At 61.5% G+C, this 43278-nt stretch carries 25 protein-coding genes; 16 read left to right on the forward strand and 9 right to left on the reverse strand.

What is annotated here, in order from left to right; all coding sequences use genetic code 11:
• The first annotated feature begins 197 nt into the window (after positions 1-197).
• Entirely contained in the window at positions 198-1961 is a 1764-nt protein-coding gene (locus tag IAE77_RS21135; RefSeq protein WP_294231085.1) for an AAA family ATPase, read from the forward strand.
• Between the two features lie 3 nt (positions 1962-1964).
• Here IAE77_RS21135 and IAE77_RS21140 read toward each other — a convergent pair whose 3' ends face one another.
• From IAE77_RS21140 to IAE77_RS21150, 3 genes are read right to left on the reverse strand one after another with little or no spacing between them, the layout of a single operon-like run.
• Positions 1965-2093: a FeoB-associated Cys-rich membrane protein gene (locus tag IAE77_RS21140; RefSeq protein WP_294231087.1), complete on the reverse strand. Its 129-nt coding sequence runs from the start codon at positions 2091-2093 to the stop codon at positions 1965-1967.
• Between the two features lie 12 nt (positions 2094-2105).
• On the reverse strand, positions 2106-4181 hold the full coding sequence (gene feoB / locus IAE77_RS21145) for a ferrous iron transport protein B (RefSeq protein ID WP_294231089.1): 2076 nt from the start codon (positions 4179-4181) through the stop codon (positions 2106-2108).
• Entirely contained in the window at positions 4178-4408 is a 231-nt protein-coding gene (locus IAE77_RS21150; RefSeq protein WP_294231091.1) for a FeoA family protein, read from the reverse strand. Before IAE77_RS21150 ends, feoB begins: the two co-directional genes overlap by 4 nt.
• 191 nt (positions 4409-4599) lie before the next feature.
• Here IAE77_RS21150 and argH point away from each other — a divergent pair, with 191 nt between their 5' ends.
• The 3 genes from argH (at position 4600) to tatC (ending at position 7887) form a co-directional block, all read left to right on the forward strand.
• Complete coding sequence (gene argH / locus IAE77_RS21155; RefSeq protein WP_294231093.1) at positions 4600-5967, forward strand: argininosuccinate lyase; 1368 nt, start codon at positions 4600-4602, stop codon at positions 5965-5967.
• Positions 5968-5972: 5 nt separating this feature from the next.
• Positions 5973-6596, forward strand: a complete 624-nt coding sequence (locus tag IAE77_RS21160; protein ID WP_294231095.1) for an NUDIX hydrolase — start codon at positions 5973-5975, stop codon at positions 6594-6596.
• A gap of 148 nt (positions 6597-6744) precedes the next feature.
• Positions 6745-7887 carry a twin-arginine translocase subunit TatC gene (tatC, locus tag IAE77_RS21165; RefSeq protein WP_294231097.1) on the forward strand — a complete coding sequence of 381 codons (1143 nt, stop codon included), beginning with the start codon at positions 6745-6747 and terminating at the stop codon, positions 7885-7887.
• A 159-nt stretch (positions 7888-8046) separates the two neighbouring features.
• Here tatC and IAE77_RS21170 read toward each other — a convergent pair whose 3' ends face one another.
• A complete protein-coding gene (locus IAE77_RS21170; RefSeq protein WP_294231099.1) occupies positions 8047-9294 on the reverse strand; it encodes a hypothetical protein in 1248 nt (415 codons plus the stop codon).
• 138 nt (positions 9295-9432) lie between these two features.
• On the opposite strand from IAE77_RS21170, the gene IAE77_RS21175 reads away from it, so the two are divergent.
• From IAE77_RS21175 to IAE77_RS21185, 3 genes are all read left to right on the forward strand, one after another.
• Positions 9433-10155: an isoprenyl transferase gene (locus IAE77_RS21175; RefSeq protein ID WP_294231101.1), complete on the forward strand. Its 723-nt coding sequence runs from the start codon at positions 9433-9435 to the stop codon at positions 10153-10155.
• A gap of 63 nt (positions 10156-10218) precedes the next feature.
• A complete protein-coding gene (locus IAE77_RS21180) occupies positions 10219-11649 on the forward strand; it encodes a sigma-54 dependent transcriptional regulator (protein WP_294231103.1) in 1431 nt (476 codons plus the stop codon).
• A gap of 172 nt (positions 11650-11821) precedes the next feature.
• A complete protein-coding gene (locus IAE77_RS21185; protein WP_294231105.1) occupies positions 11822-12526 on the forward strand; it encodes a DUF1080 domain-containing protein in 705 nt (234 codons plus the stop codon).
• A gap of 66 nt (positions 12527-12592) precedes the next feature.
• Here IAE77_RS21185 and IAE77_RS30945 read toward each other — a convergent pair whose 3' ends face one another.
• Positions 12593-12721: an AraC family transcriptional regulator gene (locus tag IAE77_RS30945; RefSeq protein WP_345781001.1), complete on the reverse strand. Its 129-nt coding sequence runs from the start codon at positions 12719-12721 to the stop codon at positions 12593-12595.
• A gap of 64 nt (positions 12722-12785) precedes the next feature.
• Here IAE77_RS30945 and IAE77_RS30950 point away from each other — a divergent pair, with 64 nt between their 5' ends.
• Positions 12786-12920: a hypothetical protein gene (locus tag IAE77_RS30950; protein ID WP_345781002.1), complete on the forward strand. Its 135-nt coding sequence runs from the start codon at positions 12786-12788 to the stop codon at positions 12918-12920.
• A 358-nt stretch (positions 12921-13278) separates the two neighbouring features.
• Here IAE77_RS30950 and IAE77_RS21195 read toward each other — a convergent pair whose 3' ends face one another.
• A complete protein-coding gene (locus tag IAE77_RS21195; RefSeq protein ID WP_294231109.1) occupies positions 13279-28167 on the reverse strand; it encodes a choice-of-anchor tandem repeat GloVer-containing protein in 14889 nt (4962 codons plus the stop codon).
• A 291-nt stretch (positions 28168-28458) separates the two neighbouring features.
• Here IAE77_RS21195 and IAE77_RS21200 point away from each other — a divergent pair, with 291 nt between their 5' ends.
• Entirely contained in the window at positions 28459-29313 is an 855-nt protein-coding gene (locus IAE77_RS21200; protein WP_294231110.1) for an aldo/keto reductase, read from the forward strand.
• Here the strand turns inward: IAE77_RS21200 and IAE77_RS21205 are convergent.
• Positions 29291-30085, reverse strand: a complete 795-nt coding sequence (locus tag IAE77_RS21205) for a helix-turn-helix domain-containing protein (protein WP_294231112.1) — start codon at positions 30083-30085, stop codon at positions 29291-29293. The two genes, IAE77_RS21200 and IAE77_RS21205, sit on opposite strands and share 23 nt — an antisense overlap.
• A gap of 677 nt (positions 30086-30762) precedes the next feature.
• Between IAE77_RS21205 and IAE77_RS21210 the strand changes: the two genes are divergently transcribed.
• Positions 30763-31452, forward strand: a complete 690-nt coding sequence (locus tag IAE77_RS21210; protein ID WP_294231114.1) for an SLATT domain-containing protein — start codon at positions 30763-30765, stop codon at positions 31450-31452.
• Positions 31453-31475: 23 nt separating this feature from the next.
• On the opposite strand, the gene IAE77_RS21215 is transcribed toward IAE77_RS21210, so the two are convergent.
• Complete coding sequence (locus tag IAE77_RS21215; protein WP_294231116.1) at positions 31476-32174, reverse strand: IS5 family transposase; 699 nt, start codon at positions 32172-32174, stop codon at positions 31476-31478.
• A 449-nt stretch (positions 32175-32623) separates the two neighbouring features.
• On the opposite strand from IAE77_RS21215, the gene IAE77_RS21220 reads away from it, so the two are divergent.
• The 3 genes from IAE77_RS21220 (at position 32624) to xylA (ending at position 37773) form a co-directional block, all read left to right on the forward strand.
• Positions 32624-33436 (forward strand): restriction endonuclease, encoded by an 813-nt coding sequence (locus tag IAE77_RS21220; protein WP_294231118.1) that lies wholly within the window; start codon positions 32624-32626, stop codon positions 33434-33436.
• 314 nt (positions 33437-33750) lie between these two features.
• Entirely contained in the window at positions 33751-36324 is a 2574-nt protein-coding gene (locus IAE77_RS21225) for a discoidin domain-containing protein (RefSeq protein WP_294231120.1), read from the forward strand.
• Positions 36325-36456: 132 nt separating this feature from the next.
• The gene (gene xylA / locus IAE77_RS21230; RefSeq protein ID WP_294231122.1) at positions 36457-37773 is read left to right on the forward strand and encodes a xylose isomerase; all 1317 of its coding nucleotides are present in this window, start codon (positions 36457-36459) and stop codon (positions 37771-37773) included.
• Between the two features lie 9 nt (positions 37774-37782).
• Here the strand turns inward: xylA and IAE77_RS21235 are convergent, their stop codons facing one another.
• Positions 37783-40206, reverse strand: a complete 2424-nt coding sequence (locus IAE77_RS21235; protein WP_294231124.1) for a c-type cytochrome domain-containing protein — start codon at positions 40204-40206, stop codon at positions 37783-37785.
• A 91-nt stretch (positions 40207-40297) separates the two neighbouring features.
• On the opposite strand from IAE77_RS21235, the gene IAE77_RS21240 reads away from it, so the two are divergent.
• The 3 genes from IAE77_RS21240 to IAE77_RS21250 all read left to right on the forward strand — a co-directional run bounded on the left by IAE77_RS21240 (position 40298) and on the right by IAE77_RS21250 (position 43205).
• The gene (locus IAE77_RS21240) at positions 40298-40831 is read left to right on the forward strand and encodes a sigma-70 family RNA polymerase sigma factor (protein ID WP_294231126.1); all 534 of its coding nucleotides are present in this window, start codon (positions 40298-40300) and stop codon (positions 40829-40831) included.
• Positions 40824-42329 carry a LamG-like jellyroll fold domain-containing protein gene (locus IAE77_RS21245; RefSeq protein WP_294231128.1) on the forward strand — a complete coding sequence of 502 codons (1506 nt, stop codon included), beginning with the start codon at positions 40824-40826 and terminating at the stop codon, positions 42327-42329. The genes IAE77_RS21240 and IAE77_RS21245 overlap by 8 nt, the downstream gene beginning before the upstream one ends.
• Before the next feature lie 132 nt (positions 42330-42461).
• Positions 42462-43205, forward strand: coding sequence for a hypothetical protein (locus tag IAE77_RS21250; protein WP_294231130.1), 744 nt, complete (start codon positions 42462-42464; stop codon positions 43203-43205).
• Positions 43206-43278 lie beyond the last annotated feature (73 nt).

Below are 43278 nucleotides of genomic sequence, written 5' to 3' on the forward strand. Positions count from 1 at the left end.
CACCCGCATCCTCTCCCGGCCTTCAAAGGCCGGGCTACGAGACGGCTGCCGCTCTGCGGCAGAGGTTTTCAAACACGGGCCAGGCGAGGAAGCGAGGTCAAACCGTCAACACCCCGGCGAAACCGGCCTCGCAGCCATCCGGAACCACCGCACAATCCCCTTGCGCCTCGGCTGCCGCCGAATGACCTCCGTGCGGCATGAAGCTGACCCACCTAGGCATCAGTCACTTTCGCAGCATCGGCGAAACCCCGGTCATGATCGACCTCACCAAAAAGATCACCGTCCTCGTCGGCCAGAACGACTGCGGGAAGTCGAATGTGCTGAGAGGGATTTCGTCAGCCGCCTCCATTTCAAGATCCAAAACGCGTCCCAAAGAAATCGACTTCCATCAGCGATCACCCGAGAACCATCCACAAATCCACCTCCGGGCCGAAGACTTGGAGGTTAAGGGGAGAAAAATCGCCGACTTTGAAACTGCGACTCTCAAAGGAAACCTGACCTCGCGATTCGAAAACGCTCAATGGCATGAAATCGCCAATGCGAGTCCCACTCAACTGGTCGAACTGTTGGGTGCTCTCAAGATCGATTGGCCGGTCACATCAGGGCCAAACGAAGACGGGACTGGCGTCGAGGTTGAATGCGAAACCGAGTCGGGCAGGATCGAAAAGTTTATCCTGCCACCGACCACAAAGAGCCATATCGCCGAGTGGATGATGTTTTTTTTAACACGTGACGCCGTCCCCCCATATCGGCCAATACCCGAGTCGAGGCGCATTCAAGAGGGGGAAGAATATTCGGTTGATGGAAAAGGCGTGATCAAGCTTTTGGCCAAATGGCAAAATCCCGACGACGGCGAGTTCCATCTTCGCAATAGGTTTGACCGCATCCAAACACTGATCCGGCAGTTGCTAGACCGCGAAACCCTCCAATTAGACGTTCCCCGAGGTGAAAAGAAGGTAGTTATTCATGAGGGCAACAGACACCTGCCCATCGAATCTCACGGCACCGGTATTCACCAGCTTCTTGTTCTAGCCATAGCAGCGCTCTCTGAACAAGACGCCCTCTTCGGCATCGAGGAGCCGGAGATTCATCTGCATCCGGTGTTGCAGCGGCGCTTTTTGAAGTTCCTGCGCGAGGAGACGGGCGACAACCGCTACATCATCACCACGCATTCACAGACCATGATCGCGCCGGCGGAGGATGTGGATGTGATCCATCTGAAGATGGTGGACGGAGTCACGATCCCGACGCGCATCACCACCGACAAGCATACGCTGGAGGCGCTGGATGACCTCGGCATGCGGGCGAGCGACCTGCTGCAGGCGAACGCGGTGATCTGGGTCGAGGGTCCGAGCGACCGGCTTTACCTGAAACGCTGGATGGAGCTGGTGAATCAGCAGCTCGGCGGCCCGGAACTGATCGAGGGCATCGACTACGCGATCATGTTCTACGGCGGCCGGTTGCTTTCGCATCTGAAGCTGGAACGCGATGGCGAGCCGGACGACGGCTTCATCCAACTGCTGCGCATCAACCAGCGCTCCGCCATCGTGATGGACAGCGACCGCAAGAAGGGCCTGAACGATCCGCTGAACGCGACGAAACAACGCGTCATCGCCGAATGCGAGGCGAACGGCCTGCACGCGTGGGTGACGGATGGACGTGAGATCGAAAACTACCTCACGCAGCGCACGGTGGAGGCGGCGGTGGCCGAGGCAGGGCTCAGGAAAGACGGCCAGTTCGAGATCCGGGCCATCGGCAGCTTCAGCGACTCATTTGAGCGTGTGGTGGGCCCGACAGCGCCCGCCTGGTGCGACTACGCCGCCAACAAAGTGCCCTGGGCACATCGTTTTGTGAAGCACATCGAAGCTCAGGACATCAGCACCAGCCTGAAAACGAAGGTGGAAAGCCTCATCGACTTCATCCGCCACCGACCTGCCGCTTCGTCGGCACCAGCCGCCTGAGAATCACTTCCCACAGCCGCAACCGCCACCACAGCCGGGCTTTTTCCGGCGTTTCGCGGCACGCGCGACAAACAGCGCCACGGTGACGATGATGACCGCGATGGCGGCGAGGGATTGCCAGTTTTCGTTCATGGTGCGTTGTGATCAATACCCCATCGCGGTGCCGACTTGGAAGATCAGCAGGCTGAGCAGGTAGGCGGTGCCGGTCATGTAGCCCAATTGAATCAACGCCCACTTCCACGAGCCGGTTTCACGTTTCACGATGGCGATGGTGCTGACGCACTGCATGGCGAAGACGTAGAAGACGAGCAGGCTGAGGCAGACGAGCGGGGAATAGACGGGTTTGCCATCGGCACGACGTTCGGAGGCGAGCTTTTCACGCAGCGGGTCGAGGTTCTCGTCATCCTCGCTCTCCACGGCATAGACGACGCCCATGGTGGTGTTGAAGACCTCGCGCGCGGCGAAGCTGCCGATGAGGCCGATGCCGATCTTCCAGTCATAGCCGAGCGGCTTGATCGCAGGCTCGATCAAATGACCGGCCTGCCCGGCGAAGCTGTTGGCGAGCTGGAGTGACTTGTCCTCCGTGTCGGTTTTCGGATAGGTCGAGGCGGCCCAGATGAGGATGGAGATGCCGAGGATGATGCTGCCGGCGCGGACAAGGAAGGCCTTCGCCCGCTGCCAGACGAGCAGCAGGATGGAGCGCAGCGCCGGGCGCTTGTAGGGCGGCATTTCCAGGATCATCGGGCTGCTGTCGCCCTTCATGATGCCTTTGCTGAAGATCCAGGCGAAGACGAACGCCCCGCCGGTGCCCAGCGCATACAGGCCCATCATCAGCAGCCCCTGCGTGAGCGGCTGTGAGGGGAACAGCAGACCGATGAGCAGGGTGTAAACCGGCAGACGCGCCGAACATGAGGCGAGCGGCGCGATGAGGATGGTGACGAGGCGGTCCTTCGGGCTGTCGATGGTGCGCGCGGCCATGACACCGGGCACGGCACAGGCGTACGAGCTGAGGAAAGGCAGGAACGACTTCCCATTCAGCCCCACCTTGCTCATGAGCCAGTCCATGATGAAGGCGAGACGGGCCATGTAGCCCGTGTCCTCCATGAGGCCGATGAAGAAGAACAGGATGACGATCTGCGGCAGGAAGATGACCACGCCGCCGACGCCGGAGACGACGCCATTGACCATGAGATCCCGCAAATCACCGGGCGGCATCTGCGACTCCACCCACGCGCCGATCTGACCGAACAGGCCGTCGATCCACTCCATGGGCACCGAGGCGACGCTGAAGATGAGGTAGCCCAGCAGCACGAACACGAAGGCCAGGTTCACAAAGCCCAGCACGGGATGCAGGAAGATGCGGTCGAGCTTGGTGGTGATGGTCTCGATCTCCTGATCCGGCCGACGCAGGACCTCGGCGCAGAGTTTTTCGATGCTCTGATAGCGCTCGGCGACGAGATCGTCCTCCCAGCCGGGAAAGGCCTGGTCGATGCTCTTTCGCAGCTCATGCACGCGCCCCATCTGCGAATCGGCGATGCCGTAGTGCGTGGGATCGTGGTCGGAGAGCAGGTAGAGCGGCTCCAGCAGCGATGCCTTCGCATGGATCGCACCCGTTTCACACAGCGGCCCCCGGCTTTGCTCCAAAGCGGCACGCACGCCTTCGGGAATGACCGCGCTCTGCCATTTCGTGGCGGGAAGGTCATCGCGGCTGAGCGCGAGCTTCAGCTCGATCATCCCCTGCCCTGTCACCGCCTGCGTTTTGATGACGGGAATGCCGAGAATCTCGCCCAGCTTCGCCGCATCAATGCGCCACTGCCGTTGCTCGGCCACATCGACCATGTTCAGCACCAGAATCGTCGGCAGGCCGAGTTCGAGCACCTGGGAGACGAGGTAGAGATTCCGCTCGATGTTGGCGGAATCGATCACGCACACCACGCGGTCCGGCCGCGGCGTCTCAGGGCGCCTGCCCAGCAGCACATCCCGCAGCACCGCCTCGTCCGGCGAACGCGCATTCAGGCTGTAAGCCCCGGGCAGATCGATGAGGCGCAGCTTCTTGCCATGCTGGCTGTAGCACTCGCCGATCTTCTTTTCGACGGTGACACCGGGGTAGTTCGCGACCTTTTGCTTCAGGCCCGTGAGCAGGTTGAAAAGCGTGGTCTTGCCCGAGTTCGGGTTCCCCACGATGGCGATGAGCGGTGTCTCGCTGGAAACGGTGCTCATGCCGGGGAGATGCCAATGAAGGCCGCCTCGTGATTGCGCATCGAGAGCTGGGAACCACGCACGCTGATCTCAATCGGCTCGCCCAACGGGGCCCGGCGGGTCACACGGACGCGGGTGCCGGGGACGATGCCCATTTCCCGCAGTCGGGTGAGGCAGGACCGGCCGGTAGGCATGGCCAGCACGATGGCATCAGTGCCGATGGGAAGTTCAGCAAGGGTGGAAGGCATGGTTGGGAAACGCTTTGCAAATGAGACTCTGTCGCAGACTTGCGCCCGAGAATAACAATTCCCCCGCCAATGGCAAATGCGGACTTGCAGCGGATTTTGCGGTCCCCGCAGGAACCCGGAGGTTCAGCCCCCTGCGCCAGAGCGGTTGCGCCCGTCGTGAAAGCCGCTAGTCTCCGCGCCCCTCGAATTTTATGTGGAAAGGTCGATTTGCCCAGGAAACCAGCGCTCTGGTGCAGCGCTATGGAGAGTCCGTGTCGTTTGACTGGCGGCTCTACCCGCACGACATCGCCGGATCGATCGCGCACTCGAAAGGCCTGCTGAAGGCGGGCATTTTGACCGCCGGGGAGCAGCAGCAGATCGAAGCCGGGCTGCTGGAGATCCGCCACGAGATCGAAAAGGGGCAGTTTGAGTTCAAGGAGTCCCTGGAGGACGTGCACATGAACATCGAGGCCGAGCTGACACGGCGCATCGGCCCGGCGGGCGCGAAACTGCACACCGCCCGCAGCCGGAACGACCAGGTGGCCACGGATGTGCGTCTGTACTGCCGGGCTAACATCGATACCGTGCTTAAACACGTCCGCGCCATGCAGGCGGCGCTGGTGGAGTGCGCCGAGCGTGGTGGCGACACCGTGATGCCGGGCTACACCCACCTGCAACGCGGCCAGCCGGTGCTGTTCGCCCATCACCTGCTGGCCTACGTCGAGATGCTGGACCGCGACGCGGCCCGTCTCGCCGATTGCCGGAAGCGCGTGAATGTGATGCCGCTCGGTTCGGGGGCGCTCGCTGGCAGCACGATCATCCTGGACCGCGAATACGTGGCACAGGAGCTGGGGTTCGATGGCGTGACGCAGAACTCGATGGATGCCGTCAGCGACCGCGACTTCGTGGCGGAGCTGCTTTTCGACCTGTCGCTGCTCGGGGTGCATCTTTCGCGCCTGAGCGAGGATGTGATCCTCTGGGCCAGCGCGGAGTTCGGGTTTGTGACCTTGAGCGATGCACACACGACGGGCTCGTCTTTGATGCCGCAGAAGAAAAACCCCGACGTGGCGGAGCTCACTCGCGGCAAGTCAGCGCGCTTGATCGGGAACCTGATGAGCATCCTCACGCTCATCAAAGGCCTGCCGATGACCTACAACCGCGACCTGCAGGAGGACAAGGAGCCGCTGTTCGACTCCATCGACACCGTGGTGCTCGCTTTGGAAGTCTTCACCGAGATGATCAGCGGCATGGACGTGAACGCGGCCAGAACCACCGCCGCGGCGGGCGATCCGATGCTGCTGGCGACCGATCTGGCCGACTACCTGGTCAATCACGGCGTGCCGTTCCGGCAGGCGCATGAAGTCATCGGCAAACTCGTGGCCTACTCGATCCAGGAGAAGCGTGGCTTTGGCGACATGGAGCTGGCGGAGTTCCAGCGCTTCTCGCCGGTGTTCCAGGCGGATGTGGCGGCTTGTTTGAACCTCGAAACCGCCATGCACGCCCGCAAAGGCATCGGTGCACCGTCACCGGACAATGTGAAGGCGCAACTGGCCCGCTGGCGCAAGGCTTTGACCGCATGACCGGCATGCAGATCCCGGATTTCGAGCTTTACACCCCCGGTTTGGAGGCCGGCTGGCGCAAGACGCGCAGCGAGATGGCCCTGGACAATCCACACGTGAAGGTCGAGCGCGCCCACTTCATCACGCCGAACCGCAGTGCGGAGGTGCCCTGGATGGTGGTGCAGCGGAAGGCCGCCGTGGCCGTGGCCCCGGTGCTGGAGGACGGACGTTTCGTCATGGTACATCAGGAGCGCCTGCCGGTGATGCAGACGATGTGGGAATTCCCCGCCGGGCAGATCGACACCGAGGTGACCCGGGAGTCGATCATCCACACGGTGGTCAATGAACTGCGGGAGGAGTGCGGCTGCGTCATCGACCCGGACGGCGGCACGCTGCAGCCACTGGGCTGGTATTTTCCCTCGCAAGGTTTCACCGACGAGATCGTTTATCTTTTCACGGCGAAGCCCGTGTGTGTCGTCAGCCGTCCCCAGCCGGATGGAAGCGAGCACATCAGCGACGTGCGGTTTGTCAGCGCGGGAGAACTGCGTGGGATGATTGCTGCCAATGCGATCACCAACGCCCTGACGCTGGCTCTCTACGCGCGGATCGCGGCCCAAGGACTTGCCGCCGCAGGCGGAATGGCCGAATGACGAATCCCGAATGACGAACGCATGCCCATGCACCACGACCGCAATTGATCCGCGAATAACGGATTTTCCGGCCCATTCGTCATTCCACATTCGTCATTCGTCATTTTCTGCCGCCTGATCCTCCTCCACCCCCCATCTCCCCTCCCCCATGTGGTCCGGCATTCTTCAAAAAGTCTTCAAAGTCCGCGATAAGGTCGCGCTGAACCTCAGCGGCAACACAGACGAGGAAAAACCCTTCCTCGAACACCTCGAGGACCTGCGCACGATGATCGTGCGCATCGTCATGACTCTGGTCATCTCGACAATTGGCACCTTCATCTTCTACAAGGAGCTGTTCCGTGCGATCCAGTTTCCGCTGATCTTCGCCGGCCTGGCAAAGGACGAGGCCGGAGCCAGTCTGCTATTACAGAACATCGATGTCGCAGGTCCGTTTATGATGGCGATCAATGTCTCGCTCATCTCGGCGGTGATCATCTCGTTCCCAGTCCTGCTGGTGTTTTTGCTGCAGTTCATCCTTCCAGGATTGAAGCCCAACGAAAAGAAGCTGCTGTTCCCAGGCATCGCGATTGGAACCGGCCTGTTCCTGGCAGGAGCGGCCTTTGCCTACTGGGTCGTTTTGCCGAAGGCGCTTTCATTCTTTGACGAGTTCGCCAAATCGGTGGGTTCACGTCAGGACTGGACGCTGTCTAATTACGTCACGTTCTCCACACGCTTCATCCTCGTGTTCGGCATTTCCTTCGAACTGCCCGTGATCGTGATGGCCCTGGTGAAGCTGGACTTCCTGAACTTCAAGATCATGAAGTCCACCTGGAGGCATGCCTTGGTGGGCATCACTCTCTTCGCCGCCATCATCACGCCGACGCCGGACGTGCTGACTTTGATGCTGATGTCGGGCCCTCTTTACTTCCTGTATGCCATCTGTGTGTGGCTGGCCTATTTCATGGAGAAGAAGGATCGTGCGGCCTACCCTGAATACTACGCCCAGATCGAAAAGGACGAGAAGGAGCTCGAACAGGGCGGTGGAACCGACGACTGGGACAACGAGAACTACAATCCGTGGTCATCCACCGATGACGATGAGGACAAGGAAGATTACCAGTCGCCGGCCGCCAAGCCTTCCGCTCCTCCGGCGGAGGTGGAAAAGCCCGCGACGGAGTACGATGAGTACCAGGGCGAGGATCAAAGCTCCCAGGTGCCAGACGAAGAACCCGCTGCATCCCCCTCCCAGGAGAAGACGCTCGAAGAATTGTCTCGCGAGGACGAAAAGCGGTCGAACGGGACGCAGGATTGAACTCGGCCCGCCCCGGGGCTGATTGAAGGCTCCGCTCGAGACTGAGACAGGCGCAAGGGCCTGTCTCAGAAGTTGCCGGGCCTTCTGCGAACTGCCGCCGAATGCTCCATTTCCTCACAGCGGGTTGTCCGGAGGTCGTGCGGTAAAATCCGCCGCGAATCAACGCTCCGGAGCCCCTTCGCAATCCACGACGAGCATGCAGGAGGCCTCGGATTTGATGTCCAGATGCCGCACCAGCAGCCGGGACACATAGACCTTCCCCCACTCCGATTCACGGTCCAAAAAACGGCCCAGTGGTGTGTCGCGTTCGACGCAGGCGACGAAATGCGGATCACTCGTGGCGGAGGTCTGCGCGTCGAAGGTGAGGTATTTGGCCCTCATGTCCGCAGGAATGTCCAGCCCGTGACTGGGCCGCATCGCCACATGAAACCAGGCCGCCACATCTCCGCCCTGCTTCAAAAAAGCGCCCAACATGCCGTGGTGCGTCTCGATCAGCAGCGGCCAGTGGATGCGCCGCTTCCCATCAACGCCCATCACCAGACGGACGAGGGCGCCATTCGGGCAGCGGGATGTCGCCAGCTTGAACAGCGGCGCCGGTTCGCCTCCGGGCAGGGTCAGCGGAATGCCCGGAATGCGCGCGAGCATCCGCAGCTCGATCTTGGCCTGCGCTGCGGGACCGAGGGTCGCCTCGATTTCCGCCGCGTGTTTGGCCGCGTCATGAATGCAGGCCGCACGACGTTCCGGCGTGTCAGCGGCGAAAAGCTCGGTGACCAGCGCTTTCGCATCCGCGGCAATGGCGTCCATGTCCGGTGGCGGAAATTTCGGGGCGGCATCTGCGGCTTTCGGGAGCGGAGGAGCGGCCCGGATTTCCACCACGGACGGCTGTGGCACGGCCGCCGTGGTCTGACGCGCCAGAACCGCCCCAGGTGCGTTCGCATGGTCCCACCACACCCACACCGCGGCTCCGCAGACAACGCAAAACGCCAGCATGATGAACGCGTGACGCCAGCCTGAACCTCCTGAAGGCTGCGGAATGGTGAAATCGCCCGGTGGCGGCGGTTCTCCCACCGGCATGAGCGCCTGGGAAGGCTGCAAAGTCGCCCGTGCGACCGATGGCGGCGGCATGGCGGCAGCCACCTGGGGCACACCCGGCCATACGGTCGGCTGCGCAGGCTGCATCGCCATCGGCGGCGGAACTGCCTGGCCGGGAACCGGGAAATCCGCAGCCTGCTGCGATTGCGCCACACGCCGCCGCACCGGCATCAGGCCCGCTGTTTGTCCATGCGTGCCAAACTGGGAGCGCGGACCGCTGTGCGCACAATGCGGGCACTGCGCCACACCCTCCATCGCATGCTGCATGGAGAGAAACGCCTGCCCGCAGGCCGGACAGATCAGGCTGGCGGTCATGCCGTGGCTCATCTGGCGGAAACCTAACGCCGGAGCGGAGCTTCACGCGAGAGGATTGTTGCCCGCATCGCCAGTGGTGACAGCACCGCGAAGATTTCTGGCGCGGATCGCGTGGCTCGCGTAGATTCCGCCTCCCGCATGTCCCGACCCGATGATGACCTGAAGCCCGTCCCCCGCCATATCGCCATGATCATGGATGGGAACGGCCGTTGGGCCAAGGAACGCGGCCTGCCCCGGACCGAGGGGCACCGTGCGGGCGCAGAAACCGTCCGCCGGGTCGTCGAAGGCTGCGGTGAGATCGGCGTGGAGTTCCTCACGCTGTACGCTTTTTCCTCCGAGAACTGGAAACGGCCGAAACGGGAGGTCGAGGCGCTCATGAAGCTGCTGGAGATCTTTCTGCGCGGCGAACTGGAGCTGATGATGCGGCAAAATGTCCGCCTGCAGGCCATCGGCCGCCTGCACGACCTTCCCCAGTCCTGCCAGGAGGAGCTGCATCGCTGCATCGAGACGACCGCCCAGAATTCCGGCCTCACGCTCGTCCTCGCCCTCAGCTACGGCGGGCGGGAGGAGATCGTGGATGGCGTGAAAAGCCTGCTGCAAAGCGTGAAGAGCGGCCACCTCGACGAGGCGATGATTGATGGCGAGGTCTTCAGCAAGCATCTCTACACGCGCTATTATCCAGACCCGGACCTGATGATCCGCACCAGCGGGGAGATGCGCCTCTCGAACTTCCTCCTTTGGCAGCTTAGCTACACCGAATTCTACGTTACCGAAAAATACTGGCCGGATTTCTCCAAAGAGGATCTCAAGACAGCGATCCGCGCCTTCCACCAGCGCCACCGCCGTTTTGGAGCTGTTTGACGAAAGTTTTGACGTCCCGGAAAATTGCTGCGATAAGCCCCCCTCATTAACCCAACGCCCAAGATGCCAGAAGTTCCGGACAGCCACCTCGTCATCGTGGATCCAGATGCCGATTTTCTAGCATGGGCCGCAGCACATCTGAAAGCGCCTGGCGTCACGATCAACACCTTCGAACGCGCGGAGGAAGCCCTCGCGGCCTATCAGAAGAAGCGTGCCGATCTCGTCCTGACCGAGGTGCGCCTCAATGGCACGACGGGCATCGAGCTGCTCAAACGCCTCCGCCAGACCGATCCGCAGGCCATGGTGATCCTTTTCAGCGGCACCGCCACCACCAGCCACGTCATCGAAGCCATGCGCCTCGGTGCCTATGACGTGCTGGGCAAGGAACGCCTGCCTTACGAGCTGCGCAGCGTCGTCGAAAGCGCCCTCTCCGCCATCGATGCCCGCCGCATCACCCGTTCCCAGACCGCCGAGGTGCCCACGGAGACCATCCAGGAGACCATCATCGGCCGTTCCGCTGCCATGCAGGACGTTTTCAAGCTCATCGGCCGTGTCTCACGCTCCGACGCCCCGGTCATGATCACGGGCGAAAGCGGCTGCGGCAAGGAACTCGTCGCCGGAGCCATCCACAAATTCAGCCCGCGTGCGCAGAAGGAATTCGTGGCCATCAACATCACGGCGATCCCCGACAACCTGCTCGAAAGCGAGATCTTCGGCCACGAAAAGGGCTCCTTCACCGGTGCCGTGAACCAGCGCGTCGGTCGCTTCGAGCAGTGCGATGGCGGCACCCTTTTCCTCGATGAAATCGGTGACATGCCGCTGGCCGTGCAGAGCAAGCTGCTCCGCGTTCTTCAGGAAGGCCAGTACAGCCGCGTGGGCAGCAACCAGACACTGAAAACCGATGTCCGGGTGCTCGCCGCCACCAACAAGAACCTCGAAGACGAGGTCGCGAAGGGCAATTTCCGCGAGGATCTGTTCTACCGCCTCAACGTGGTCCGCATCCACATCCCGCCGCTGCGTGAACGCCGCGAAGACGTGCGGCTGCTGGCCGAGTTCTTCCTTCACCGCCTCTCCACCCGCCGCCGCGGCCCGCAGATGCGCTTCACCGATGACGCGCTCGACATCCTGGAAGCCTACGACTGGCCCGGAAACGTGCGCGAGCTGGAAAACACCATCCAGCGCGCCTGCGCCCTGTGCAATTCGGACGTCCTGCTGCCCTCCGACATCCCGCTCGGCAGCAAAGGCTCGCGTTATCATTCGTCCACCACCACCGTCACCCGCATGCGCGATGCCCTCACCATGCTGGTCAACATGGCGGAGAAGTCGCCGGACATCGAATTGCTGCCGTGGATCGAGCGCGAGCTCTCCCGCATGGCCTACCGTCACTTTGACGAGGACGCCGACCGCACCGCCAAATTCCTCGGCGTGAACAACGCCGCGCTGCAGGGCCATTTGAACACCCCCGCCGTCAAAAAGGCAAAGAAAGTCAGTTGACCCGCCATTCTCGGACCGACAGGCAGAGACCCGAGCCAGCAGCCCTTTTTTCTGTCCCCTTTGTCTCTGACAGTCTCTGCGTCTGGTGATGACGAGTGTGAGGGAAGTTCCGGCCAAGCCCCTCCGCAAGGCGCTGGACAGTCCGGGAGCCGCGCTGTAAATCAGCCGCCCTATGTTCAAACTCACAACCCTTTCCGCGCTCGCGGGACTGATGTTGTCCGCCGCCACCTTCGCCGCGGACGAAAAAGACGGCTGGATCTCCCTGTTCAATGGCAAGGACCTCTCCGGCTGGAAATCCAACGAGGAAGTGCCCGGAGTCTTCACCGTCGAAAACGGCGAGCTGAAAGTCAGCGGCGGCCGCGCCCACCTTTTCTATGTCGGCCCGAACGGCGAAGCCAAATTCCAGAGCTTCGAGCTCAAGATGAAGGTGAAGACCACTCCCGGCTCGAACAGCGGCGTGTACATTCACACCAAGTATCAGGACAAAGGCTGGCCGGACGCCGGTTACGAATGCCAGGTCAACAGCACCCACACCGACCCGAAAAAAACCGGCAGCCTTTACGGCGTGATCAACATCCTGGCCCTCCTCGAAGGCCAGAAGGAGCCTGAAGGCGGCAAGCACATCAAAGTGCCGCTCGCCCCCAGCAAGGACGACGAATGGTTCGACTACGACATCAAGGTCGAGGGCAAGCACATCACGCTCAAGGTCAATGGCGAAGTCACCGTCGATTTCATCGAACCAGACGGTTGGGATCCGGCCAAGGAGCTCAAGAACATGCCCGGCCGCAAGCTCAGCGAAGGCACCATCGCCATCCAGGGCCACGACCCGAAGAGTGTCGTCTATTACAAGGACCTCTTCATCAAGCCGATGCCGTGATTTAGCGTATCACGACCTTTGGAACTTCAGCGGACGCCCAGATCGGGCGTCCGCTTTTTTGTCCCTTCATGGCTGGGTGTAGCCTTGATGCCGCCGCCTGAACTCCTTCGGCGTCATGCCGGTGCGTTTGCGGAATTGCTGGGTGAAGGCGCTTTGATCGCAGAAGGCCGAGCTCGCCATGGCGGAGTTGATCATCAGGCGCGGTGATGAGGGCTGAGAAGGTGGATGCGAGCTGGAGGTCGCCAGAAGCCTTCACGAAGTGCGGGATGACCTCATCGAGCCCGCCGGTGAAGGCGGGGCCAGCGGCGTCTTCGGTGAGCTGTGCCTCGACGCGGAGCACGAGGCTGGAGAGGGGCACCATGCTCTCGGCGAGCGCGGCGATGAAGTCGGGTGATGGCTTGCCCCAGTTTAATGGCTCCGGGATGACGATGACGGCGTTTTCCGCGTCGCGCAGGCCTTTGAGGATCATCTGCCAGTCGATGGGTTGCGCAGGCCAGCCGGCGTATTCGTCACGCTCGGCGGGATCAAGGCGGACGAGCAAAACCTCGTCCTTCTTTGCGGACGGATCAGGCGTGGTGAGCTTTTCACGCGAGTTCGCCACGAGGAAGTCGAGGAACAACTCGTCCACCTTCTGAACGCGGCCGGCGCTTTGCTCACGATCCAGTCACCACGCGAGCGGGGCGAGGGCGATGAGCCAGATGAGGATACGGAGAAGCATGCGCCGGGTTTAGCGGCGGCGGCGCTGCGCAAGATCAGTTGTCGGTCACGCGGAGGCGGATGAAACCAGGCGTGGTGGAGTCTTCCATCGAGGGATGCACACGGAAGGTCACGACCTCGGTGATGCCATCGCCGGTGGGCGCGGGCGGGCCGATCTGCTCCAGGCTGACGCCGGGAATATCCTCCCAACTGGCGAGGGTGGTAGAACGCTGGAGCTGGTAGGTGAGCGTGCCTGGAATCATGCGACGGCGGTAGCTGATGGTGAGGTAGTGCTCGCCGTCCGAGGGATTGGTGGCGCTGGTGGTGGCAGGGAGGAGGGAGTTCGTGGCGGTGGTGGGGCTGGCTCCGAGGGCATATTCGAGGAGGTTCGAGATGCCGTCGCCGTCATAGTCGTCGGTGGGGCCGGTGTTGCCGCCGGTCATGCCGGATCCAGAGCTCCATTCACCGAAGGGTGCGTAACGGCTGACCGCGATGGTGTAGGCCTGCGTGGTGGTGCCATCACCTGCGGTGACGAGGAGATTCACGGTGGCGGTGGCTCCAGGGAAGGCGATCGGATCACTGGCGGCACCCGATGCAACTGGCGTGCCATTGACCATGACGCTGGCCGTGGGATGCGAGGTGACCGGCGTGACCGTGAAGGAGGTGGCGGCATTCGGCACGCCGGCAGTGATATTGAACGTGGTGCTGGCGAAGGCTGGATAGACCGCGCCGGGACTGACGGAAAGCCCCGAGAGCGTGGCATCCGTGCTGATGGTGCTAAAGGTGAGGCTGGCACCATTTGTATCACCGCCAGGATTGGTTCCGGTGAGGCGGAAATGGTAGGTGGTGCCGGGAAGGAGCCCGGTGAGCGTGACGCTGACGTTTTGCGCCGTGCTGCCATAGGCGGGGGCAAGGGTTACCGCGGTTGTGGTGCCGTAGGCATTGGTGACCCCATGCTGGAAGCTCGCGCTGGTCAGCGTGCCGTTGGGATTCACGATGCCGTTGAGCGTGGCGGTGGTGGTCCCGATGGCGGTGGCAGCGAGGGTGGTGACCACGGGCGCGGGGGCATTGAGGTAACGGACCACCATCTGCGAGGACTGATGGTAGTCATCGCCAGGCTGCCAGGCATACAGGGTGATCACCCCAGGTCCTGTGACAGTGACGCGGCTGCCATTGAGCGTGGCCGGTCCATCGACGATGTAGCTGACAGGAAGTCCGCTGCTGGAGGTGGCTCCGAGGACGACGGCATCTCCCACAGGCGTATCCCCCGGACCCGGGAAATCGACCGTCTGCACCGGGGCGAGGCCGGGAAGCACGAGGCCAGGAGTGAAGGCATCCCGCCAGGCAAGGCCGATGCCGCCACGCGGGCCAAACCCACAGCTCCAGAGAGAGCCATCCGATGAGGAAACGAGGGTGCTGTAGTTGCTGGCGAAAGCGCGGCCCCAGCCATCGGCCGTGCCGAGCTGGAAGGGCGTGTTGCGGCTGCTGGTGCCCCCGTCGCCGAGCTGGCCGTAGAAATTGTAGCCCCAGCTCCAGAGGGTGCGGTCCGCGCGGATGGCGACGGTGTGAAGCAGACCTGCGTTCACCTCCTGCCAGTAGGTGCCTGGGGCGAGTTGCACCGGAGCGGTCCGGTTGGTGAACGAGCCATCGCCGAGCTGGCCGGATGAGTTGCGGCCCCAGACCCAGAGCGTGCCATCAGTCCGGGTTGCGATGTTATGGTAGCCACCAGCGGAAACCTTGGCCCATGTGGTGGTGGTGCCAATTTGGACCGGGGTGAACCGGCTGGTGGTGGTACCATCACCGAGCTGGCCGTAGAAATTGTATCCCCAGGCCCAAAGGGTGCCATCCTGCTTGCGGGCAAGGATGTGATAGGCCCCACTGACGACATCAGCCCAGTCGGCGGCGGTACCGACCTGTGCAGGGAGGAGCTGATTCGCGGAACTGGCCACGCCATTGCCCATTTGGCCGTCGAAATTATAACCCCAGGCCCACAAGGTGCCATCCGCACGCATTGCAATCGTATGGTAGCGCCCGGTGGAGACTTTCAGCCAGGTCGTCCCATTGCCCACCTGTACCGGCGCGTTTCGCTGGTCTGTGGTGCCATCGCCCAACTGGCCGTAAAAGTTGTAGCCCCAGGTCCATAGCGTGCCATCCGTTCGAACGGCGGCGGTGTGGAATCCACCTGCGGCCATGCTGAGCCATTGGGTGCCAGGCTGGGGCTGGAAGGGAACCGGGCGCTGGGCTGAATCACTCAAACCATTTCCAAGCTGGCCGTTGCCATTGTTACCAAAGGTCCACAGGGTGCCGTCTGGTCGCATGATGACACCATGACCATCCCCGACCGCCGCATCGGCCACCGGGCCGAACTGCACCGCCACCGGTTTGAGAAGATGCCCGCGGTAGCCGAGCTGGCCGCTCGAATTATCTCCCCAGCTCCAGAGCGTGCCATCAGCCTTCATAGCGACATTGGCGGACTGCCCGGGAGCGATGATCTGCCAGCCATCCGCGGCACCGACCTGCACGGGCACATTGCCTGCGATGGTTGTCTGATTGTAACCCTGGCCGAGCTGGCCGTTGAGATTACGTCCCCAAGCCCAGAGGGTGCCGCCGGTGCGCACGGCCAGCACATGATCGGCACCGGCACGCACCTGCTGCCAGTTCGTGGCGGAGCCCACTTGGACGGGGGAGGTGCGGTTGAGCAGCGTGCCGTCTCCGATCTGGCCGTAAGCGTTGCTTCCCCAGGCCCAAAGAGTGCCGTCAGCACGGATGGCGGCAGAGAAATAGTAGCCAGCGGTAAAGTTGGTGCAGTTGGCCATGGCCGTGATCTGCACCGGGGAGGTGGCATCGGTGGTGCTGCCATTGCCGATCTGGCCAGAGCCATTGTCTCCAAAGGCCCAGAAGGTGCCGTCCTGTCTGCGAGCGAGGCTATGGTAGGCACCAGCGGCGACGGCAGACCAAGTGTTCAAGGTCCCGACCTGGAGCGGGGAGCTGTTGGCCGTGGTGCCTGTGGTTCCCTGGCCCAGCTGGCCGTCACCGTTGCGTCCCCAGGCCCACAGAGTTCCGTCTGTTTTGATGGCGAGGCTATGGTAAAGCCCCGCCACGGCCATCTGCCAGTCCGTGGCGGTGCCGATCTGGACGAACGAGGTGCGGTCCGTCGTGGTTCCGTCACCGATCTGACCATAAAAGTTGTCACCAGCAGCCCAGAGGGTGCCATTGCTGCGCACCGCCACGCTGTGGTAGCCGCCGTTGCTGACTTGGACCCAATCTGTGGCGGTTCCGACCTGCACCGGCACCCACTGGGTGGATGTGTTGCCAAGACCGAGCTGACCGTCAATGTTTTCACCCCAGGCCCAGAGGGTGCCATCCGCCCGAAGGGCGATGACCGAGCTGGGGCCTTTGCTGCTGCTGATCTGCGTGTAGGCAGGGGTAGAGAGCGCCACAAATGTCTGCGTGACCGGTTTGGCAGGTCCGTAGGCACTTCCATCGCCAGTTTGCGAGGCTCGAATCGTTACCGTGCCGGGCGTGCCGGTCAACGTAACCGTGTTTCCTGACAAAGTGGCCGAGGCAGCACCTGCGGTGATCTCGTAACTGACCGGCAGACCGCTGCTGGCCGTGGCATTGAGGGCAAAGGGAGCGTCTGTGGTGCGTTTCGCCGGGATGGGTGGGAAGATGATTGACTGGGTGACGAGCTCGAGAGTGATGTCATTGCCGTCCCCGCCCGCGTAAGTGATCTGGAAAAGATACGACTGGCCACCAAAGCTGACGCTGACGGTGCCCCCCTCCGGCAGACCGCCAAAGGCACCCCGGACGGGCGTGAAGCCCGTGTTGTTCACCAAGGTGAGAACGGCCCCCTGTGTGGGTGCAAAGCCAAGCGTGAGGCTGAGGGGCCGGCCGGAGGCGTCAAAGCCATCGCTGACCACAGGGACATCGTCCGGGGTGTCAAACGTGGCATTGGAAGAAGTCGTGAAAGTCCGGTTCGGGCTGGCAAACACCCCGGCGGCTGTCGTGGCGACGAGGCGGTAGTGGTAGGTCTGATAAGGCTGAAGGTCCACCAAGGGTGCGAAGACCGTTTCGGCCGCTGTGCCAGAGCTGAAGTTCACCGCCGGGGTGCTGTTCCCATAGGCAGACGTTTCTCCATACTCGAACTGCACCGTGCCACTGTGCGTTTCCCCGGTGATCGAGCCGTTCAAGGTGGCTGTGGATTCCGTGATCAGGCCGGCCGGTGAGGCGAGCACCACCGGCGGCTGGCGCAGGCGGAAGAAGGTGGTGCCATTGCCACCGTAGAGATAACCATCGGCTCCCAAAGCGAGGCCCTGCGCCGGAGAGACCCCGTCCTGACGGCCGCTGAAGGCGTACGACGAGGTCACCGAGCCATCGGGAGCGACGCGGAACACGGTGCCCAGACCGTAGGCACCTCCAGCCGAGGTCACACCATAGAAACAGCCATCCGGTGCAGCCTGCAAACCACCCACCGGGCCGGAGCCGGGCTGATCGCCCGTATTGCCCGTAAAGCTGGCAAGCGTCGTGAGCCCCCCTGCGGTGGTGATCCGAAACACGGTGCCGACGCTCGAAAGTCCTCCCGCGTTCGTGGTGCCGTAGATCGCCCCATCCGCCCCCTGAACCAGGAGGCCGGACGGGCTGCTGCCGAGCGTGGTGCCAAGCGTGCCGGAGAAGGTCGCCAGCGTGGTCAATCCGCCTGCCGGGGTGAGGCGGAAGAACGTGCCGAACCCCGTGGAGCCGCCTGCGGTGGTCGTGCCGTAATAGTTGCCATCCGATGCGAGCAGCAGCGGTGCCTGCGGGCTGGAGCCCAAATTGGCCCCGGTCGTGCCGGTGAAGTTGATCAGCGTGGTTTGCACTCCGGCAGGAGTCATCCGGAAAACGGTTCCCAAACCTCCTGTGCCCCCTGTACTGGTCGTGCCGAGGTAATTTCCATCAGCTCCCAAGATGAGCGGTGCCTGCGGACCAGAGCCGGGATTGGCCCCGGAGTTCCCCGTGAAGCTGATGAGGGTCGTCAGGACACCCGCAGGAGTGAGCTTGAAGACAGACCCGAGGTTGATCGCACCACCTGCGGCGGTGGTGCCGTAGAAGTTGCCGTCAGGTCCGGCGAGAAGGCCGGCACGGGCATTCAGAGCCGTGGTGCCGGAAACGGGACTCAGCGTGGCGAGGCGGGCAGGTGCCTCACCAGGCAGTCCGGCCTGCAAAGTGCCGACTCCCAATGCACCACCACCACCCACCATGGCACCAAAGAACCTGCCATCGCCACCCTGGGCCAGGCGGCCGAGATTGGGCGCGGCACTGAGATTGACGAGGGTGGTGAAAAGTCCCTGCGGAGTGATTTTGAAGATCGTGCCGTTGTTGTTCAGGCCCCCGCCATTGGTGGTGCCATACAAGGCACCGTCGGTTCCTTCGACCAGTTCACCCTGAGGACTCGATCCCAAAAGCGTGCCGGTGCTGCCGGTGAAGCTGATTAAGGTCGTCAGCAGGCCTTCGGGGGTGATGGAGAAGACGGTGCCGAGGTTGTTTGCTCCTCCCGTTTGTGTGGTGCCGTAGAGCGTGCCATCCGCGAGCTGTAGGAGCGCCCCTTTCGGGCTGCTGCCCAAGGCAGAACCCGTCGTGCCGCTGAAGGAAACCAGCGAGGTAAAGCCCGCGCCCAAAGTGACACGGAACACCGTTCCGAGATTGTTCGCCCCACCCGTGGCGGTGGTGCCGTAAAGATGGCCGTCAGCGCCTTGAACCAGGCTTCCGGTGGGCGTCGTGCCCGGGAAGGTTCCCGTGGTGCCCGTGAACTGTACCAAGGTGGTGAGGGCTCCGGCAGGGGTGAGCCGGAAAATGGTGCCAAAGCCTCCAGCACCTCCTGTGGCCGTGGTTCCATAGAAGTTCCCGTCATTGGCGAGCACGAGACTGGCCCGTGGGCTGGAGCCCAAAGCCGTGCCGGTCGTCCCGGTGAAGTTGACCAGGGTGGTGAGCACGCCGGAGGTCGTCACCTTGAACACCGTGCCGGAGGAACTGCTGCCTCCACCCTGCGTCACCCCATACAAACTGCCATCCGGGCCCAGCGTGAGACCACAGGAAGGGTCTGCCCCGCGTGGGATGCCGGTATTGTTAAACCTCACAACCACCGTCACCTGGCCATCAGGCGTCAAGCGGAAGACCGTGCCGTAATTGGAAGTGGTGCCGCCGTCGTTGGTGGCGCCGTAGAAGTTGCCGTCTCCAGCCTGCACCAGCCTGCACTGCGGCAGACTGCCGCCGCCGAACCCGTTTCCAATGCTGTAAAGGTTTGCCAGAGTGGTTAGTGAACCACCCTGCGAGACACGGAAAATGGTTCCTGCGCTGCCGTAAGTGCCACCTGAGTTCGTGGTGCCATAGAGCTGACCATCTGGTGCTTTGTAGAGCCCGGCCAGCGGCGCGGTGCCGGTGTTGATGAACTGGGCCTGGGGCTGGAGCACCGTCGTGGACACCGGAAGCGTGGTGATGACCTGGGCATCTCCCTGCGTGGTGCCCGTGGCATTCGTGGCCACCAGCCGCACATGGTAGGTGGTGCCAGGCAGCAGGCCGGTGATCGTCGAGTTCACCGCCACATTGGTGACGCCACCGCCTGCATTCTGCGTGGCCGTCTGCGAGCCGTAAGCCGTGGTGGTGCCGTATTCAAAATACCAATCCGCGCTGCTTCCTAGCGGATTGACCGTGCCATCGAGCGTGATGCTCGTCTGGCCTGCGTTCACCCACGAACCGGTGATCGCCAGCGGAGCCCCTGGCGTGGCAAAGGACTGCACCGCCGAGTAGAAGGCGCCCTGCGACGTCACCGTGACCATGCGCCAATAGTAAACCGCCCCTGATTGGAGACCGGTCAGGCCCGCATTGACGGCCACCGGCACCGAACCTGCGGCAATGTTCTGCGGTGCCGTCTGCGATCCAAACGACGACGAGAGGCCGTACTGGAAGTACACACTGGCGGCATCCTGGTTTGGCAGCACGGTCCCGTTCAGCGTGGCCGAGGTGGCGGCCAATCCACTGACTGAGACGGCCTGGATGGCAGGCTGCTGATGCACGCGGAAGATCGTCGAGCCATTGCCACCGTACAAGTAGCCATCCGCTCCGATAAGCAGCCGGAGCGCATCTGAGAAGGAACTGCTGCCATTCAGATTGGGCGATCCACCGTCATTGTTCGTGCCAAAGGCATACAGACTCTGGAAGGAGCCGGAGGCGTTTACGCGGAATACCGTGCCAAGGCCGAAGAAGCCTCCAGAACTGGTCGTGCCGTAAAAATAGCCGTCTGGCGCTTCCCGGAGAGTCGCATGCGGGGTGGCTCCTGGAGAAGCCCCCGCGTTTCCAGTGAACTGCACGAGCGAGGTGAAGGTGCCCGATGGCAAGGCCACCCGGTAAACCGTGCCCGACCCGGTGCCGCCTCCTGTCGTGGTCCCGTAAAGATGCCCATCACTACCCTGCACCAGACTCGTGCTCGGCGTAGAGCCGGGGAAGGCTCCGCCACTGCCGGTGAAGGTCACCAGCGAGGTAAAGGTGCCATCGGGTGCCACGCGGTAAACGGTGCCAGAACCGGTACCACCCCCCGTGGTGGTGCCGTAGAAATTCCCGTCGCTGGCGAGCAACAGGTTTGAGTTCGGACTGCTGCCGAGATAAGCACCCGTCGTGCCGGTAAATTGAACCAGATTGGTGAATGTGCCGCTCTTTGAAATTTTGAACACCGTTCCAAAACCGCCCGTGCCACCGTTTTGGGTCGTGCCCCAGAGATCACCACTGCCATCCTCGACAAGCCGCGTCTGCGGTGAGGCCCCCGGCACCGCCCCGGTGGTGCCAGTGAAGGACACGAGGGAGGTGAAAATCCCTCCTGTGGTGATTTTGAAGACCGTACCATTCCCCCCGCCCGTTCCGCCGCTGGAAGTGACCCCGAAGAGGTCTGAATCGCTGGCCTGGATCATGCCGTGAATGATGGTCGATCCCGGGAACAAGCCTGTGGTGCTCGTGAGCGTGGCAAGCACCGTCTTGGTGCCGGAGGGGTCGATCTGGAAGATTTGCCCGAAAGAGGTCTCCGTCGGCATGGAGCCATAGAGATTGCCATCGCTGCCCTGGAGGAGGTAAGGCCCTGCAAAGTGGTTTGAGGTGAAACTGGTCAACTGGCTGAGCGTGCCCGCTGGCGTCATCTTGACCAGGGCACCCAGTCCCGCGGCACCGAAAGACTGACCCGCATAAAAGTTATCATCGCTGCCGAGGATCGTATTGCGGAACATCGGCGGGCTGATGAAGAAGCTGTAAATGCGGCTGAAGACAGGCGTGCCAGTGGAAGGAGTAAGCTTGATCACCGAGCCGCGGACCTGTGAACTGCCCCCGCCGTTGCAGGTCGCATAAAAGCTGCCGTCACTGTGCAGCGTGAACGCCCCGAACGGACTCGCTCCATCAGCCGTGGAGGAGAGACTGCGGATCGTGGTGAGCACCCCGGCGGTCGTCACCTTGAAAAGCGTGCCGACGTTGTTCGTGCCGCCCGTGTTGGTCATGCCGTAGAGCGCCCCGTCCGTGGCCCACTGCACGAGAGCGCTTTGAGGATTGGTGCCCAGATTGGCCCCGGTGGTCCCGGTGAAGCTGAGCAGGCTCGTGAAGGTGCCGGCGGTGGTGACTTTGAAGACGGTCCCGAAATTGCCAGCCCCGCCCACATTGGTCGTTCCATAAAGCGCACCATCCGATGCCTGCACGAGCGCGGCGAGCGGCGCTGAACCCAGCGTGGCCCCGGTGGTGCCCGTGAAGCTTTTCAAGGAGGTGAATGTGCCGCTCGTGGTCACCTTGAAGATGGTGCCGAAGCCGCCGCCATTGCCACCGGTGGATGTCACGCCGTAGAGGTTGCCATCAGCGGCCTGGATGAGCCCGGCCTGGCAGGAGGAACCCAGGAAGGAACCCGAGGTGCCGGAAAAATTCACCAGCACAGTGATCACGCCGGAGGATGTCATGCGGAAGATCGTTCCGCTGCCGGTTCCGTTCGCTGACGTGGTGCCGTAGAAATGCCCGTCGAGCGCCTGGATTAACGGTGCCCGCGGAGCAGTGCCCGTCGCCGTGGTGAGATGAGCCAGCGTGGTCAGCGTGCCTGATGGCGTCATGCGGAACACGGTCCCAAGATTGTTTGCGCCGCCGGAGGTCGTGGTGCCGTAGAAATTGCCGTCACTGGCCAGGATGAGCCCGGCATTCGGTGCCATGCCGTTGTAGCCATAGAAGTTTGCCAGCGTCGTCACCACGCCTGCGGTGGTGATCTTGAAGATGGCCCCCTGATTGCTGGCCCCGCCGGAAACCGTCGTGCCATACAAAGCTCCGTCCGGCCCCACCACGAGTTGCGCACGCGGACTCTGCCCGGGCTGCAAAGTCTGCGGTGTCATCGGTTCGACGACGGTCAGCACGCTGGTGGGATTCACCACATCAAAGGCGGCGCTGTCCCCCGCATGCCCCACGCCGTCATTCACGGAGAGCACCACGCTGGTGTCTGTGTTGAAAGCTGTCACCTGGCCTGACCAGACTCCGTTGATGAAGCCGTTCACATTCGTGGGAGAGATCACCACGCCGCCGCCAGTGCCCGCCGCCGTCACGGCTGGCGCAGCGCTATAGCTGGTCAGCACATTGTTTGCCAGATCGTAGGCCGTGACCGACACATTGAACGGCACACCTTTCGTCTGGGGGGACGAAATCGCCGCGAAGCCGAAGTGATGCACATCATTGTCGCTGACCGAGACCGTCGTGCCAGCCCCCGCATACCCCGCTGCACTGGCCGAGACCGAGACTGAGGCCGAACCATCGGAAAGCGAATTCTCCACCGCCACCGCGTTAAACGTCGTCGAAGAAGTGCCGCTGGCGATGGTCACCGTGGCGGGCACGGTGAGGCGGGAGACGGTGTCGGAGTTGAGCGTCACCACCAGGTCCGCAGCCACGGCACCCGAGGCGGATACGGTGCCCGTGACGGTCGATCCCTCAGTGATGGTTCCGGGCAAAAACAATGCCAGCGAGAGTGTCTCGTTGTCGAGCACGCTGAGGCTGCCAGTGGCATTCACCCATCCGGGAAGCTGCGCGGTGATCGTGGTCACCTGGCTGCCATCAATCGCGGCATCATCCACGACCGTCACAGGAAAGGTCACGCTCGTCCCGCCGGCGGGCAGTGTGACCGTCGCAGGCACCGTCGCCGCCGTGGGATCGCTGCTGGACAGGGTAAAGACCAGTAGCCCGGCAGGCGGATGCGAGACCGAAAGTGTGGCCGTGACCGGCGCATCCCCCTCCGCCGCGCTCGGTGGCAGCGTCAGGTTCATCGTGCCGGTCACATCAAACGGATTGCTGACACCCGACGAAGTCCCGCTTTCGGCCCGAAAACGCATCTGGGAGGCCGTCTGTAGCACCGTCATGCTGCCAGACCAGACGCCCGCCGCGAAGCTGCCGGACGCGGTCGGCGTGATGCTGACGGGGAACACCGCTGCCGGGAAAGGCAACACGAGGCCGCTGTTCACCGTGCCGATGCTGTTGTTGTTTTTCGTCCAATCTGCCGCAGTTTGGCTGTCCACACCACCCGTTCGCAGATAGGTGTGCAGGCTGCTGCTCGGCGGGGTGATGGAGGCACCCGTCCAATGCTCCGCCGGGATTGTCACCGGTGAAGTAATCGCAGAAGCCAGCAATGCGTCAGCAGACATGAAATCCACCAGATTGCCCGAGGCATCCCGCACCAGCACGGCGATGGGCGAGCCCGGCCCGGTCGTCCAGTTCAGATTCACCCCAGCGTTGAAGTTCGGGAAAGTGCCTGGTGCCGTCCCGTACTCCGTCACACGAAAAATCTGTCCTGGTGCGCAACTGGCACCCGCAGGAATCGTCATGCTTTTTGAACTCGTCCCCCCGGTGTCATAATCATAAAAATGCAGCGTCCAGCCGCCGATGTTCACCGTGCTGCCGCCGATGTTGGTGAACTCCACCGCATCGGGCGTGTCCGGGTTCACCTCGGTGATCACAATGCCCGGATGGGCCGCATTCGCCACATAACCGCTCAAATTGGCTGTCCCGCTATAGCTTGTCACCGTGTTACCGCCCGCATCACGAGCGGTCACGGTGGCATCGACATTCGCTCCTCGGCTGCGGCTTGCCTGCGTGTCCCAGGCAAAGCTGGCAAGCGAGCCTGTCGTGACATTGAACGCATTGCTCGCGCCGGTTTTCCCGGCATTCGTCGCTGTCAGCACCGCGGCAGGGTCAAAGGTGTTCACCGTGACATTCCCCGTCCATACACCGGACGTAAACGCTCCGGTCGTGGTGGGCGTGATCGTCAATGCACCGCCGGTGCCTGCGGCGGAAAGCGTCGCCGGTGAGGTGTAGCTGGCGATGGTGACCTCATTCACGTCCTTCGCCGTGATGGTCACGCTGAAGGGAACACCACGCGTCTGAGTCGTGCCGATGGCATTCCAGACAAAATGATGCAGATCATTGTCCAGCACGATCGTGTTCGCATTGGCACCCGTGAACCCGGATGCGCCCACGGCCACATTCACGATGGCACTGCCATCCGTGAGGGTGTTGTTCGGCGCGGTGAGCGTGAAGGTGGCGGAGGTCGATCCGGCGGGGATGGTCACCGTGGCCGGCACGGTAAGACGTGCGGTGGTATCTGACACGGGTGTCACGACCAGCGGCGCGGGCAGGGTTCCTGAAATGGAGACTGTCGCCGTGCCGGAACCGCCCTCCGTGACCGTGGCAGGCAGGCTGATGGCGAGATTGGTGTTCTCATTGTCGAGCACATCCATGTCCGCCGTGTCCCCCGTCCAGCCAGCCACGCTGGCGCTGATGGTGGCGCTTTGCAGGCCGTCGATTTTCGTGTCATTGACGATCTGGATCGCAAACGTCGCGGAGGATTGCCCGGCGGGGATCACCACACCACCCGGCACCATCACGGCCGTGGGTTCACTGCTGGAAAGCCCCACTGTCACAGCAACCGTTGGCGTGATGCTGAGAGACACGGTGCCCTGGACCGAGCCGACTCCCTCGGCGGCACTGGCAGGCGTGGTGAGAGTGATCACCGCCGTGCCGTCGTTATCCTGCACCGCCATGGCTCCCCCTGCACTGGCGTATCCTGCGCTGCTCGCTGAGATCACCGCCACGCGAGTTCCGTCCTGCACCGCGTCATCGATCACGGTGACGTCAAAGATCGCGCTCGTCTGCCCTGACAGCACCGTCACGGAGGCTGGCACCGTTGCCTCGCCGGGGTTTGACGAACTCAAGCTGACCACCGTGTCTGCCACGGCCGCAGCAGGCAGGGTCACAGTCCCCTGCCCTGCGAGCACGCCCGCGCCTTCTGTCACTGAGCCTGGCACCGTCATACGAAGCACCGGAGGTGGCGGCGTGGTCGGATAGCTGTTGAAATCACTGGTCACAAAGCCTCCCGGCACCCCCAGACCACGCGAGAGGCCGATCAAGCCGTCCGTGGCCGCAATGCCAAGGCAGGTGATGCGGATTCTTCCGTCCGTGAAAAGCTCGATCTGGAAATTGTTCGAGTCGGTCCCGGCAGCCTGCGGAATGCCCTGGTAGGTCACCGCCACACGATCACCGAGCTGCCGCCAGGAGACCGTGCCACCTCCACTGGCTGGATTGAGATCATCAAAAAGCGCCGAGACCCGTGGCCGGGCAAAGTGATTTACCAGCGACTCGGCGGAAAGCGTGTCGCTCGTGCCAAACATCAGGTTTCCATTGCTGCCGACGAAGAATGACGAATACGGCGTGCCATACAGGCTCACCGTCTGCCCCCCCGAAGGCGTGACCGTGGCGAGGTCATTGTCAAACAGCGTCAAATTCGTGCCACCCGTCGGATCTGTCGGAAATGTGGTCACGCCGGTGCTGCGCAGAACGGAGTAAAAGCTGTCGGAGCCATCCGGCGTGAAGAGCCAGCTCTGATTGTCCGTGTCATTGTTGGAGGTAAACAGCTCCGTGAAGTGATCCACCTGCCCCACCGCCAGGCTCACGCCGCGGGTGAAAGAAACGCCGCTGGTCGTGTTCGTGAAAACGGCCGAGCCCGCATGCACCGCCGCCGGGAGAGCATTCACCGTGTCATTGAAGGTGAGCGAGACCGTCGTCGAGGCTCCAGCCGCCAGCGAGCCCTCCGCAGGGGAGACACTGATCCAGGAGGCCCCCGGCGCCGCCGTCCAGCTCAGCGGCGTGGTCGCATCCGTGTTGGTGAGCGTGTAGGTTTGCAGGGTGGGAGTGAAAGGACCGCCAGCAGGGCCTTTTGCCGCCATGATCACGCTGGGAGAGACAGTCAGATCATCCAGCATCAAAAGCGCCTTGTGTACGTTCAGCCTGCCGCCGGTCACGGTGATGCCGGTCATCGCGGGCGTCACATCCACCGAGGCCATGATGACGTCCTTGATCTCAAGGTGGGTGAGGGAAGGTTTGAACGCCTTGAGCAGCGCACAAGCCCCCGAGACATGCGGCGTGGCCATTGAGGTGCCGCTCAGATTCTGGTATAATCCGGCGGGCTGCGCACTGTAGATCTCGCTGCCCGGCGCCCCGAGGTCCACCGTGGTAAGGCCATAACTGGAAAAGGATGATTTGTCGTCCGTACGCGTCGTGGATGCCACCGCGACAACGCACGGCGAATCGTAATTCGAAGGGTAAAAGCCACCCAGATCGTTGTTCGAGTTACTGTTCCCCGCCGCCGCCACAAACAGGATGCCCGCCGCGTGAGACGCATCCAAAGCATCTTTGAATGCCTGGTTGTAGCCACCGCCTCCCCAGGAGTTCGAGGTCAAATGCACCCCGATGCTCGTCCCATAGGCCACCGCCTCCGCCGCGTCCGAGATGGCCCCGCTGCCACCCGAGTTCAGGAACTTCAGCGGAATCAGGGAAACCGTCCAGCACACCCCTGCCACCCCCTGGCCGTTGTTCCCCGCGCCACCGATCGTGCCCGCGCAATGCGTGCCGTGATACTGGTCGTCCATCGCATTGTTGTCATTGTTCACAAAATCCCAGCCAAGGGTGTCATCAATGAACCCGTTGCCGTCGTCATCGATCCCGTTTCCGGCGATTTCATTCGGGTTGGTCCACATGTTGGCCGCCAGGTCGGGATGCGTGTGGTCAATGCCAGTGTCTATCACCCCCACCTTCACCGTGGCACTGCCCGTGTGCATGTCCCAGGCCTCCGGCGCGTCGATGTCCGCGTCCACCGTGCCGCCCGCCTGTCCCGTGTTGTGCATGCCCCACAGGTTGCCAAAGCTGGTGTCGTTTGGCACCACCGAAGCGTGGGCGATGAAGTCCATATCTGTATATCGAATCAGCCCCTCGAGCCGGCCCAAGGCCTCCCGCGCCCTCGTCACCGTGTCCAGGTCGGGGTCAGGATACGCCACCAGCCACACCCCGGAGGCAGGCATCTTCCGGCGCACCGTCGCCCCCAGGGCCTTCAACTGCTCCTCCAGGGCGGCACCGTTCGTTTTAGCATCCTTCACCGTCACCATCACATGATCAGCCACCATCGCCGTCTGGTTCACCAGTTCGCGCACGCCGCCCTCCTCGATGAAGTCATCCTCCACCCTCAGCAGCGGGTACTTGAACGTGTCATCCCGCACGAGGCGCAGGCGGCGGATCACCGGCCTGCCTCCAAACTCCGCCTTCTCCTCCCGCTCCGCCAGCACCGGGGCTTTGGCGTAGCGGTCGTCCATCTTGGCTGCGACGGGATGAGCACCTCCCCGTGAGTTGTGCTGGCCATCGTTCTGGCCTGCCTCCAATGCTTCGGAAGGCTTTCCGCCGCCTCCGGAGCCTGAAAGGGAGGCAGGTGGTGCCACCGCCGCTTTTTCGGCACCTGCAACGGCCTCCGCTGGCGGCTTGACCCCCAGATCCTGCGGTTTTTGCCCGCGAATGAGCACAAAGAACAGCAAGAGCAGCATCAGCCCACCAAGGGCAATGGCGGATTTGGAGATAACAGAGGCACTTCGTTTCATGGTCGGAGGAGGTTGAAAGGATCTCAGGGCAGGAAATTCCGGTGGATTCGTTCTCGAAGACTTGTCGGGGCATCATGCAGCCATGTTGTCATGGTCGGCTGGAGAATGTATAGCAAAATACCCACTCTAACGCGTGGTTGTTACCAAAATACCTTCCTGGTTCGCAATAAGATTTTAAGTCGTTTGCTAGATTCAATGCCGTTGCCGCCATCCTGCAGGCTTTTCGCAACGTGTCACCCACTGCCAATAATCATCCCAAGCTCCCGCCCAACCTCTCCTTCCGTCTGTTCCGTGTCTTCCGTAGGCCCATCTTCATCGCTTCCCCGCATCGGCCTCGGCTGTGTCACCTTCGGTCGTGAGATCGACGATGCGGCATCCTTTGCGCTGCTCGATCACGCCTTCACACGCGGTGTCACGCACTTCGACACCGCCGCCGCTTATGGTGGTGGAGCTTCGGAAACGATCCTCGGCAAGTGGCTGGCTTCGCGAAAGCCGGAAGGCATCACCATCGCCACGAAGATGCTGCCGCCGTATGACCGCATCGACATCACGGACAGTTTGCGACGTCTCGGTGTCGAGCAAATCGACCTGCTTTACCTGCATCAGTGGCATGAATCGGTCCCACAGGGCATCCCAGCACTCCAATCACTCCTCCACTCCAGCCGGATCAAGTCCCTCGGAGCCAGCAACGTCACGCTGGAGCAACTCCGCGCCCTCGGCCCACGCTTCCGCGTGATCCAAAACAACCACAACCTCGCTGTCCGCGATGTCACCGAGGCTTTGCGCGACTACTGCGCCTCGAACAACATCGCCATCGTGACTTACAGTCCGCTCGGAGCCGGTTTTTTGACCGGGAAGCATCAGAACGGCGTTCAGGCCGGTTCACGCTTCGAAATCATCCCAGGCCATCAGCAGGTCTATTTCCATGACACGGCCTATCAGCGCCTCGCTCGGCTCGAAGCCGTCGCGAAGCGCACCGGGCACTCGCAGGCGCATCTCGCGCTGACGTGGGCTTTGCATCAGCCGGGCATCGACACCGTGCTCGTCGGTGGTCGGACGCCCGCGCATCTCGATCAAGCCTTCGCGGCGCTGGAGTTCGATGATCCGGCATTGCTGGCCGAGCTCACCCTTGATGCCTTCTCCTGAACTCCTTCGGGGTCATGCCGGTGCGTTTGCGGAATTGCTGGGTGAACGCGCTTTGATCGCAGAAGGCATGATCAAGGGCGATCTGGATGATGGGCAGCGTGGTTTTGGCCAGGGCCTCGGCGGCGGACTGGATGCGGGAGCGCAGCAGGAGCTCGTAGGGGCTGATGTCGAGGGCGATGCGGAGCTTGCGATGCAGGTGGCGCTCAGAGACGCCGGCGGCGCGGGCGAGCTCAGCGGTGGTGACGACTTCGTGGCAGTGCTCGCGGGCGTATTGCACAGCGACGGTGACTTCGCGCACGTCGTGCTGGCGCATGCGGTCCTCATCGCGGCGGGTGATGCCCATGACGCCGATGACCTTGCCGCGTTTGTCGTGCACGGGCAGCTTCGTGCAGAGGAACCAGCTCAGGTTCCGCTGCTCGTCATACCAGACTTCGAGCCGGTTGATGAGCGGTTTGCCGCTGCGGATGACTTTCTGGTCGTCGTCGCGATACGCCTTCGCCACATCGGGCGGGAAGAATTTCTCGTCCATCGCGCCGACGAGCTCGCGCTCGCTCTTGATGCCGAATCGCTCAAAGGTGGCGCTGTTCGCCGCGATGTGCCGCCCCTGGTCGTCCTTCATGAAAAAGAACACACCAGGCATGTGCTCGAAAATCGCCCGCACGCCCTGCGGATCGGCGATCCGGGCGAAAAAGTCAGCTTGGAGGCGTAGCAGCGGCATGGCCGGATAGTGATGCAGAAAATTCGCGTGTCGCAGGGAAAGCACAGGCTTCATGACCCACCCGTAACGGCCAAAGTGCAGGCGGGGAGAGCCGCCGGAAACGGGAGAGGGATGCCGGTTGAGCATCACCGCTCCGGCGAATCGCCTCACGGCCTATCCGATGGGCGCTTGGTCCGAGGTGAAGCTGCCTTGGGGCGATTCTCCACGTCATGAATCTTTGGGAAACAGAGTCCAGAATGATCTCCCGCAGATTCAGGGAGGCCCATTTCTTTTTCAGTGAATCCTAAAGCCGGGAATGGAGAGCCTACGGAACACGCGGAACAAACGGAAAAAGTCGATGAAATGGCGATCACTCAAAAGGTGATTGGGGCATGAGGCTGCTTGGCTTGAGTTTCCGTGCATTCCGCGTGTTCCGCAGGCCGTCATTTGCGCTTCTGGGTTAATCTGTGGGCCTCTCTGAATCTGTGGGAAGTCACCAATCAGGATGACGCACGGTGTAGGCCGCCCTTTGCCCACATGACAGCAAACGCAGCGACGGCTCGCAAGGCCCACCCGGCGAAATCAGCCAAGCCCAACTCGACAGCGCCATCAGCGGCACGAGCGCGAACACGCTGAACCAAAGCGGCGATGGCAGCTATAACCCGAGCCAAATGCAGGACGCCTCCAACAAGATGGATGAGTCGATCAATGCGTTGCAGAGGTAAGCAATCTCGTGAATCTGCGCCTGCACTATGAATACCGACCCCAAAAGCAAAAACGTCCCGCTTTATGCGCAAGGCGGTTATGACCGTGAACTCAATTACAAATTGTGGTCCACCTACAAAAGCCGATTTAATGCGGCGGCACGCTTGCAGAAGAAGCACAACCTGTCGTCACGTGCCGTTGCCTTGCTGTCTGCCTATGTGGTGATCTTCTCACTCATTACGACGATGCTGCCGCAGTTCTCACAGGGTGCCACGGGACAAGCGATCTTGTTTATCAGCTCGGCGTTGTCGATCATCATCCTTGTGGTCAGCCAGCTTGAGGCCTCACAGAACTACAGCGTGCGGTCCTACACTTACCATCAGAGCGGATTGGACGTGGCTGAACTTTACAAAAAGCTCCGAGCTCTCAAGACGCGTCACAAAGACAAGAACGCACCTGAATTCCTTGATGCTGTGGAAAAGTTATCTCAAGACTACGACGACATTTTGCAACGGTCCGACAACCACGAGGACATCGACTTTGATGTCTTTCGTGCATCCAAGCCCGACTATGAAGATCACAAGCTGACGAAATCGCAGGTTCGCTGGATCAAAGTCTCGCTCGTTGTTCGGCAATACTCATTCTATTACCTATGCATGATGCTGCCGCCGGTTGTATTCGGATTGTTTGCTTGGCTGACTTGGCCTGACGCAGCGGCTACACAGCCGACGCCATAACCCTAGGTCGTGTTTGAAAACCCTCAACAGCCATAGCGAAGCCAGTCGATGACGGACGCAAATTGAATGAGAGCAAGGAAGTGGGAGGCAAGTTTATCGCGGCGCGTGCTTGCTAAGGCCCAGCGCTTCAGGCGGCAGAAGTAGTTCTCCACCTTGTAGCGCTGACGGTAGAGCTTCTTGTTGAGCCTGCGCTTCTTGCTCCGGTTCGACTTGCCGGGAATGCAATGAGAGGCCCCCAACTGCTCAAGTTGTTGGCGGAGAGGATCGCTGTCGAAGCCCTTGTCACCCACTATCAGCAGTCCCTCAGGCGCTTCGAGCAGCGGGATGACGTGTCTGCCCTCGTAAGCCTGGCCTTCGATGAGCAACAGCTTCACTGGCAGACCACGACCGTCGGTGAGCGCCATGATCTTGGTGTTGCGGCCGCCACGCGTGCGGCCCATCGCCTGCTTCTGCGCTCCTCCGGCGGGATTGGCGGCGCATTGGTGCACCACCACATGCGTGCCGTCGACCAGTCGGATCCTGCTTTTGGCACCAGCCGCCAATCGGCGCAGCAGCCGCTCCCAGATGCCTTGCCGGGCCAGCCGCTGATACCAGCCATAGATCGTGCGCCAGGGGCCGAAGACATCAGGAAGGTCTCGCCAAGGTCCTGCATTCCTCAGCCGGAAGAACAGCGCATCAAGCACCATGTCCAACCCTGCTGGTGGTCTGCCGCCCAGGTTCATGGCACCATTTTTTTGAGCCGCTCTTTGAGCGGCCCCCACCATGCAAAGCGTTGTGTTTTCATCGACCCCACTCCTTACCACATCACCGCCGTTTTGCCCATTGGCACGTTTTCAAACACGACCTAGCTCACCGGCACGGTTTGCCCAGCAAGCTGTCGGTTACTACGGTGTGCAGCGTCAGCAGGTCCGATGTTGGCACTCCCTTCACCGTTCCAGGTATGAAAGCCATGCGCCAGAAGCTCAATGAGATGATCCTGAATGGGTGGAGGTAGGGGGAGACGTGAGCCTTTCTCGTATCTTGACTTCCGTTGTCATCCTCGGACACTCGCAACGCTCTTCCTGCCTTCGCTTGGCTGGATGAGCATTTGAAACCACTGTGGGCGAATTTGACTTGCCCACAATTTATTGTGACTAAACAATGCTCGGCTAACTAAAGAACGTCATCCATCATGGGCAAAGTCATTGCAACGTTCTCAGAGAAGGCGAATCGGTTTTTCCCGCTCTACACGAAAGTAGAGCTAACGTTGCAGGAGCGTCGGAGGCTTCTTGGTAGCCCGCTTCGTTACTGTGTCGGGGGAAACTATATTTACTATCCCGCCAAGCATCCCGATTTGGACTCCGTGAGCCAGTTATGCTGGGCTCGCATCTATCCGGACGCTGCCTATGCACTACCTGCAGAGCTGTTCGATCCCCAGCCACCAGACTTCAATATTTTCGAGTTCTGCGCCAGCGAGGACTGTTCCGTGGGAGATCGTTACCTCAAGCGCCAGAAAGAAACCCCCAATGGAATGGTGGATGTCAGTCAGTTTTGCGGTCAGGAGTTATTTGACGCTGTTTCACAAAATCAGGAGGTGTTGTATGACCTGAAGAAGGACGATTTCGAGGCGCTATGCGCCGAGATTTTTGCCCGACGAGGTTTCAAGGTGGATTTGTTTCGGAGCACCAAAGATGACGGTATTGATTTCCTTGCTGTAGAGGATGGCGATGGTGATCCAACTGTCTTGGCCGTTCAGTGTAAGTTGCCGGATAGCCCACCTGATGGTGGCAGACTACGGACTACCGGCGTTCCAGTGGTGCGTGAGATTTTTGGTGTTGCATGTGCCTTTGGCTATTCTGGTGCCGTCGCTATTTCAGCGAGCACTTTCAGCAGAGAGGCTCGCCAGTTCGCTAATTTACAGCCTGATCGCATCCAGCTTAGCGACATCACGACGTTGCAGAGTTGGATTCACCAGTATAGATGGAACCCTGACGAAGCTCCATGAGAGAGTCATCAACGATGAACAGGGTCGAAAAAACGGATGGAGGCAAGGGCTCGCCGTCGCCTAATCCGAGGCGTTCTCCAACCGCGAGATGGATCGATGAGTGTGTCTTCGCCGGTTTGCTGATCCCAATCTGGAACAGCTGAGCCAGAAGCTCCATGAGATGATCCTGAATGGGCGGCGTTCGTAGAACGCGTGCGATTGCCCACTGCCCGCCCGCACCCGCAATGGCCGGATTTTAACAAAGATTGGCAGCCTGTCACCAAAGGAGCGGCGGGCGGCGAAAGTATTGATCAGGATCTTTTTCAGCCCCCGTCATGAAACTCCGCCCCCTTGCTCTCGTCACTGCCCTCTCGCTCGGTCGCCTGCTGGCCGATGATGCCACCGACTTCCCGCCGAAGCCGCCGGTGAAGGCGCTGACGGCGGCGGAGGAGCAAAAGACCTTCCAATTGCCGCCGGGGTATCGCATGGAGCTGATCCTGAGCGAGCCGGACATCACGGAGCCGGTTTGCATCGCCTTTGATGGCAATGGCAGGCTCTATGTCGCGGAGATGAGCAGCTACATGCGCGACATCGACGGCACGGACGAGCTGGTGAGCACGAGTCGCGTGTCCGTGCATTGGTCGAGCAAGGGTGATGGCCAATACGACATGCATCGCGTCTTTGCGGACAAGCTGAAGCTGCCGCGTCTGCTGCTGCCGCTGGCGGATGGCGTGCTGATCGGCGAGACTGACACGAACGACATCCATCTTTATAAAGACACGAACGGCGACGGCGTGAGCGATGAAAAGAAGCCGGTGTATCAAGGCGGGCCTCGCGGTGGCAATCTGGAGCATCAACCGAGCGGCATGACGTGGGCGCTGGACAACTGGATCTACACAGCGGTGAACAATTACCGTCTGCGCTGGAAGGACGGCCAGCTCATCAAGCAGGACATTCCCGGCAACGGCGGCCAGTGGGGCGCGACGCAGGATGATGAGGGCAAGTTTTGGGTGGTGAACGCGGGCGGCGAGAAAGGCCCGCTCAATTTCCAAAACCACATCCTCTATGGTCAATCACTCGCTCGCGGGCAGTTCGAGCCCGGCTTTGAGGTCGTGTGGCCGGCGATGGGTCTGCGTGATTACCAGGGCGGCCCCGGCAAGTCGCGCGAAGACGACACGCTGAACCATTTCACCGCGACCTGCGGTGGCGAGATCTTCCGAGGCGATCAATTGCCCGCCGAGCTGCGCGGCAATCTCTTCTTTGGCGAGCCCGTGGGCCGTCTCGTGCGCCGCACGAGCATCGAGGTGAAGGACGGCATCACCATTCTGCACAATCCGCATCCGCAGAGCGAGTTCCTCCGCAGCACGGACGCGTGCTTCCGCCCCGTCGATATGAAAACGGCGCCCGACGGCACGCTCTTCATCTGCGACATGTATCGCGGCATCATCCAGGAGGGCAATTGGACGAAGGAAGGCAGCTACCTGCGCAAAGTGATCCTGCAGCACAGCATGGACAAGATCATCAATCGCGGCCGCGTGTGGCGTCTCGTGCATGACACGACGAAGCCCGTGCCCGCGCCGAAACTGCTCGACGCCACGCCCGCGCAACTCGTCGAGGCGCTCGCGCATCCGAACGGCTGGCATCGCGACACAGCGCAGAAGCTGCTCGTTTTGAAGCAGGACAAAAACGTCGCGCCCGCGCTCATCGCAATGCTTCAGAAAAACAGCAGCGACCTCGCCCGCATTCACGCGCTGTGGACGCTCGAAGGTCTCGGTGCCCTCACCAGCGATCTCGCGCGTGCCGCTTTGAAGGACGCATCGCCCGTGCTGCGCCGTGCCGCCATCCGCGCCAGCGAATCGCTCGCCGATGAGACGCTCGTGGCTGACGTCACCGCTTTGACGAAGGACAGCGATCCCACCATCGTCATCCAGGCGCTGCTCACTGCGAAGCAGATGAAGTGGAAGGACCACGCGAAGCTCATCAATCTCACAGCACTCAGCACGCCGTCGAAAGGCGTCAAAGAAATGGCCGGGCAGATGCTCAACAGCCAGATCAGCTTCCCACGCGAGTTCAGTAACGCGCAGAAGGATCAGATGCGTCGCGGTCAGGCCATTTACCAGGAGCTGTGCTTCACCTGCCACGGTCTCGATGGCAAAGGCACCGCCATTGATGGACTCGCACCCGGCATGACGCTCGCCCCGGCGCTCGCCGCCTCAAAGACCGTCGTGCAGGGCGATCAAGTCCTCCGCGTGCTCCTGCATGGCCTCAGCGGTCCCGTGAACGGCAAAACGTATCAGGCGCAGATGATCCCGATGGCGAACAACCCCGACGAATGGCTCGCCGACATCGCCAGCTACGTGCGCAAGAGCTTTGGCAACAACGGTCGCTTCATCACGAAGGAGGATGTCGCCAAACTGCGCCAAGAACTCGCCACGCGCACCACGCCGTGGACCATCGAAGAACTCAAGCGCACTGGGCCGCAGCTCCCGCTGGAAAATCGCAGCGCGTGGAAGCTCACCGCCAGCCACAACGCCAAGGATCTCGCCCGTGCCATCGACGGCAATCCCGAGACCCGCTGGGACACGCATACCTCGCAAACGCCCGGCATGTGGGTGCAGATTGAACTGCCACAGCCCACCAACATCGCCGGACTCACCCTCGACACCGCCACCTCGCGCAATGACTGGCCCCGCGGCTGGAAGATCGAACTCTCCCCAGACGGCCAAACCTGGGACAAACCCATCCTCGAAGGCCAGAGCGAAAAAGTCAGCACCACCGACTTCCTCTTCCCCAAGCCCGCCAAAGCCAAATTCATCCGCATCACCGACACCGGCAGCACCAAAGGCACCTTCTGGTCCATCCATGAGCTTGATGTGCTGGAGCCTGCGCCGAAGGTGGCGGGGAAGTGATCTTGCCTCACCTCGGTCCTGCGTTTAAATGCGACCGCATTTCAACAAACATTGGCAGATCATTACCAGACTTTCGCCACTCCAGAAGTGTATAAAAGCGATTCATCCCACTCCAACCCAACCACGAACACCATGAGCCAGGAATACTTCCCGAAGATCAAGCCCGTCGCCTATGAAGGGCCGAAGACGAAGAACCGTCTCGCCTTCCGTCACTACAATCCCGACGAAGTCGTGGGCAAGAAGACCATGCGCGAGCACCTGCGCTTCTCGCTGGCCTACTGGCATGCGTTGAAGGGTGGCTCCAGCGATCCCTTCGGCGGCCCGACGCGTCAGCGCCCATGGGACGATGGCAGCACCAGCATCGACAACGCGAAGCGTGTGGCCGATGCGGGCTTTGAGATGATGCAGAAGCTCGGCCTCGGCTTCTACTGCTTCCACGATCGCGATGTCGCGCCAGAGTTGGACGATCTCCAGGCCAGCAGCGACGCGCTCGACGCCGTGGCGGATCATTTGAAGAAGCTGCAAAAGCAAACCGGCATCAAGCTGCTGTGGGGCACCGCCTGCCTCTTCGCCCATCCGCGCTACGTGCAGGGCGCGGCCACCAGCCCGAACGCCGACGTCTATGCCATCGCCGCCGCGCAGGTGAAGAAGGCCATGGAGGTCACGCATCGCCTCAACGGCCTCGGTTACACCTTCTGGGGCGGTCGCGAAGGCTACGCCACGCTGCTGAACACCGACATGAAGCGCGAAGTGGCCAACCTCGCCCACTTCCTGCACATGGCCGTCGATTATAAGAAGAAGATCGGCTTCAAAGGCCAGTTCTACATCGAGCCGAAGCCGCGCGAGCCCTCGACACACCAGTACGACAGCGATGCCGCCGCCTGCCTGAACTTTCTGCGCGAGTTCGGCCTGCTGGAGCACTTCAAACTCAACATCGAGACCAACCACGCCACGCTCGCGCTGCACCGGGTCGAGCATGAACTGGCCGTCTCGGCGAACGCAGGCGCTCTCGGCAGCATCGACGCCAACACCGGCGACGAACTCATCGGCTGGGACACCGACCAGTTCCCAACGAATGTTTACATGACCACGCAGATGATGCTGCAACTGCTCCGCGCCGGCGGCTTCAAGACCGGCGGCCTCAACTTCGACGCCAAGGTGCGCCGCGAGAGCCACGAGGTGGTGGACATCTTCCATGCCCACATCGGCGGCATGGACGCCTTTGCACGCGGCCTGAAAATCGCCCACCGCATCATCGAGGACGGCGATCTCGACCGCTTCGTGAAAGCCCGCTACGCCACCTTCGAAAGCGGCATCGGCAAAACCGTCACCACCGGCAAAGCCACCTTCGAGTCTCTTGAGAAGCACGCCCTCAAACTCGGCAGCGTCATCCCCGCCAGCGGCCGCCAGGAGATGCTGGAGAACCTGATCAACGACTACATGGATTGATCCGGCCGGTCACGGCTTGAACTCGGCGACAACCTTCGCGCTGGCCACATCCCATGCGCGAAGGACGCCGTCCTGGTCACCACCGAGGACGAGATCGCCGAGACGTGTCGTGGCCAACGATTGCATGAAGCCGGTGGCACCCGGGAGTTGTTTCACCTCACCGCCATCGCTGGTGATGAGCCGCAGTTTGTTGTCACCAGCGCTGGTGGCGATCTGATCCGCCGCACCGAGGTAACGGATGCCCGTGACCTCCTTGTCCCAACCATCGACATTCTTGCGGCGGTCACCTGTGGTCCAATCCCACACTTTGACGACGTTGTCAGCACCCGAACTCGCCAGCAGGCGGCCATCGGCACGCCAGGTGACGCCGAGCACGTGATGCGTGTGGCCTTCGAAGACCTTCACCACCTTGCCACTGCTCAAATCGGTGATGCGCACGGCCTTGTCAGCGCCACCGGAGGCCAGGAGCTTGCCATCGGGCGAGAAGTCGAGCGCGAAGACGCTGTCGAGATGACGCTCGGCGAGGTCCTTCGCCAGTTTGCCCGTGGTGATGTCCCACAGCGTGATGTCCCCACTGCGGGAAGGCTCACCGCTGCCGATGGCGAGCGTTTTGCCATCGGGCGAAAAGGCGAGGCTGTTCGCACGATCGGTGATCTGTGATCTGGCATCACCTGTGCCGAGCGTGCGCTCCAGCACCCAGGCAGTGCTCGTGCTGCCCGGCGTGATGGGTTTTCCAGTCACCGTGCTCCAGGCCAAAGGCTCGCCTGAGTCGAAGGTGGCGACGAGTTCCAGGCCATTCGGGCTGAATTGCAGCGCCTTCGCTTTCTTCATGCCGGTGGCAAGAGCCTTCGTGGCGAGGTCACGCTCCGTGTTGGCTTTGTCAGCTTCCTTCTTCACGACATCGAGACGCGTCTTGGCGTCCACCACGGTCTGCTTCGCCTTCTTCTCGTTTTCAGTGACGAGCTTGATCTCATTCGCCGTGTCGGTGATGGCAGCCTCGCCACGAGTGACGGCCTCCTGGGCCAGCTTGAGGTCGGTGGCGGCTTTTTCGGCCTTCTCCTTCGCCTCGGTCTGCTTTTTGAGCATCGCCTCATCCACCTTCATTTTCGGCGCGGCTGCGATCTGATCGGCGATGGTCTTCAAAGACTTGTCCGCGGTGGCTTTGGCATCCTCCTTCGGCTTCACGATTTTCCTCTTCTCTTCGAGGCCCGCTTTGGCGAGATCGAGCAGTTCAGGCGCCGTCTTTGGATCTGCCGCAGCGATGGCCGCCTCGCCTTTTTTGAGGGCCGCCTGGATCTCGGCAAGTTCCGCAGCAGCCTTGCTGGCCACGGATTGAGCTTCCGCCTGCTTCTTGGCAAGGGCTTCATCCGGCTTGCCCGCAGAAGCCTGTGCCACTTGAGTATCGATCTCCTTCGCGGCCTTGTCCGCGGCTGCATGAGCGTCCTGCTTGGCCTTCAAATCCTTCTTTTTGTCCTCCAGGCTCTTCTTCGCGAGTTCGGCCAGTTCGTTGGCCTTCTTCAAACGATTCCCCTGTTCCGTGGCGTCGGTCTCCGCACGTTTGATGGCCTCGTTTTGGAACGTGACCTCCAAAGCAGCCCGTGTGGCAGCCAAGGTGCGTTGAGCCAATGTCTGCTCGGCCAGGAGATCGCTCTTGATGTGCGCGATCAGCTTTCCGCCTGCGGTCTCCGTGAGCTTGATCGAATGGTCCGCCTCCTGCGTGGCGGTGAATTTCGGGTGTGTGGGCACTGGCGCGGCCAGTTTCATCTCGCGCCTCCACAGCTTCACCTCACGGAAGCTGCCCGTCGCCAGACGAGCGCCATCGGGGCTGAAGGCAAGCGACTGCACCAGGTCGCGATGGGCCACGCCCGGCTGCTTGTAGAGGCCGGATTTGAGCAAGGTGTCATCTGTGAGCTTTGTCGAAAGGCTGTGGGTGGGCAGGTGATAGAGGCTGATCTGGTTGGCACGGGCAGCGGCCACGAAGTCACCCTGTGCCGTGGTGTCGAGCGCATAAATCGGCTGCACGCCCGCAGGCAGCGGCTCCCAGGCGATCACCTTGTCCCGTTTCGGCGACGGACGTGCGCCTTGATCGATCCAATCTTTGAGCATCGCGAGCTGCTGCGTCGTGAGATTCACAGCGCCGACCTTGTTGCCCTTCGGCGGCATCTCGCTGTCCCAGGTGTGTGCCGCAGCCTGGAAAATGATGCTGTCGGCCCCTTTGCCAGGAACGAGGCCCTTGTCGGATTCGCCGCCCTTCGCCATCAGCTCGGGCGTCTCCATGTTCAGACCGCCCTTCGTCGTGGTCTTGTTGTGACAGGCGATGCAGTTGTCTTTGAGGAAGGGATGGACCTGCGTGTCGTAGTCAATGGGCGCGGCGTTCGCAGACTTGGCGAATGACGAAATCACAAGGACGAATGGAAGGCTGCGGCGGAACATGCAGACCCATACGGAGCCAACCAGCGGCGTTTTGGCCGAAGATCATTTTTCTGTCCGGTTTCCCGCCGACACGTGAGATAGTCAGTCCCGCATGAACATCGCCGAAACTCACGCTGCGCAGGTTTTCCTCGCCCATCACGACTTTGTGAAGGGCGTGGCGCTGAAGTATGCTCCCTGGCCGGGGCTGATGGAGGACATCACGCAGCAGGTCTTCCTCGAATTCATGGCGAAGGAGTCGAAATGGGACCTCAGCAGCGATGCGCGGCCGCTTTTGGCCACGATGACGCGTCACATCGCCATGCGGCTGTGGCGGGAGCGCACGCGGCAGCAGCCGGACGTGGTGCAAAAGCTCGCCGATCACATCCGCCTGCTCGCGGAGGAGCGCGAGACGCCGCCGCGCTATGAGGACGAGGTGCGCGTGCTGCGCACCTGCCTGCAAAAGCTGCCGCAGAAGAGCCGCGAGCTCGTGGAGCTCTATTATTACGACGATGTCGGCACGCCGCAGATCGCCGAGCAGATCCAGATGAAGGCCGACACCGTCTGCCGCGCCCTCTCCCGTGTGCGGGAAAAGCTGCGCGAGTGCATCGAACAAAACCTCAACCAAGGAGGCCACGCCCATGCCTGACGCCGACACGCTCATCCAGCACTACCTCGAAGGCACGCTCACCGATTCCGAGGCGGAGGAACTTCACACGCTGTTGCAAAACGAGCCGCAGCTCGGCTCCAAACTGCTCCAGCACTTCGAGATGGACGCGATGCTCCGCGCCACGAAGCCGCTCGCCGTGCCGGGCAAGGTCATCCAGCCCGCTTTGGTGCCGCGACGCCGTTTCACCTTTGCCACCGTCACCACCGTCGCGGCGATGGCAGCCTGCCTTGCGCTCGCAGGCACCTGGCTGGTGCTTTCACTGCCAAGACCGGCCACCGAGGACACCACGGCCTCCGTCGCCGTGCTCACACGCGGCGTGAATCTCGAATGGGAATCCGCCGCCATCGCGCCGGGCACGCCGCTTTCGCCTGGACTGCTCAAACTGAAGTCTGGCATCGCGCAGATCGAGTTTTATCAAGGTGCCCGCGTCTTGATCGAAGGCCCCGCCGAGCTCCAGCTCATCTCCAGCGGCGAGGCCACCTGCACGCGTGGCAAGCTCAGCGCCAACGTGCCGCCGCAGGCGAAAGGTTTCCGCATCAACACGCCCAAAGGCACCATCGTCGATCTCGGCACCGAGTTCGGCCTCGATGTGAGCGATGCGAGCGCCGAGGTCCACGTCTTCAAAGGCGAGGTGGAGCTGCATCAGGCCGCCGAGTCGATGAAGTCGCTCAAAGAAGGCCAGGCCATGGCCTTCGCCGCCAAAGCGCAACCGCTGGCTGCGAACGCCTCAAGCTTTGCCTCGCTGAACGAGATCAACGCCCGCACCGCTTTGTCTGATCGCTCGCAATTCGAACGCTGGCAGGCTCAAAGCGCCCTTTTGAAGAACGATCCCGCTTTGAAGCTCCATTTCGACTTCCAAGACGACGAGTCCGCCCGCTCGCTGAGCAATCGCGCCGCTCAAGGCGAGGACGGCAGCATCGTCGGTGCCTCGTGGACCACCGGCCGCTGGCAGGAAAAGCGTGCGCTCGACTTCCGCAACGTCAGCGACCGCGTGCGCCTCAGCGCTCCCACCGAGGCGAAGGCGCTCACCATGGCCATGTGGGTGCGCATCAACGGCCTCGACCGCTACTTCAACTCTCTCTTCATGTCCGAGGGCTGGAACGACCGCAAAATCCACTGGCAGATCGTCCGCGATGGGAAGATCCGCTTTGGCATTGCGGGTGCAGCAGGCCATGGGCATCAAGATTGCGATACCGAGCTGTTTTTCACGCCGGAGCGCTTCGGCCGCTGGATGCACCTCGCGGTCGTTTTCGATCCGCAGGCCAAGGAAGTGCGTCATTACGCGAATGGCACCCTACTCGCTAAAATCCGCCTCAAAGACCCCTCGCCGCTCAAACCCGGCATCGCCGAACTCGGCAACTGGAACGACCGCCGCACCACCAACGTCGCCATCCGCCACCTCAGCGGCACGATGGACGAGTTCGCGCTGTGGGACCGCGTGCTCAGCGAGGCGGAGATTGAGGCGATGAGCCGGTGATGTGGCCCGTGTCGTCTTGATTGATGATTTCCAGCAGATTCAAGGAGGCCAGCAGATTGGTTTCTGAGATAATCTGCTGGCCTCCCTGAATCTCTTGGAGAAACCTTTTGGGCCTACAATAACACTAGTGCCATGAAAGCGCCCAAACCTCCTCGGACTTGCTACGATTGCGGCGTAGAGCTTACGAAAGCTCGCAAGGGCCCATCACCACTCCGTTCAACAGATCGAAGCGACGACCATATCCCGCCAAACTGCCTGTTCAAAGGCGAGGATAGAAATACGAATCTAATAACCGTCGAATGCTGTTTCGCCTGCAACCAAGCTCATGGAAAAGATGATGAAGCGCTGATGTGGTTGATTTTTGATGTTCGAAATCAAAAACGAATCCCTCTTGAGCTTCTGAAAAGCACAATGCGCACTCTCACAAAGGGCAGGCATCAAGCATACCGCAAGGAGTTGGAGGAACTTGTGGAACGGTCGGGTGACGCACCGGTCGCCCCGCAAAGACTGCCCGTGAAAATCCATGACGTCCTTGCGCGCATGGTAAAGGGATTGCTTCATAAATTCTATGGAGTGCGTGGGTTTCAAGGATATGGCTTCACGATTGTTGAGGTTGACCCGGCAATGCGAAACGCAGTTCTTTCTGAATTCCCGAAGGAAGCGGGAATCAAAACTTTCGAGACAGGAAATGGCATTTTCCGAGCAGATTGTCTTGTAGATCAATTGAATCCCCTCTCGGGATTGGTCTGGTTACAATTCTTCCAAAGCCATCCGTTTTGCATCTTCTATGAGTCTCCTGGCAAACGCGATGGCCATGCGAGTGGCTTCGCTAAACTTTATGAGAGTATGTTTCCGGGCGCGCTTCGGTCCATATGAACCACTAGTGGCTCATGTCATTAAAGTTGAAGGGTAAAGCCGCTTGAGCTTGATGCGTGCGTCCTGGGTGGTG

This window comes from Prosthecobacter sp., from assembly GCF_014879935.1.
Lineage (GTDB): Bacteria > Verrucomicrobiota > Verrucomicrobiia > Verrucomicrobiales > Verrucomicrobiaceae > Prosthecobacter.

Bases quoted from the DNA above. Each gene is read 5' to 3' on its own strand.
- IAE77_RS21135 (WP_294231085.1), top strand. From the start codon at position 198: ATGAAGCTGACCCACCTAGGCATCAGTCACTTTCGCAGCATCGGCGAA.
- IAE77_RS21140 (WP_294231087.1), bottom strand. From the start codon at position 2,093: ATGAACGAAAACTGGCAATCCCTCGCCGCCATCGCGGTCATCATCGTC.
- feoB (WP_294231089.1), bottom strand. From the start codon at position 4,181: ATGAGCACCGTTTCCAGCGAGACACCGCTCATCGCCATCGTGGGGAAC.
- IAE77_RS21150 (WP_294231091.1), bottom strand. From the start codon at position 4,408: ATGCCTTCCACCCTTGCTGAACTTCCCATCGGCACTGATGCCATCGTG.
- argH (WP_294231093.1), top strand. From the start codon at position 4,600: ATGTGGAAAGGTCGATTTGCCCAGGAAACCAGCGCTCTGGTGCAGCGC.
- IAE77_RS21160 (WP_294231095.1), top strand. From the start codon at position 5,973: ATGCAGATCCCGGATTTCGAGCTTTACACCCCCGGTTTGGAGGCCGGC.
- tatC (WP_294231097.1), top strand. From the start codon at position 6,745: ATGTGGTCCGGCATTCTTCAAAAAGTCTTCAAAGTCCGCGATAAGGTC.
- IAE77_RS21170 (WP_294231099.1), bottom strand. From the start codon at position 9,294: ATGACCGCCAGCCTGATCTGTCCGGCCTGCGGGCAGGCGTTTCTCTCC.
- IAE77_RS21175 (WP_294231101.1), top strand. From the start codon at position 9,433: ATGTCCCGACCCGATGATGACCTGAAGCCCGTCCCCCGCCATATCGCC.
- IAE77_RS21180 (WP_294231103.1), top strand. From the start codon at position 10,219: ATGCCAGAAGTTCCGGACAGCCACCTCGTCATCGTGGATCCAGATGCC.
- IAE77_RS21185 (WP_294231105.1), top strand. From the start codon at position 11,822: ATGTTCAAACTCACAACCCTTTCCGCGCTCGCGGGACTGATGTTGTCC.
- IAE77_RS30945 (WP_345781001.1), bottom strand. From the start codon at position 12,721: ATGATCAACTCCGCCATGGCGAGCTCGGCCTTCTGCGATCAAAGCGCC.
- IAE77_RS21195 (WP_294231109.1), bottom strand. From the start codon at position 28,167: ATGAAACGAAGTGCCTCTGTTATCTCCAAATCCGCCATTGCCCTTGGT.
- IAE77_RS21205 (WP_294231112.1), bottom strand. From the start codon at position 30,085: ATGAAGCCTGTGCTTTCCCTGCGACACGCGAATTTTCTGCATCACTAT.
- IAE77_RS21210 (WP_294231114.1), top strand. From the start codon at position 30,763: ATGAATACCGACCCCAAAAGCAAAAACGTCCCGCTTTATGCGCAAGGC.
- IAE77_RS21215 (WP_294231116.1), bottom strand. From the start codon at position 32,174: ATGAACCTGGGCGGCAGACCACCAGCAGGGTTGGACATGGTGCTTGAT.
- IAE77_RS21220 (WP_294231118.1), top strand. From the start codon at position 32,624: ATGGGCAAAGTCATTGCAACGTTCTCAGAGAAGGCGAATCGGTTTTTC.
- IAE77_RS21225 (WP_294231120.1), top strand. From the start codon at position 33,751: ATGAAACTCCGCCCCCTTGCTCTCGTCACTGCCCTCTCGCTCGGTCGC.
- xylA (WP_294231122.1), top strand. From the start codon at position 36,457: ATGAGCCAGGAATACTTCCCGAAGATCAAGCCCGTCGCCTATGAAGGG.
- IAE77_RS21235 (WP_294231124.1), bottom strand. From the start codon at position 40,206: ATGTTCCGCCGCAGCCTTCCATTCGTCCTTGTGATTTCGTCATTCGCC.
- IAE77_RS21240 (WP_294231126.1), top strand. From the start codon at position 40,298: ATGAACATCGCCGAAACTCACGCTGCGCAGGTTTTCCTCGCCCATCAC.
- IAE77_RS21245 (WP_294231128.1), top strand. From the start codon at position 40,824: ATGCCTGACGCCGACACGCTCATCCAGCACTACCTCGAAGGCACGCTC.
- IAE77_RS21250 (WP_294231130.1), top strand. From the start codon at position 42,462: ATGAAAGCGCCCAAACCTCCTCGGACTTGCTACGATTGCGGCGTAGAG.